At 66.2% G+C, this 55051-nt stretch carries 57 protein-coding genes and 1 pseudogene (1 of these 58 only partly in view); 23 read left to right on the forward strand and 35 right to left on the reverse strand.

Annotated features, from left to right (window positions below; genetic code table 11):
* The first annotated feature begins 17 nt into the window (after positions 1–17).
* The 3 genes from ACLV74_RS01090 (at position 18) to ACLV74_RS01100 (ending at position 2952) form a co-directional block, all read left to right on the forward strand.
* Positions 18–758 carry a response regulator gene (locus tag ACLV74_RS01090; protein WP_411877511.1) on the forward strand — a complete coding sequence of 247 codons (741 nt, stop codon included), beginning with the start codon at positions 18–20 and terminating at the stop codon, positions 756–758.
* Positions 755–2080: an ATP-binding protein gene (locus tag ACLV74_RS01095; RefSeq protein ID WP_411877512.1), complete on the forward strand. Its 1326-nt coding sequence runs from the start codon at positions 755–757 to the stop codon at positions 2078–2080. The genes ACLV74_RS01090 and ACLV74_RS01095 overlap by 4 nt, the downstream gene beginning before the upstream one ends.
* Positions 2081–2238: 158 nt before the next feature.
* The gene (locus tag ACLV74_RS01100; RefSeq protein WP_411877513.1) at positions 2239–2952 is read left to right on the forward strand and encodes an SDR family oxidoreductase; all 714 of its coding nucleotides are present in this window, start codon (positions 2239–2241) and stop codon (positions 2950–2952) included.
* Between the two features lie 167 nt (positions 2953–3119).
* Here ACLV74_RS01100 and ACLV74_RS01105 read toward each other — a convergent pair whose 3' ends face one another.
* From ACLV74_RS01105 to fliE, 18 genes are all read right to left on the reverse strand, one after another.
* Positions 3120–3536, reverse strand: coding sequence for an organic hydroperoxide resistance protein (locus ACLV74_RS01105; RefSeq protein ID WP_411877576.1), 417 nt, complete (start codon positions 3534–3536; stop codon positions 3120–3122).
* 179 nt (positions 3537–3715) lie between these two features.
* A complete protein-coding gene (locus tag ACLV74_RS01110; protein ID WP_411877514.1) occupies positions 3716–4762 on the reverse strand; it encodes an alpha/beta fold hydrolase in 1047 nt (348 codons plus the stop codon).
* 51 nt (positions 4763–4813) lie between these two features.
* On the reverse strand, positions 4814–4945 hold the full coding sequence (locus ACLV74_RS01115; protein ID WP_411877515.1) for a hypothetical protein: 132 nt from the start codon (positions 4943–4945) through the stop codon (positions 4814–4816).
* A gap of 40 nt (positions 4946–4985) precedes the next feature.
* The gene (locus tag ACLV74_RS01120; RefSeq protein WP_411877516.1) at positions 4986–6779 is read right to left on the reverse strand and encodes a cytochrome c biogenesis protein DipZ; all 1794 of its coding nucleotides are present in this window, start codon (positions 6777–6779) and stop codon (positions 4986–4988) included.
* Positions 6780–7086: 307 nt separating this feature from the next.
* Positions 7087–9192 (reverse strand): chemotaxis protein CheA, encoded by a 2106-nt coding sequence (gene cheA, locus ACLV74_RS01125; RefSeq protein WP_411877517.1) that lies wholly within the window; start codon positions 9190–9192, stop codon positions 7087–7089.
* 47 nt (positions 9193–9239) lie between these two features.
* Positions 9240–9620 (reverse strand): response regulator, encoded by a 381-nt coding sequence (locus ACLV74_RS01130; RefSeq protein WP_411877518.1) that lies wholly within the window; start codon positions 9618–9620, stop codon positions 9240–9242.
* A gap of 12 nt (positions 9621–9632) precedes the next feature.
* Positions 9633–10601, reverse strand: a complete 969-nt coding sequence (motB, locus tag ACLV74_RS01135; protein ID WP_411877519.1) for a flagellar motor protein MotB — start codon at positions 10599–10601, stop codon at positions 9633–9635.
* A gap of 21 nt (positions 10602–10622) precedes the next feature.
* Positions 10623–11486, reverse strand: a complete 864-nt coding sequence (motA, locus tag ACLV74_RS01140) for a flagellar motor stator protein MotA (RefSeq protein ID WP_411877520.1) — start codon at positions 11484–11486, stop codon at positions 10623–10625.
* A 42-nt stretch (positions 11487–11528) separates the two neighbouring features.
* Positions 11529–12188: a flagellar transcriptional regulator FlhC gene (flhC, locus tag ACLV74_RS01145; protein ID WP_411877521.1), complete on the reverse strand. Its 660-nt coding sequence runs from the start codon at positions 12186–12188 to the stop codon at positions 11529–11531.
* A gap of 45 nt (positions 12189–12233) precedes the next feature.
* Positions 12234–12551: a flagellar transcriptional regulator FlhD gene (gene flhD, locus ACLV74_RS01150; RefSeq protein ID WP_411877522.1), complete on the reverse strand. Its 318-nt coding sequence runs from the start codon at positions 12549–12551 to the stop codon at positions 12234–12236.
* A 273-nt stretch (positions 12552–12824) separates the two neighbouring features.
* Complete coding sequence (locus ACLV74_RS01155; RefSeq protein ID WP_411877523.1) at positions 12825–13133, reverse strand: EscU/YscU/HrcU family type III secretion system export apparatus switch protein; 309 nt, start codon at positions 13131–13133, stop codon at positions 12825–12827.
* Complete coding sequence (locus ACLV74_RS01160) at positions 13123–14490, reverse strand: flagellar hook-length control protein FliK (protein WP_411877524.1); 1368 nt, start codon at positions 14488–14490, stop codon at positions 13123–13125. The genes ACLV74_RS01155 and ACLV74_RS01160 overlap by 11 nt, the downstream gene beginning before the upstream one ends.
* Complete coding sequence (locus tag ACLV74_RS01165) at positions 14487–14834, reverse strand: flagellar protein FliT (protein ID WP_411877525.1); 348 nt, start codon at positions 14832–14834, stop codon at positions 14487–14489. The genes ACLV74_RS01160 and ACLV74_RS01165 overlap by 4 nt, the downstream gene beginning before the upstream one ends.
* Before the next feature lie 3 nt (positions 14835–14837).
* Positions 14838–15311, reverse strand: a complete 474-nt coding sequence (gene fliS, locus ACLV74_RS01170) for a flagellar export chaperone FliS (RefSeq protein ID WP_411877526.1) — start codon at positions 15309–15311, stop codon at positions 14838–14840.
* A 33-nt stretch (positions 15312–15344) separates the two neighbouring features.
* Positions 15345–16787 (reverse strand): flagellar filament capping protein FliD, encoded by a 1443-nt coding sequence (gene fliD / locus ACLV74_RS01175; RefSeq protein WP_411877527.1) that lies wholly within the window; start codon positions 16785–16787, stop codon positions 15345–15347.
* Between the two features lie 25 nt (positions 16788–16812).
* On the reverse strand, positions 16813–17160 hold the full coding sequence (locus tag ACLV74_RS01180) for a flagellar protein FlaG (RefSeq protein ID WP_411877528.1): 348 nt from the start codon (positions 17158–17160) through the stop codon (positions 16813–16815).
* A 133-nt stretch (positions 17161–17293) separates the two neighbouring features.
* On the reverse strand, positions 17294–18625 hold the full coding sequence (locus ACLV74_RS01185) for a FliC/FljB family flagellin (RefSeq protein WP_411877529.1): 1332 nt from the start codon (positions 18623–18625) through the stop codon (positions 17294–17296).
* Positions 18626–18794: 169 nt separating this feature from the next.
* The gene (gene fliE / locus ACLV74_RS01190) at positions 18795–19112 is read right to left on the reverse strand and encodes a flagellar hook-basal body complex protein FliE (protein WP_411877530.1); all 318 of its coding nucleotides are present in this window, start codon (positions 19110–19112) and stop codon (positions 18795–18797) included.
* Between the two features lie 332 nt (positions 19113–19444).
* On the opposite strand from fliE, the gene fliF reads away from it, so the two are divergent.
* The 17 genes from fliF to ACLV74_RS01275 all read left to right on the forward strand — a co-directional run bounded on the left by fliF (position 19445) and on the right by ACLV74_RS01275 (position 33085).
* Entirely contained in the window at positions 19445–21160 is a 1716-nt protein-coding gene (fliF, locus tag ACLV74_RS01195; RefSeq protein WP_411877531.1) for a flagellar basal-body MS-ring/collar protein FliF, read from the forward strand.
* Positions 21150–22145 carry a flagellar motor switch protein FliG gene (fliG, locus tag ACLV74_RS01200; protein ID WP_411877532.1) on the forward strand — a complete coding sequence of 332 codons (996 nt, stop codon included), beginning with the start codon at positions 21150–21152 and terminating at the stop codon, positions 22143–22145. Before fliF ends, fliG begins: the two co-directional genes overlap by 11 nt.
* The gene (locus ACLV74_RS01205) at positions 22138–22917 is read left to right on the forward strand and encodes a flagellar assembly protein FliH (protein WP_411877533.1); all 780 of its coding nucleotides are present in this window, start codon (positions 22138–22140) and stop codon (positions 22915–22917) included. The genes fliG and ACLV74_RS01205 overlap by 8 nt, the downstream gene beginning before the upstream one ends.
* Positions 22910–24355: a flagellar protein export ATPase FliI gene (gene fliI, locus ACLV74_RS01210; protein ID WP_411877534.1), complete on the forward strand. Its 1446-nt coding sequence runs from the start codon at positions 22910–22912 to the stop codon at positions 24353–24355. Before ACLV74_RS01205 ends, fliI begins: the two co-directional genes overlap by 8 nt.
* A gap of 50 nt (positions 24356–24405) precedes the next feature.
* Positions 24406–24864, forward strand: a complete 459-nt coding sequence (gene fliJ, locus ACLV74_RS01215; RefSeq protein ID WP_411877535.1) for a flagellar export protein FliJ — start codon at positions 24406–24408, stop codon at positions 24862–24864.
* Between the two features lie 61 nt (positions 24865–24925).
* Positions 24926–26356, forward strand: a complete 1431-nt coding sequence (locus tag ACLV74_RS01220; RefSeq protein ID WP_411877536.1) for a flagellar hook-length control protein FliK — start codon at positions 24926–24928, stop codon at positions 26354–26356.
* Positions 26357–26480: 124 nt separating this feature from the next.
* Positions 26481–26957: a flagellar basal body-associated protein FliL gene (fliL, locus tag ACLV74_RS01225; RefSeq protein WP_411877537.1), complete on the forward strand. Its 477-nt coding sequence runs from the start codon at positions 26481–26483 to the stop codon at positions 26955–26957.
* A 30-nt stretch (positions 26958–26987) separates the two neighbouring features.
* Positions 26988–27992: a flagellar motor switch protein FliM gene (fliM, locus tag ACLV74_RS01230; protein ID WP_411877538.1), complete on the forward strand. Its 1005-nt coding sequence runs from the start codon at positions 26988–26990 to the stop codon at positions 27990–27992.
* Complete coding sequence (gene fliN / locus ACLV74_RS01235) at positions 27985–28461, forward strand: flagellar motor switch protein FliN (protein WP_411877539.1); 477 nt, start codon at positions 27985–27987, stop codon at positions 28459–28461. Before fliM ends, fliN begins: the two co-directional genes overlap by 8 nt.
* A complete protein-coding gene (gene fliO, locus ACLV74_RS01240) occupies positions 28458–28955 on the forward strand; it encodes a flagellar biosynthetic protein FliO (protein ID WP_411877540.1) in 498 nt (165 codons plus the stop codon). The genes fliN and fliO overlap by 4 nt, the downstream gene beginning before the upstream one ends.
* A 74-nt stretch (positions 28956–29029) precedes the next feature.
* On the forward strand, positions 29030–29734 hold the full coding sequence (gene fliP, locus ACLV74_RS01245; RefSeq protein ID WP_411877577.1) for a flagellar type III secretion system pore protein FliP: 705 nt from the start codon (positions 29030–29032) through the stop codon (positions 29732–29734).
* Positions 29735–29752: 18 nt separating this feature from the next.
* Positions 29753–30022, forward strand: coding sequence for a flagellar biosynthesis protein FliQ (fliQ, locus tag ACLV74_RS01250; protein WP_411877541.1), 270 nt, complete (start codon positions 29753–29755; stop codon positions 30020–30022).
* A gap of 22 nt (positions 30023–30044) precedes the next feature.
* Entirely contained in the window at positions 30045–30839 is a 795-nt protein-coding gene (gene fliR, locus ACLV74_RS01255; RefSeq protein WP_411877542.1) for a flagellar biosynthetic protein FliR, read from the forward strand.
* A 255-nt stretch (positions 30840–31094) separates the two neighbouring features.
* Entirely contained in the window at positions 31095–31718 is a 624-nt protein-coding gene (locus tag ACLV74_RS01260; RefSeq protein ID WP_411877543.1) for a hypothetical protein, read from the forward strand.
* Positions 31718–32248, forward strand: coding sequence for a hypothetical protein (locus ACLV74_RS01265; protein ID WP_411877544.1), 531 nt, complete (start codon positions 31718–31720; stop codon positions 32246–32248). The genes ACLV74_RS01260 and ACLV74_RS01265 overlap by 1 nt, the downstream gene beginning before the upstream one ends.
* Before the next feature lie 29 nt (positions 32249–32277).
* Positions 32278–32793 (forward strand): hypothetical protein, encoded by a 516-nt coding sequence (locus tag ACLV74_RS01270; RefSeq protein WP_411877545.1) that lies wholly within the window; start codon positions 32278–32280, stop codon positions 32791–32793.
* Positions 32794–32809: 16 nt separating this feature from the next.
* Positions 32810–33085, forward strand: coding sequence for a hypothetical protein (locus tag ACLV74_RS01275; protein ID WP_411877546.1), 276 nt, complete (start codon positions 32810–32812; stop codon positions 33083–33085).
* 23 nt (positions 33086–33108) lie between these two features.
* Here the strand turns inward: ACLV74_RS01275 and flgL are convergent, their stop codons facing one another.
* From flgL to flgB, 14 genes and pseudogenes are all read right to left on the reverse strand, one after another.
* Positions 33109–34326: a flagellar hook-associated protein FlgL gene (gene flgL / locus ACLV74_RS01280; protein WP_411877547.1), complete on the reverse strand. Its 1218-nt coding sequence runs from the start codon at positions 34324–34326 to the stop codon at positions 33109–33111.
* Positions 34327–34389: 63 nt separating this feature from the next.
* Positions 34390–36372: a flagellar hook-associated protein FlgK gene (flgK, locus tag ACLV74_RS01285; protein ID WP_411877548.1), complete on the reverse strand. Its 1983-nt coding sequence runs from the start codon at positions 36370–36372 to the stop codon at positions 34390–34392.
* 320 nt (positions 36373–36692) lie between these two features.
* Positions 36693–37037, reverse strand: a pseudogene (locus tag ACLV74_RS01290) (methyl-accepting chemotaxis protein); the annotation flags it as partial.
* Between the two features lie 133 nt (positions 37038–37170).
* Positions 37171–38886: a methyl-accepting chemotaxis protein gene (locus ACLV74_RS01295; protein ID WP_411877549.1), complete on the reverse strand. Its 1716-nt coding sequence runs from the start codon at positions 38884–38886 to the stop codon at positions 37171–37173.
* Positions 38887–39047: 161 nt separating this feature from the next.
* Positions 39048–40757, reverse strand: a complete 1710-nt coding sequence (locus tag ACLV74_RS01300; RefSeq protein WP_411877550.1) for a methyl-accepting chemotaxis protein — start codon at positions 40755–40757, stop codon at positions 39048–39050.
* Positions 40758–40815: 58 nt separating this feature from the next.
* Complete coding sequence (flgJ, locus tag ACLV74_RS01305; RefSeq protein ID WP_411877551.1) at positions 40816–41817, reverse strand: flagellar assembly peptidoglycan hydrolase FlgJ; 1002 nt, start codon at positions 41815–41817, stop codon at positions 40816–40818.
* Between the two features lie 18 nt (positions 41818–41835).
* Positions 41836–43005 (reverse strand): flagellar basal body P-ring protein FlgI, encoded by a 1170-nt coding sequence (locus tag ACLV74_RS01310; RefSeq protein WP_411877552.1) that lies wholly within the window; start codon positions 43003–43005, stop codon positions 41836–41838.
* 8 nt (positions 43006–43013) lie between these two features.
* Positions 43014–43721: a flagellar basal body L-ring protein FlgH gene (locus ACLV74_RS01315; protein WP_411877553.1), complete on the reverse strand. Its 708-nt coding sequence runs from the start codon at positions 43719–43721 to the stop codon at positions 43014–43016.
* Positions 43721–44503 (reverse strand): flagellar basal-body rod protein FlgG, encoded by a 783-nt coding sequence (gene flgG / locus ACLV74_RS01320; RefSeq protein ID WP_411877554.1) that lies wholly within the window; start codon positions 44501–44503, stop codon positions 43721–43723. Before flgG ends, ACLV74_RS01315 begins: the two co-directional genes overlap by 1 nt.
* A 92-nt stretch (positions 44504–44595) precedes the next feature.
* Complete coding sequence (locus ACLV74_RS01325; RefSeq protein ID WP_411877555.1) at positions 44596–45339, reverse strand: flagellar basal body rod protein FlgF; 744 nt, start codon at positions 45337–45339, stop codon at positions 44596–44598.
* Between the two features lie 50 nt (positions 45340–45389).
* Entirely contained in the window at positions 45390–46676 is a 1287-nt protein-coding gene (gene flgE, locus ACLV74_RS01330) for a flagellar hook protein FlgE (protein ID WP_411877556.1), read from the reverse strand.
* Positions 46677–46770: 94 nt separating this feature from the next.
* Entirely contained in the window at positions 46771–47436 is a 666-nt protein-coding gene (locus ACLV74_RS01335; RefSeq protein ID WP_411877557.1) for a flagellar hook assembly protein FlgD, read from the reverse strand.
* 64 nt (positions 47437–47500) lie between these two features.
* Positions 47501–47917, reverse strand: a complete 417-nt coding sequence (gene flgC, locus ACLV74_RS01340; protein WP_411877558.1) for a flagellar basal body rod protein FlgC — start codon at positions 47915–47917, stop codon at positions 47501–47503.
* Positions 47918–47942: 25 nt separating this feature from the next.
* Complete coding sequence (gene flgB / locus ACLV74_RS01345; protein WP_411877559.1) at positions 47943–48347, reverse strand: flagellar basal body rod protein FlgB; 405 nt, start codon at positions 48345–48347, stop codon at positions 47943–47945.
* A 426-nt stretch (positions 48348–48773) separates the two neighbouring features.
* Here flgB and flgA point away from each other — a divergent pair, with 426 nt between their 5' ends.
* The 3 genes from flgA (at position 48774) to ACLV74_RS01360 (ending at position 50328) form a co-directional block, all read left to right on the forward strand.
* Positions 48774–49508, forward strand: coding sequence for a flagellar basal body P-ring formation chaperone FlgA (flgA, locus tag ACLV74_RS01350; RefSeq protein WP_411877560.1), 735 nt, complete (start codon positions 48774–48776; stop codon positions 49506–49508).
* A gap of 83 nt (positions 49509–49591) precedes the next feature.
* A complete protein-coding gene (gene flgM, locus ACLV74_RS01355; RefSeq protein ID WP_411877561.1) occupies positions 49592–49876 on the forward strand; it encodes a flagellar biosynthesis anti-sigma factor FlgM in 285 nt (94 codons plus the stop codon).
* The gene (locus ACLV74_RS01360; RefSeq protein WP_411877562.1) at positions 49873–50328 is read left to right on the forward strand and encodes a flagella synthesis protein FlgN; all 456 of its coding nucleotides are present in this window, start codon (positions 49873–49875) and stop codon (positions 50326–50328) included. Before flgM ends, ACLV74_RS01360 begins: the two co-directional genes overlap by 4 nt.
* A gap of 535 nt (positions 50329–50863) precedes the next feature.
* Here the strand turns inward: ACLV74_RS01360 and ACLV74_RS01365 are convergent.
* From ACLV74_RS01365 to ACLV74_RS01375, 3 genes are all read right to left on the reverse strand, one after another.
* Complete coding sequence (locus ACLV74_RS01365; RefSeq protein WP_411877563.1) at positions 50864–52591, reverse strand: methyl-accepting chemotaxis protein; 1728 nt, start codon at positions 52589–52591, stop codon at positions 50864–50866.
* A gap of 538 nt (positions 52592–53129) precedes the next feature.
* Positions 53130–54857, reverse strand: coding sequence for a methyl-accepting chemotaxis protein (locus ACLV74_RS01370; RefSeq protein ID WP_411877564.1), 1728 nt, complete (start codon positions 54855–54857; stop codon positions 53130–53132).
* A protein-coding gene (locus tag ACLV74_RS01375) for a chemotaxis protein CheW (protein WP_411877578.1) crosses the window boundary here: on the reverse strand, positions 54854–55051 show its 3' end. 345 nt of this gene lie beyond the right edge of the window; 198 of the gene's 543 nt are visible here — the last part of the coding sequence; its start codon lies beyond the right edge, outside the window; it ends in the stop codon at positions 54854–54856. The genes ACLV74_RS01370 and ACLV74_RS01375 overlap by 4 nt, the downstream gene beginning before the upstream one ends.

Raw genomic sequence — 55051 nt, forward strand, 5'->3', positions numbered from 1 at the left:
ATTTTCAGGACCAAGCCATGCAGCAGCCAGACCACATCCTCATCGTTGACGACGACCGCGAGATCCGGGAACTGCTGGGCAGCTACCTGGAAAAAAACGGCCTGCGCGTCACCAAGGTGGAATCGGGCCGCCACATGCGCGCCGCGCTGGAAGACGTGGCGGTGGACCTGATCGTGCTGGACCTGATGCTGCCCGGCGAGGACGGCCTGACCCTGTGCCGCGACCTGCGCGCCGGCAAGTTCAGGAACATCCCCATCCTGATGCTGACCGCGCGCAACGAGGAGGCCGACCGCATCCTAGGCCTGGAGTTGGGCGCGGACGACTACCTGGCCAAGCCTTTCGCGGCGCGCGAGCTGCTGGCGCGCATACGCTCGGTGCTGCGCCGAACGCGCATGCTGCCACCGAATCTGCAGGTGGAGGAAGCCTCCAACATGCTGAGCTTCGGCGACTGGCAGCTCGACACCACGGGCCGCCACCTGCTGGACGCCAGCGGCACCCTGGTGCCGCTGAGCGGCGCCGAATACCGCCTGTTGCGCGTGTTCCTGGACCACCCGCAGCGCGTGCTCAACCGCGACCAGCTGCTGAACCTGACGCAGGGGCGTGATGCCGAGTTGTTTGAACGTTCCATAGACCTGCTGGTCAGCCGCCTGCGCCAGCGACTGGGGGATGGGGCACGCGAGCCGCGTTATATCAAGACGGTGCGCAGCGAAGGTTATGTGTTCAGCGCCTCGGTGCAGGGCCGGGCGGCCGCCGCATGACTGCAAACTGGCCGCGCTGGCCGCAAAGCCTGTTCGCCCGCCTGATGCTGATCCTGCTGCTGGGCATCCTGGCCGCGCAGGCCATGTCTTATGTTCTGGTGATGTACGAGCGCGGCCTGGTGGGGCGCGACCTGATGCTGGACAACCTGGAAAAAGACATCACCAGCTCCGTCGCCATCCTGGACCGCGTGCCGGCCGCCGAACGCGCCGCCTGGCTGCCGCTGATAGACCGCAAGAACTACCGCTACCAGCTCGACGGCGGCATCACCGAACAAGGCAGCGACAACGAGATTGCCGCGCGGGTCAGCGCATCGATCGATAACGCGGTGGACCAGCGCTACAAGGTCACCGTCAATGCGATTCCCGGCGACCCGAAACGCGTGCACATCCACCTGGTGCTCGGCGACGGCGCACCGCTGACCATCAACCTCTGGGCCGCGGCCATGCCGATCTCGCCGTGGCTGCCTGCCCTGCTGCTGCTGCAACTGTCGCTGCTGGCCGTCTGCGCCTTCTTCGCGGTGCGCATCGCGACGCGGCCGCTGCGCCGGCTCGCCAACGCCGCCGACGCGCTGGGCCCCGACCTCAAGGGCACGGCCCTGCCCGAGGGCGGTCCGACCGAAGTCGCGCGCGCCTCCATCGCCTTCAACGCGATGCAGCGTCGCATCGCCGGCTACCTGACGGAGCGCACACAGATCCTGGCCGCCATCTCGCACGATTTGCAGACGCCCATCACGCGCATGCGCCTGCGCACCGACCTGATGGACGACGAGGAGCAGCGCGGCAAGCTGCAGCACGACCTCGACGAGATGGTGGCGCTGGTGCGCGAGGCCCTGACCTATGCGCGCAGCCTGCACGGCGCCGACGAGCACCCGCGCCGCGTGGACCTGGACGCGCTGCTCGACACCCTGCGCTGCGACTACGAAGACGCCGGCAAACCCATCACCGTGAGCGGCCAGGTCGGCCGTCCCGTGATGAGCCGGCCGCTGGCGATGCGACGCATCCTGACCAACCTGGCCGACAACGCGCTCAAATTCGGCGAAGCGGTGGAGCTGACCGTGCAGCTCACTCCCAGCCAGGACATCGAGATCTGCGTGCTGGACCGCGGGCCCGGTATTCCGGAGGCAGAACTCGAGGCCGTGCTGCAACCCTTTTACCGCGTGGAGAATTCGCGCAACCGCGACACCGGCGGCACCGGCCTGGGCCTGGCCATCGCACAGCAGCTGGCCGTGTCCATAGGCGCGCGGCTCAGCCTGGCGAACCGGCCCGGCGGCGGGCTGTCGGCGCGGCTGGTGTTGCCGGCGGCTTCGGCAATCGAACAGTAAGCCGCAGCCGAAGTCCGTGAGCGGAAGGCGCCGCAAGATGGCCCAAAACGCGGCTTCTACGTCATTTCAAATCTCTTCAGGCGCCTCAAACTTTCAAGAGGCCGGCACGCTGCCGGCATGAACACCGGCCCCGGTGTTCGCCTCACAGAAAGCACACCATGAAGATTGAAAATTCCATCATATTTATTTCAGGCGCCAACCGCGGCCTGGGTCTGGCCTTCGCGCAGGAAGCCCTCCAGCGCGGCGCGAAGAAGGTCTATGCGGGCGTGCGAAACCCCACGGCCGACACATTGCCCGGCATCGTGCAGGTCCAGCTCGACGTCACCGACGCCGCGTCGGTCGCTGCGGCGGCCAGGCAGTGCGCCGACACCACCCTGCTGGTCAACAACGCCGGCATCGCGCGTTTGAACGGCAGCGGGCTCGACGCCTCCATGGTGGACCTCAGCCGCGAGATCTTCGAGACCAACTACTACGGCACGATTTTGCTGAGCCAGGCCTTCGCGCCCGTGCTCGCAAAGAACGGCGGCGGCGCGGTGGTCAACGTGCTGTCGGACGCTACCTGGTTCTCGCGCCCTTTGCTGGCCTCGTATTCCGCATCGAAATCCGCCGTGTGGAGCTTCACCAATGCCTTGCGCGTCGAGCTGCGCGGCCAGGGCACCCTGGTGCAGGGCCTGCACGTGAGCTTCATGGACACCGACATGACCCATGGCTTCAACATGAAAAAGACCAGCCCGCAGGAAACCGTGTCCGCCTCCTTCGCGGGCGTCGAAGCCAAACAGGAAGAAGTGCTGGTCGACAGTTTCACGCGTGAAGTCAAACAAAGCCTGTCGGGCGACAAGGCGCTTTACCTGAACCCGCCCGAGATTGCCTGAGCACCAAGCCGTTCAGGCTGAGCCTGTCGAAGCCCTTCGACAGGCCCAGGGCGAACGGTAGTGAAGACTTGCGGTGTCATGTGAATCCCGACAAAGCAAGGATGGAGGAAACAAAAAAGCCGGCCTGTCCCGATCAAGGGGCAGGCCGGCTTTGCCATGTGCGGGGCTCAGACGATGTTGATCGCCACATTGATGTTGCCGCGCGTCAATTTGGAATAGGGGCAGGTCTGGTGCGCCGTATCCACCAGGGCCTGGGCCACTTCGCGCTCCACGCCGGGCAGACTCACATTGAGGCGTGCCTGCAGGAAGTAGGCGCCGTCCGCGGTGCCCAGGTCGACTTCGGCATCCACGGCCAGGTCCTCGGGCAGCTTGACCTTCATCTTGCCGGCCGCCAGGCCCATGGCACCGATGAAGCAGGCCGACCAGCCGGCCGCGAACAGCTGCTCGGGGTTGGTGCCCTTGCCGGGGCCGCCGGGCGAGGAAAGCTTGATGTCCAGGCGGCCGTCGGAACTCTGGGCTTGCCCCTCGCGCCCGCCGGTGGTGTGGGTCTTGCCGGTGTAGAGGACTTTGTCGATGGTGGTGATGTTGCTCATGATGGATGCCTTGTGAAAAATTGAAGAACAAAAAATGCGTCGTCTGTATCCCGAAGCACAGATTGAATTACAACGGCCTGTCGTATCGCAGGTGTCTCAGCCGCGCAATGTTCTGTACGTATCAGGAGGCCAGACACATTGCGGTACAAATCTCTCTTTCGCCAGGCAGCTCAGCCGCGCAGCGACACCAGGTCGAACACGGCGTCGGCAAACGCTTTAGGCGCCTCCTGCGGCAAGTTGTGGCCCACGCCCGGCACCACGCGGTGCGAGCGCGGCCCGCTGAACTTCGCCGCCTGCGCCTTGCCGTCGGTCACCGGCGCCACGCCGTCCGAGTCGCCGTCCAGCGTGATGGCCGGCACGCTGATCACCGGCAGCGCCGCGAGGCGGCGTTCCAGCGCTTCGTATTTCGCGATGCCGGGCGCCAGGCCCAGGCGGAAGCGGTAGTTGTGGATCACGATCTCGACGTAGTCGGGGTTGTCAAAGGCCGCGGCGCTGCGTTCGAAAGTCGCGTCGTCGAACTTCCAGGTCGGCGAGTTGCGCACCCAGGTGACGCGCGCAAAGTCGCGCCGGTGGGCGGTGAGGCCGGCACGGCCGCGCTCCGTCGCGAAGTAGTACTGGTACCAGAGGCCCGATTCGATCTTCGCGGGAATCGGCACGCCCGCATGCGCGATGTCCTGTATCAGGTAGCCGTTGACCGAGACCAGGCCCGCGCAGCGCTCGGGCCACAGCGCGGCCACAATGCAGGCGGTGCGCGCGCCCCAGTCGTAACCCGCGAGTACCGCGCGGTCTATCTTCAGCGCATCCATCAGCGCGATGGCGTCCGCCGCTACCGCCGACTGCTGCGCCGTGCGCGGCGTCGCGCTATCCAGGAAGCGCGTCGTTCCGTAACCGCGAAGGTGCGGCACGATCACACGGCAGCCCTTGGCCGCCAGCAGCGGCGCCACGTCGGCATAGCTGTGGATGTCGTAGGGAAAGCCGTGCAACAGCAAGACAGGCGGGCCATCTATGGGCCCGGCTTCGTAATAACCGATGTCCAGTTCGCCCGCCTGGATCTGCTTGATGGGCGCCAGCGCTTTGACGTTGGCGGCGAACGCCGGCACGGACACTGCGGAGCCTTGCGCTTGGGCGCCGCCCATAAAAGCCATTTCAGCGGCTGCGATGCCGGCTGCGGCACTGCCCAGGAAAAACCGGCGTGGGTGATTGATTATTTCTGCCATGGAACGTCCTTGAGGTGGTTGAAAAAGAGGAATGAATGAAGTCGCCGGGTTTCAGCCTTCGTCGCGGCGCAGGCGCCAGACGACCGCCGGCCGGGTGTTGATGCACTGGCAGTTGAGCGGGTTGCGCAACTCATGTGCAAAGCCGCCTGCAAAGAAGGTCAAGGCAAACCAGATTTTTTTCATGGTGTTTTTTCCGGAGCAGTGTTGAGGGTGGTGAATCGGCTCAGCCGAAGGTGAAGGCATAGGCATGCGCGCCGGGGTCCAGGAACTCGATCTCGAACAGGTGGTCGCCCGCCGACGCCGGCAGCCTGACCAGCTGGTACAGCCTGTGCGCGTCGATCACGCCGCTGCCGTCCGCGGCGACGTCCGCGCCCCGGTTTTGGGCCGGCGGCCGGCCGTCGACCAGGACGCGAAAGCGCACGGGCGCGGCGCCGGCTTCGCGGCCCAGCACCAGGTGCAGGTCACGCGCGCGAAAGCGGTAGGCCAGGCGCGCACCGGCCTTCGCCGCGACGGCGCGCTCGGCCTCCACCGTCCATTCGCCGCCCAGCGTCCAGTGGTTCAGCTTGACGCTCGCCGCCGGTTCGTAGCCGTGCAGGCGGTCAGGCTGAAGGCCCTCCTCGGGCACAAAGTTGGCGGCGCGCTCATGGCCCACATAGGTTTCGCCGGACATCACCCGCTCACCCGGCGCGGCCTGCACGCCTTCGCCCTGCACGGCGACCAGCCCGCCGCCGCGCGTGACCTTGCCGTTCTCGGCCAGCAGCTTCTGGATAAAGCGCTCGGATGCCTCGTACTCGCCTTCGCCGAACACCCGGTGGCGCACGCGGCCCTGGGCATCGACAAAATACAGCGCCGGCCAGGCCTGGTTCTCAAACCCGCGCCAGATCGCATGCCGGCTGTCGACGGCGACCGGGTAAGCCAGCCCCAGGTCCTTGACCGCCCTGCGCACGTTGTTGTCGTTTTTCTCGAACGCGAACTCAGGCGAATGCACGCCGATGACGACCAGGCCGGCATCCCTGTATTTGTCGGCCCAGGCGCGCAGGTAGGGCAGCGTGCGCAGGCAGTTGATGCAGGAATAGGTCCAGAAGTCGACCAGCACCACCTTGCCGCGCAAATCGGCACCCGTCAGTGGCGGTGAGTTGATCCAGCCCGTCGCGTCGGCCAGAGGTGCGAAGGTCCTGTCATTCCAGGTGGTGGATGTGGCGAGGGCTGCGGATCCGGCCTTGGGCGCCGCGACTTCAGCGTCCGGCACGCTGCCGGCCATTGCCGGCGCCTGCGGCTCTTCGTGTGCTTGCGGCTTGAAGGCGTCAATCAGCTTTTGCTCGATCTTCGAGGTGCTGCTCAGGGACAACTGGCTGAGCAGCCCCGTGTCCAGGCCGGTCGCGATCAGGGCCACGCCCGCCAGCACCGCCGCTCCCATGCCGCGCCGCGCCCACTGGCTCACGCCCAGCGAGCGCCGCAGCAGCGCATACACCCGGCCGCCCACCAGCAGCGACAGTGCCAGCGAAGTCGCCGCGCCGCCCGCATAGGCCAGCAGCAGCAGCGAGGTGCCCGCGTTCGCACCCTGAATCGCCGCACCCGTGAGGATCAGCCCCAGCACAGGCCCCGCGCACGGCGCCCACAGCAAGCCGGTGGCTGCGCCCAGCACCAGCGAAGAGGCAAACGCGCGGTCCTTGAACGCGCCGCCCTCGCTGGAATCGGCGATACGTGCGCCCAGCGCCACCAGCGGCCTGGCCATGCGGTCGGCCAGCCCCGGAAACATCAGCGCCAGGGCAAACACGGCCAGCAGGCCCAGCGCCGCGAAGCGCCCGTACTCATTGGCCTGCACCGCCCAGCCGCCGCCCACGGCGGCCAGCGTGGCCACGGCGGTGAAAGCCAGGGCCATGCCCGTCAGCAGGGGCAGGCCGTTGCGCAGGAAGGGCTTGTCGGCCCGCGCCAGCACAAAAGGCAGAACGGGAAGAATGCAGGGGCTGACGATGGTCAGGACACCGGCGGCAAAAGCAAGAATGAGGAAGGTCATGGTCTGGCGGTTTCAGGAGTGAGCACCTCCGTGATTGAACCGCCATCGCGTATCCGCGCTGTGTCGCCAGGGCCGCCTTATGGCATGCGGCTGTATCCGCAGACATCGCGGATACATAGACATACAAAACCCCTGCCTGCGAAGGAGCGCAAATCCTTTCACCGCGCCAGCGCGCAGGATCTTGAATGTTTTATCTGCGCAAATCTGCGCAATCTGTGGATAAAGGAATTCATCCGCAGATTACGCAGATTCACGCAGATTGAAACCAAAGCATTTGTGGCCAAGGCGGCATCGCCAAGGCCGGACATCACGCCGCCATCGCCGCCTCAATGGCGCGCGCTGCGGCCGCGGCGGCCGCACTCACCGGTGACGCGCGGCCCGGGCTGCGCTGGGCGGCCTTGTCGCGGTTGGCGCGCTGCACGGCCGCCACGTCGATGATCAGCGCGACGTTGCCGTCGCCCAGAATCGTCGCGCCGGAAATGCCGGGCACCTTGCGGTAGTTGGTTTCCAGGTTCTTGACCACCACCTGGTGCTGGCCCACGAGCTGGTCGACCAGCAGCGCGAAGCGCGTGCCTTCGGACTGCACGATGACGGCGATGCCCTGCGTGGGCTGCTGCACCGCGTCGGCCACGTCGAAGAGCTTGTGCAGCTCGAGCAGCGCCAGGTATTCGCCGCGCACGTGCATGACGTGCTCGTCGGCGGTGATGGAGTGCACGTCCTTGTCCATGGGCTGCAGGGATTCGATGACGTAGTTCAGCGGCAGGATGTAGACCTCTTCGCCGACCTTGACGGACATGCCGTTGAGTATGGCCAGCGTCAGCGGCAGCACGATGCGTATGGTCGTGCCCCGGCCCTGCACGCAGGCGATTTCCACATGGCCGCCCATTTCGTGGATGTTGCGCTTGACCACGTCCATGCCGACACCGCGGCCCGACACGTCGGTGACGGCTTCGGCGGTGGAGAAACCGGGCGCGAAGATCAGCTGCCAGACTTCGTCGTCCGACATCGCCTCGCTCACTGGCATGCCCTGCTGCAGCGCCTTGGCCAGGATCTTCTCGCGGACCAGGCCGCCGCCGTCGTCCTTGACCTCGATGACGATGCTGCCGCCCTGGTGTTGGGCCGACAGCGTCAGGCGCCCGACCGGGTCCTTGCCGGCGGCGGCGCGGCGCTCCGGGCCTTCGATGCCGTGGTCCAGGCTGTTGCGCACCAGGTGGGTGATGGGGTCGATGATGCGTTCGATCAGGCTCTTGTCGAGTTCGGTTTCCTTGCCGACGGTGATCAGCTGCACCTGCTTGCCGAGTTTGGCCGAGAGGTCGCGGATCAGGCGCGGGAAGCGGCTGAACACATAGTCCATGGGCATCATGCGGATGGACATGACGGATTCCTGCAGGTCGCGCGCGTTGCGCTCCAGGTGGCCCATGCCGCTGAGCAGGCGCTCGTGCATCACCGGGTCCAGCAGCGACGCGGTCTGCGTCAGCATGGACTGCGTGATCACCAGCTCGCCGACGAGGTTGATGATCTGGTCGACTTTTTCCACGTCGACGCGTATGGAGCTCGATTCCTTGCTCTGCACGGCGGCCGGCGTGGCGGCGCTCGCGGGGCCGGCGGCTGGCGCGTCGGCGGCGGCCGCGGGCTGGGCTGCGGCTTGCGGTGCGGCCGGTTCAGGCACTTCCTGCATTTCCTGCACCGGGGCTTGCGCGGCAGCCGCGCCCTCCTCGCGGATGTCGATCTGGTCGGTCTCGATGATGAAGCAGCAGACCGCGATCACGTCGCTGCCGTCGCAGGCGGTCTTGAGCCAGATCGTCAGGTTGCCTTCTTCCTGGGTCTGCGCCGTCACCTGCCCCAGGTTGGCGAGTTCCTCGCTGAGCAGCTTGCAATCGTTTTCCGACACCTTGGTGAAACGCACCTTGAGGGTTCGCTCCGCGTCGCCCGCGGCTGCGGCTTCCGGCGCGGCCTGGGGCGCAGCCTGCACGGCCGCCACCGGCTTTGCCGGCGCGGCAACGACCGCCGGCGCGGGAGGCGCACCGCCGGCTTCCAGGGCCAGTTGCCGCAGCACGGCGCAGATCGCCGCCACCATCTCGGGTTCCGGCTCGGTGCCGGCCCGGTATGCACTCAATTGTTTTTGCAACACGTCTTTGGTCTCCAGAAAAGCGTCCATCATTTTGGTATTCAGTTTGAGCTCGCCGTGGCGCGCCCGGTCCAGCAGGTTCTCCAGCAGGTGGGTGGTGTCGGTCAGCGCGAGGAAGCCGAAAGTGGCCGCCCCGCCCTTGATCGAATGCGCGGCGCGAAACACCGCGTTGAGGTGCTCGCCGTCGGGCGCATCCAGGTCCAGGCCCAGGAGCAGCTGCTCCATCTCGGCCAGCAACTCGTCGGCTTCTTCAAAAAATGTCTGGTAGAACTGCGTGATATCCATGGCGAAAGGTCTCTCTTGTTGGGTACTGCGGGGCGGTTGCCGTGGCGTCAGGCGCGGGCCGGGTTCATCAGGCTGCCCACCACGGCAAGCAGCGTTTCGGGTTCAATCGGCTTGCACAGCCAGCCGGTGGCGCCGGCTTTCCTGGCGTCCGCCTTGCTGGCGTCGTTGCTGAGGGTGCTGAGCACCAGGATGGGCAGGTCCGCGGAATCGGGGCGCGCGCGAAGCTGGCGCGTCAGCTCGCAGCCGTCCATGGGAATCATGGTCCAGTCCGTCAGCACCAGGTCGACCGGCCCGGTCCCCAGCTGTTCCAGCGCGGCCTTGCCGTCGCCGGCGAGCAGCACCTGGTAACCGCCTTCTTCCAGGACGGCGGAATTGAGGTGGCGCATCACGGCCGAGTCGTCGACCACCAGGATGGTTTTTTTGTTCATCAGGTCCGGCTTTCAGGTTTTGTTGGGGGGCAGGTTCGGCGCCGGCGCGGCGCTGACCGGCTTGATCCCGGGGTTGGCGCTTTTGGCTGTCTTGCCGGCGGTCGCAGGCGCCGCCGGCGCCGGCACCACCGCCGCCGTGGAGGCATTGCCGCTTTCGATGTCGGCCTGGGCGCGCTTGTTCAGCACCAGGATGCTGATGCGCCGGTTGACCGCGGCGTAAGGGTCGGCCGGGTTCAGGTGCACGCTGGAAGAGACGCCGATGACGCGCAGGATTTTCCCGTCCAGCATGCCGCCGGCGACCAGTTCGCGCCGCGAGGCGTTGGCCCGGTCGGCCGACAGCTCCCAGTTGCTGTAGGACTTGTCGCCCTGCGAATAGACCGTGGCATCGGTGTGGCCGGACAGCGTGACCTTGTTGGCCTGCCCGTTGAGCACGGGCGCGATCTCGCGCAGGATGCTGCGCATATAGCTCACCACCACGGCGCTGGAGCGGTCGAACATCGGCCGGTTGTTGCTGTCCACGATCTGGATGCGCAGGCCTTCGGGCGTGATGTCGATCAGCAGCTGCGGGCGGAATTGCTTGAGCACCGGGCTGGACTCGATCATGTCGTCGAGCTTTTCCTTGAGCGCTTCCAGCCGCTTGCCGTCATCGGGATCGTTGGCGCTTTGGTCCTGGCTTTCGGATTTCCTGACCTCGCCGTCCGAATGGGTCGGGTCGGTGCCGCCGCCGGGAATCACACTGGTGCTGGTGCTGCTTTTCTTGCCGCCGCTCACGGCCACCGCCAGAGGCATCTTGAACTGCTCGGCGATGCCGGCCAGCTGCTTGGGCGACGAGGTGCTCAGGAGCCACATCACCAGGAAAAAGGCGAACATGGCCGTCATGAAGTCGGCGAACGCGATCTTCCAGGCGCCGCCGTGGTGGGCCGCAGCCATCACGGGTCGCTTGATGATGATGATCGGGCGTTTTCCGTCAGCGTCGCTCATGGCACTCTTTCCTTGCCTGCTTCAGCGGCTCTTGACGTCACGGACGTGCTGGTCAAGCTCCGTGAACGAGGGGCGCTCTGTCGAGAACAGTATCTTGCGGCCGAATTCCACCGCCAGTTGCGGCGCGTAGCCGTTGAGGCTGGCCATCAGCGTGACCTTGATGCACTGGTAGACCTTCAGGGATTCGGACACCCGGTGTTCCACCAGCGTGGCCAGCGGCGAGACGAATCCATAGGCCAGCAGGATGCCCAGGAAGGTGCCGACCATCGCATGCGCGATCAGCTGGCCCATTTCCGCGGGGGGAAGGTCGGCGGAAGCCAGCGCGTGCACCACGCCCAGCACCGCGGCCACGATGCCCAGCGCCGGCAATGCGTCGCCGACCCGCATCAGGCTGTGCGCCGGAACTTCCGCTTCATGTTTGTAGGTTTCGAGTTCATGCTCCATCAGCTCGCCGATCTCGTGCGCATCGGTGTTGCCGCTCACGATCAGGCGCAGGTAGTCGGTCATGAATTCCAGCACGCGGGCGTCATTCAGGATCACCTGGTAAGGCGTGAAGATCGGGCTGTTCTGCGGATCGTCGACGTCGCCCTCCAGCGCCATCATCCCGTCCTTGCGGCCCTTGGACAGCAGCACGTACATCAGCGCCAGCAATTCCATGTAAAGGGCCTTGTCGTGCTTTTTCTTGTTGGTCAGAAGCTGGGGCAGCTGCTTCACGGTGGCGCGTATGGTGCGGCTGTCGTTGCCGGCAACGAATGCCCCGATGGCGGAGCCTCCGATGATGAGAACTTCCAGCGGCTGGTACAGCACGCCGAAATGGCCGCCCATCATGGCGTAGCCGCCGAAGACGGAGCCCAATACGACCAGATAGCCAATGATTACAAGCACGAGGTTCTCCTGCGGATCAATAAAAAAAGACGGTGATGCCCGTCAGGCGGCGCGGGAACTGTTCATGACATTGGCCAGCCACTGCGAGGACGAGAGCACGGGCGTGTGGCCTGTGGCCCCGGCGGCGTGGACAGGCTCGCCGCAAGCATCGCCCGCGTCACTGCGCCTGGCGCCGGAGGGGGAGCCGGAGGTGCGGGTCTTGCCGGCGCGCGAAGGCGGGCGGCACAGCACACACACATAGTTGCTCTGCGAATCGTGGGCGTGGGCGACAAAAAGCCCGGTGCAGCGCGTGCAGGTGCTCAGCTGCAGCATGTCGCTGTCGAAAAAGCGCACCAGCGTCCAGGCCCGCGTGAAGTCCAGCACCGGCTCGCCGCCCTGCTGCTGGACCTGCTCGATGTACAGGCGGTAGCTCTTGATGATGGCGGAAATCCGCGTGCAGCCGCCGTGCGTCATCATGAACCGGTAGATGTTGTAGAACATCGACGAGTGGATGTTGCACAGCCAGGTCATGAACCAGTCCGTGGAAAACGGCAGCAAGCCCTTGGGCGGCGACGTTCCCTTGATTTCCTTGTAGAGCTTGATCAGGCGGTCCCGGCTCAGGCTGGTTTCCGCTTCCAGAAACTGCAGGCGCGCGCCCAGTTTGATCAGGTCCATGGCCAGGTGGATTTCCCGGGCTTCGACGATGACGCTTTTAGTGGCCATGATGGTTCCGTGAAAAGTGGCGGGCTGCAACGCGAACGCCGGTCATCACCGGGCCGCCTCGAGCTGCTGGCCGGACAGCAAGATGGCGGCATGCGCCTGTTGCAGGGCCGGGTTCTTGCCTTCCAGCGTCAGCGCCGACAGCATCGGGTGGTCGTCAAACCGGAAACGGCACAGCAGCAGGCTGGAGCCGGCCAATTTCACAATCTGGGAAAGCGACAGGCTTCCCAGCAAGTCGGCCAGCTCGCGGCTCATGCCAAGGCGGAACATGGCCAGGGCGATGTCTTCGCTCACCAGCCGCTTTGCCAGCAGCAGGTAGGCCAGATTCAAATCGCCAATATCGTTGGCAGTACCGGTTTCAATCATTTTGAGTTCCTGTTCTTTCAAATTTGCATGCAAGAGAGGTGAGCTGAAACATCCGCTTTACTCAATTTCGTCACCACAGATTTATTGAGATGTCTGTCTTTAACGTCGTCTCAATTGCAATTTTTAACACATTAAACTGACAATTACATGAATAAATCAAATTTATCAATTAAGTAACATTTAAGCGTCAAAATGAGAAAATTAAGTCATCAAACTACAAGTTGATAAGGTCATTTGTCATTTGTTTTAAATCAAATGTCATTTTTTTAAACCTTAAGCACTATTTTTATCAACTTCCAATTCCTGCAACCATGTAAGCATTTCCGCCACCGCCACGTACAAATTCGGTGGAATTCGCGAATCAAGGTCTACATGCATTAACAATTTCACCAATTCGGAAGAGGCGTGCACATACAGTCCGCTGTCTTTCGCGCGCTCGACGATGGCGTCGGCCACCGCGCCGTAACCCTTGGCCACAACGGTGGGCGCCTGGCCCGCGGCGCCCAGGGAAAGCGCCACGGCGCTGGGGCGCGGGTCTTCCCGGCCGGCGCCTTCGGTCCACTCCGGCGACTTATCCGGCATGGCCTTCTCCCGTCGACTGCGCCGTTCCCGCTTTGCGTTGTGCGCCGCCTATCTGCAAATCCGTCAGTTCCAGCCCGACGGCGCCGAAACGCTGCGGCAAGCCGGCACGGGCCTGGTCCAACACGGCCGCCGTGCCCGCCTGCGAGGCGTTCAGGCGAAGTTGCAGCGTCGTGCCCGACAGCCCCAGGCGCACGTCCACCGTGCCCAGCCTGGGTAATTTCAATGTCATGCGGGTCGTCCAGGCAGCAGGCGCCGCTTCCATGTCGTCGGCCGCGCCGCCCTGCCGGCCTTCGTGTTCCTGGTGTTCCTCGCGCTGCTGCCGTATTTCCCAGTCCATGGGAACGCCCGGCCAGCCTTCGCCGCTCCAGCGGAACACCGGCACCGCCAGCATCTCGAGTTGCTGGCGCACCAGGCCCACCGCGTCAGGGTGGATGGTCGCCGCCGGATGGCCGGCGCGCGCCGCGCCTGTCGTGGCGTCCGCGAGATCCAGCACGCCCGGATCCTGCAGGGAAAAATCGTGGGAACTGGGCGCCTGGTGGTCCGGCAGGCCGGTACGGCCGTAGGTGGTGGCGGGCGCGGCGGGCCCGGGCGGCTGGGCGACGGCGCCGGGCGCTGCCACAGGGCTGCCTGGCGCGGGCGTGGTGTCGCCGCCGGCCGGCGGTGCGGCGAGTTCCGGCATGGGGGCCGCCATGATTTCCGGCGTTTCCAGCATGTTCAGCGCCTGCCCGGCGTCTGGCGGCACGGCTCGCGGCGCGGCCGCCTGGCTTGGTGAAAGGTCGGCGGCGGCGGGAGCCGCACTATAAGAAGAAGCAGCTGCAGCAGCCGGCAGGGAAGGGCCGGCCCCGGGCACCCTGGCGGACGGCAAAACCAGGCCGGCTTGCGGTTCCCGCGCCAGTTGCGCCAGCGTGCGCTGGCCGGCGGCATATTGCTGCAGGTGGGACTCGTAAAACAGGCCCGATTCGGCCACCGTGCGGGCCAGGCCGGCCGCCAGCACCGGCACCGCGGGCACGCGCATGTCGGGCTGCAGCGGCGCCTGCCCTCGGACGGCGGGGGTGGTCCCGAGCGGCAGGTTCAGCAAGGCGCTCACCGCGCGGGCGGCCGCGCTCAGGGTGACGGCACCACCGGGCCTGGCCGGTGAAAATTTCGGCGCGGGGCCGTCGCGGCGGGCGATGCCCACGCCCAGCTCGCGCTGCAAAGCCTCGCGTGAGGGCAAGCGGACGTCGTTGACGACCTGCTCCACATGGGTCACGGCGCCCGGGCCCGCGATTTCAGACTGCGCCTTCAGGGGTACCAGGTCCACGCGCTGTCCCAGCCGCGTCGCCAGAAGGGTATCCACCAGAGGCGTGACTCCGCTCATGGTAAATAAGCGTCGTCCGGCTGGCCGTACGCCTTGTGAAGGCTGCGCTGCTGCTCCAGGCTTTTCATGACGCCGACCAATTTGGCGAGCTGGGGCATGACCATGTTGAAGATTTCGGTGGAGTTAGCGCTAATACGGCTCAAAAGCACGTACTTTCGCGCCGATTGCGCTTCATCCAGCGAGCTCAGCGGCTCGATGTCCTTGAGGCGTTCCACCATGCTGCTGTACTGGCCCTCCAGCTGAGGCAGTTCGCCCCATTGCTTGGCGCGCGCCAGGATGAGCATGCGCTCCGTCAGCGGCGCGATCTGCTCATAGCAGTGCATGACTTCACTTTGAGATCCCATGGCTCAAGCTCCTGCGGAAAAACGGGCCACGGCTGGGGCGGCGGGCACGTGCAGCGGCTGCGGCCGCTGGGGATCGATCTCCCGCCAGGCGGAGCTCACGCTGTCCAGCAGGCGGTCGGCCTCGTCCAGCAGCGCCGGGTCGTTGCGCAGGTTGGCATACAGCAGGCGCTGTGTGACGTAGGCGTAGAACGCCGACAGGTCCGCCACCAGCTGGGCGCCGGCAACACCCGCCGCATCGGCGTCCAGGCTGGCCTTCAGGCCGTTGTCGACGATGTTGATGGCCTTGGAAATGGCCAGGCCCTTGGCGCTTATGTCCTTGTTCGCCATGTGGTGGCGGGCCATCGCGATGGCGGTCTTGGCGCCGTCGAACAGCATGGTGATCAGCTGGTGCGGCGAGGCGCTCATGGCCGCGCTTTCCGTGCCGACCTTGGCATAGGCGTTGGCGCCCGAGTTGTAGGTATGGGGTGGGGTGTACATGGGGGTTGAGGATTGGGGCTGCGGCTTGCGCGTTTATTTGCTCGAACTCATGCTGGCGAACTGCTGGGTGAGGTAGCTGGCGGTCGACTGCATGCGCGACACCAGCAGGTCCAGCTGGGTGAACTGTGCCTTGTAGCGCGCCACGGTGGCCTCGACGCGGCTCTGGGTCGCGGTGTACTGGCTGTCCAGCGATTTCAGGGTGGTCTTGACGCCGGTCGTGGCCGCGTTGAGCATGCCGTCCTTGCTGATGAAGGTGTCCAGCAGCGCCGACACCTGCTTGCCGATGCCGGTGGTGCCCGTCGTGCCGGTGCCCGCGAACAGTTCCGTCACCGCGGCCTTGTTGTCCGTGAAAGCCGTCTTCAGCTTGGTCGCGTCAAAGGCCAGGGTGCCGTCTTTCTGGAAACTCACGCCGACCCGCGACAGCACCTTGAGTTCGCCGGCCTGCGGGGTGTTCAGCGCGGCGCGTATGCGCGTCTGGATGGTGCGCAGCGTCGAGTCGCCGACCAGCGCCGCGCCGGACTGCTTTTCCTTGTCGTACTGGGTCAACTGGTCGGCCGTGGCCTGCAGGGCGTTGTAGGCCGTGACAAAACCGGTGATGGCCGCCTCCACCGAGGAGGTGTCGCGGCTGACCGTCAGCGTGCTGGTGCCGGTTTTGGCCAGCGTCATCGTGATGCCCGGCGCGGCGTCGACCACCGTGTTGGTCTTGGAGGTGACGGCCACGCCGCCCACGGTGAGCATCGCATTGGCGGCGGCGGAGGTCTGCTGCAAAGCCTGCGCGCCGGAAGCGTCCTGGTTGAGCAGGCCTTGCAGGCTGGCGTCGCCGGCGACGGAAATCCGCATGCTCGAGGCCACGCCGCTGTCCTTGGAGGTGAGCACCAGGCGGTAGGGCGAGGTGCCGCCGTCGTTGACGATGGCCGCGGTGACGCCGAGGTCGTCCTTGGCATTGATCGCGTCGCGCAGACCTTCCAGCGAATTGTTGCTGTCGTCGATCACGATGGACTTCGCGGCACGGGCCGTATCGGCCGAGAAGGACGCGCCGCTGTAGGTGCCGGTGGCCGCGTTGAGCGTGCCGCCGGAGATGGTGCCGAAGTCGATGGTGACCGTGCCCTTGCCGACGGCGGCCTTGGCGTTGGCCACGCCCGCGGCGGCCAGCGACTGCGCAGCCGCCAGCTGGGTGACGTTGACCGCGTAAACGCCGGCGGCGCCCGTGGCCGAGGCCGCCGCCGTGAGCACGTCGGTGCTGCTGGAGGTCGCCTTGACGCCCTGGAACAGGTTGGCATCGGACAGCTTGGCGCTGGCCGCCTGCAGGGTGCTGAGGGCGTTTTGCAAGGTGCCGTAGGCCGACAGCTTGGCGGTGTAGCTGATCTGCTGCTTTTGCAGCATGACCAGCGGCTGGCTTTCCGCCGTCGTGAGACTGGTGAGCAGGCCGGCCAGGTCGAGATTCGACCCGATGCCCAAACTTGAAACCGATGCCATGGATGACTCCTGAAGTTGTTTTGAACTAGACGGCCTGGTGGACCAGCAGGCCCTGCAATTTGCCGAGCGCCCGCGAGATCCGCACCACCTCTTCCGAGGGCATCTGCCGGATCAGCTCGCCGCTCTCGACGTCGACCACCTTGACGATCATCTTGTCGGCTTCCTTGTCGAACTCGAACTGCACGCCGATGGAGGCCATGCGCAAGGTCTGGTTGACCTCGGCCAGCGCGGCGCGCTCCTGCGCGGGCGCGGGCGCCACCTCTTTTTCGGCGGGCACGTCGCGGGGCGCGCCGGCGCGGCCGGAAGGGGCCGGCGAAGGCGGCACGGCGTCGCGCCACGGAGCGGCTGTCACTGCACTGGAAGGAATCGTCATGCTGGCTCTCCTGGAAAATCGCTAGGCACTCCCGCCTGAACCCTCAAGCGGGAGTGCGTAGCGCAGGCGGACAAAGCCGCCTGACTTGCACAAAAACCAGGCACACCTTCCGGAGAAGGCGTGCCTTGCGCGCTTAACGCAGCAGGGACAGAACGCCCTGGGTCGTCTGGTTGGCCTGGGCCAACACGGAGGTACCGGCCTGTTGCAGGATGTTGGCGCGCGTCATGTTGGACACTTCGGTCGCGTAGTCCGCGTCTTCGATGCGCGAACGCGAGGAAGACAGGTTGGTCACCGTGGTGCCGAGGTTGGAGATCACCGAGTCAAAACGGTTCTGCACCGCACCCAGCGAGCCGCGCAGGTCGTCGACCATCTTCAGCGCCGCGTCGATCTTCGACAGGGGGTTGATCGTGGCTGCACCGACGAATTCAGCGGTCGTGCCGCCGGCCGGGTTGTTCAGTTCGATCGCGGCGGTGCCGGTGTCGTTTTGCGTACCCGTGGCGTCGCCGGCGTCAACGATCGCGCTGGCGGCCGCTGCGTAGTTTTTGCCCTGGATGCTGACGTAGCCGGTGGTGGCGCCTGCGGCGTCCGCACCCACCTTGACCAGCTGGTCGGTGATCGTCACGGCTGGCGTCACGCCGGCTGCCGTGTCGGTGTAGTCGATGTCGGCCGTATTGAGCGTGACGACGCCGCTGCCGCTGGTGCGGTCCACGGATGCCGAGTAGTACTCGTTGCCTGCCTTGACCACGAACACGCCGCTGCCGACGCCGGCCGCGGTCTGCACTTCATGCAGCGACAGGTCGGCGGCCGTCAGGGTCGTGCCGTTGGCGGTGTTCAGTGCGGTGACGCTGGCTGCGGCGAAGTTGACGGTGGCCGAGCCGGTGGCGGCGGTGTTGTCCACCACGGTGGTGATGGCTGCGCCGACCTTCAGTTCGTTCTTGGAAACCGTCAGCGAGTTCAGCTTCAGGCTGACCGAGTCGATCTGCTTGAGGCCGATGTCGATGGTTTCGCCGTCGTTGGCGCCGACCTGGATGCTCAGCTTGCTGTTGGAAGCCAGCACTTTGACGCCGTTGAAGTCGGTTTGTGCCGAGGTACGGTCGATTTCAGCGAGGCGCTGGGTAATTTCAGCCTGGATCGATGCCTTGTCGGCGGTCGAGTTCGAACCGTTGCTGGACTGGACGGCCAGTTCACGGATGCGCTGCAGGTTGGAGTTGATTTCGGTCAACGCGCCTTCAGTCGTTTGCGCCAGCGAGATGCCGTCGTTGGCATTGCGCTGTGCGACAGCCAGGCCCTTGATGTTGGACGTGAAGCGGTTGGCGATAGCCTGGCCCGCTGCGTCGTCCTTGGCGCTGTTGATGCGCAGTCCGGAGGACAGGCGCTGGATCGCGGTGTTCAGCGACGACTGCGACTTGTTGAGGTTGTTCTGCGTGAGCAGGGAAAGCGAGTTGGTATTGATGACTTGGGCCATGAGGGACTCCTGAATTACATAGGTTGTGGACTCCGGCTAACTTGCCGTCACGCTGGCCTTGCTGTCTTGACAGTCTGCAAGCCACCGTTGTTCAGGTTATCGGCTGGGCCCGTTCAAACCTTTAGCGCGGGGCGAAAAATAAATGCCGCCTGGCCGCGCCCGCCCCCCGTCAGGCCGGCATGTTCATGATTTCCTGGTAGGCCGCCACCACGCGGTTGCGCACCTGCAGGCCCATCTGGAAGCCGATGTTGGCCTTCTGCATGTCGATCATCACGTCGTTGAGCGCCACGCCGGGCTTGCCCAGTTCAAAGGCCTCGGCCTGGCTGTAGGCGTTTTGCTGGCTGTCGCTGATGCGGTCCAGCGACTTCCGGAGCTCGCCGGCGAAGCCGCCGGAAGCGGCCTCGGGGCCGGCCGGCGCGGACATGCCGGAAGACTGCGCGAGCACGCGCATTTGCTGGAGTACGGATTCGATACTGGTGATGGACATGGTGTTTTCCCGGCGCATGGGCGCCCGTTGCTTGACGAACGGGTTGAAGCGTACCAGCGGGCCGGCGGCCGCATCAGGCCAAAAGACGGCAAAACCCCCGGCTATTCGGCGGATCGGGAAACGGGGCGGGCTCTGACAATTATTCACGAGGGCAGGCTCCGTGCACCCTCCCCTGTCCACACGCCAGTCGCCCTTCTCGCCTTTGAATAAGACCTGTTGTATGCCAACTGTTGTTTCAGCCACCACGCCGGGCTTTGCCTGCCGGCTCCAAGACATCCGCCAAGCCACTGCCGCACATCCATGCGGCGCCATGGCGGTAGCCGGGTGAGCGCGTGAGCACCGCCGCACTGGGCGCCGAGGCCGCCCTGCCCAAGGCCACGCCGCAGTGGCTGGAGCAGCTGCGCGCCAACCCGCGCCTGCCGATGATGATAGGCGCGTCCGCCGCGGTCGCCGCCATCGCGGCGCTGTGGCTCTGGAGCCGCGCGCCCGACTACGGCGTTCTCTACAGCAACCTGTCCGACCGCGACGGCGGCGCCATCATCGCCTCGCTGCAGCAGATGAACATCCCCTACAAGTTCGCCGAAGGCGGCGGCGCGCTGCTGGTCGCGGCCAACAAGGTGCCCGAGGCGCGCCTGCGCCTGGCCTCCCAGGGCCTGCCCAAGGGCGGCACCGTCGGCTTTGAACTGATGGACGCCCAGAAATTCGGCACCAGCCAGTTCGCCGAGCAGGTCAACTACCAGCGCGCGCTCGAAGGCGAGCTCGCGCGCTCCATCAATTCCATTTCCGCCGTCGAATCGGCGCGCGTGCACCTGGCGCTGCCCAAGCCGTCGCTGTTCGTGCGCGACCAGAAAAAGCCCAGCGCCTCCGTCGTGCTGAGCCTGCACCGCGGCCGCAGCATCGACGAAGGCCAGGTCAGCGCCATCGTGCACCTGATCTCCAGCAGCGTGCCCGAACTCTCGGCCAAAAGCATCACCGTGGTCGACCAGGCCGGCAACCTGCTGTCGGCGGCGAACGCCGGCACGCGCGGCCTGGACGTCAGCCAGCTCAAATACACACAAGAAATAGAGCAGGGCTACATCCGCCGCATCGAAGCCATCCTGCAGCCCATACTCGGCGCGGGCAACGTGCACGCCCAGGTGGCCGCCGACATCGACTTTTCGGTCGTCGAAAACACCGACGAGAAGTACCGGCCCAACCAGGAACCCGGCAGCGCCGCGATCCGCAGCCAGCAGTCCAGCGAGTCCGGCCAGTCCGGCGGCGCCGCCAGCGGCGTGCCCGGCGCTCTGACCAACCAGCCCCCGCCCGACCCGGTGGCCCCCATCACCACGCCGGCCCCGGCCAAGGCCGGCACCCCCGGCGCGCCCGCCGCGGGCCAGCTCAAGATGAGCGCGGAACTCGGCTCGGCCGGCACCTCGCCGCGCGCCGGCGCCACCGGCAACTCGCGCAAGGACGTCACCACCAACTACGAAGTGGACCGCTCCATCCGCCACACGCAGCAAGGCGCGGGCGGCATCAAGCGCCTGTCGGTCGCCGTGGTGGTGAACTACCGCGGAACCGCCGGCGGCACCGGCAAGCAGGCGGCGCAGGCCCTGACGGCCGCCGAACTCGAGCAGATCAAGAACCTGGCCCGCCAGGCCATGGGCTTCAGCACCGAACGCGGCGACTCGCTCAACGTGGTCAACAGCCCGTTCGCGGCCGGCGCGGCCGACGCACCCGACCTTCCTGTCTGGCGCCAGCCCGAGAACATTGAAATCGCCAAGTCTTCCGGCAAGTACCTGCTGCTCGGCCTGCTCGCCCTCTACCTGTGGCTGGCCGTCTTCAGGCCGCTGCTGCGCAAGCACCTGCAGCCGCCCGCCGCCACGGCGGCGCAAGCCGGCGGCGAAACGGGCACCGGCGCGCAGGCCGACCAGCCGGCGCCGGCCAGGACCCAGGAAGAACGCGACCAGAAATACCAGGCCGACGTCCTGTATGCGCAGGAACTCGCGGCCAAAGAGCCCGCCATGGTGGCCATGCTGATCAAACACTGGACGGAAAAAAATGCTGGATGAAGGCACGCGCAAAAGCGCCATTTTGTTGATGTCGCTCGGTGAAGCGGGGGCCGGCAACGTGCTGCAGCAGCTTCCGCAGAACATCGTCCACGCGCTGGGCAGGGCCATGGCCGCGCTGACGCAGGTCAAGCGCGACGAAGTCGGCCAGGTGCTGCAGGAGTTCCGCCACGAAACCGAACAGTACTCGGCCAACCACGTGGATTCCGGCAGCTACCTGCGCGCCGTGCTCAACAAGGCGCTGGGCAACACCCGCGCGGCCGACCTGCTCGAAAGCATCTTCCAGCCGAACAGCGAGACCACCGGCATAGAGCGCCTGAACCAGCTCGAAGCGACCGAAGTCGTCGAGCTGATCCGCGACGAACACCCGCAGATCATCGCCACCTTGCTGGTGCACCTGGACCGCAACAAGGCGGCCGACGTGCTCGAGCAGCTTCCCGAGCGCGTGCGCCACGACGCGGTGCTGCGCGTGGCCACCTTCGGCGGCGTGCAGCCGGCCGCCCTCAAGGAACTCACCGACGTGCTGACCGACATGCTGTCCGGCGAAGGCGTCAAGCGCAGCCGCCTGGGCGGAATACGCGCGGCGGCCGAGATCGTCAACATGATGGGCAGCGCGCAGGAAGAAAGCGTCATCAAGCACGTGCGCGAACACGACGAGGCGCTGGCGCAGAAGATGATCGACGAAATGTTCCTGTTCGAGAACCTGCTCGAGCTCGAAGACCGCAGCGTGCAGCTGCTGCTCAAGGAAGTGGAATCGGAATCGCTCATCATCGCGCTCAAGGGCGCGCCGCTGGAGCTGCGCGAGAAGTTCCTCAAGAACATGTCGCAACGCGCCGCCGAGATGCTGCGCGAAGACATCGAGATGCGCGGACCGGTGCGCGTCTCCCAGGTCGAGACCGAGCAGAAGAGCATCCTGCAGATCGTGCGCCGCCTGGCGGATGCCGGCGAGATCGTGCTCGGCGGCCAGGGCAGCGACTCTTATGTATAACAAGCCCGTCATCGCGCCCCGCCCCGGCGCGGACAAGCTGTCCTCCGCCTCCGCGCCGCCCTTCGCGCGCCGCGCCAACGGAACGAAGGAAGCGCTCACCGCATGGGAGCGCTGGGAAATGACGGCCATCGCGGAGGACGCCGACCCGCTTGCGTCTGCGCCGGAGCCCAAGCCGGCTCCCGTGGTGGCGCCGCTCAAGCCCGAAGTGCTGATCAACGACGTCGAGCTGGCCCAGTTGCGCCTGCAGGCGCTGCAGGCCGGCGAAGCCGAAGGTTTCCGCCAGGGCTACAGCCTCGGGCATGCGCGGGGCCGCGACGACGCCACGGCCGAAGTCCACGCGGAGGCCGCGCAGCTGCGCGCGCTGGCGCTGGCGCTGCCCGAAGCACTGCGCGGCGCCGAGCAGGAAATTTCCGAAAACCTGATGGCCCTGGCGCTGGACATCGCGCGCCAGGTGCTGGGCCAGGCGCTGGCGCTCAATACTGAAGCCATCCTGCCCGTGGTGCGCGAACTGCTGCAGGCCGAGCCGGCCCTCAGCGGCGCGCCGCAACTGGTGCTGCACCCCGACGATGCGGCGCTGGTGCGCGAGCACCTGGCCGAAGACCTGCAGGCCGCCGGCTGGCGCATACGCACCGATGCGGCCTGCCAGCGCGGCGGCTGCCGCGTGCTGGCGGCCAGCGGCGAGCAGGACGCGACCCTGCCCAGCCGCTGGGAGCGCGTCACCGCCGCCCTGGCGAAAAAAGCCACCCCCACCGCGGCGCACAACCATGACTGAGATCCCCGCCGCCGCCGTCCTCCCTGCCGTTGCGGCAGCCGCGCCCGCCGCCGCGCCGCTGCGGGCCTGGCACGGCATGCTGGACGACGCGCGTTCCTCGGTGGCCCACAGTGTTCCGGTGCGCAGCTACGGCAGGCTGACCCGCGCCGTCGGCCTGGTGCTCGAAGCCGTCGGGCTGCGCCTGCCGGTCGGCAGCGACTGCCTGATCGAGCTGCCGCCCGGCTACCCGCAAAAAACCGCCGAGGCCGAAGTCGTCGGCTTTGCCGGCGACCGTATTTTCCTGATGCCGCAAAGCGAGGTCGACGGCCTGCTGCCCGGCGCCCGCGTCTACGCGCTGGACTCGCCCACGGGCCAGGCCGGCGGCCACGGTCCCCGCACCAAGCGCCTGCCGGTCGGTTCCGGCATGCTGGGCCGCGTGGTCGACGCGGCCGGCCGGCCGCTGGACGGCCGCGGCCCGCTCGACTTTTCACGTGAAGTGCCGCTGGCCGCCGCGCCCATCAACCCGCTGACCCGCGCGCCCATCGACAGCGTGCTGGACGTCGGCGTGCGCGCCATCAACGCGCTGCTGACCGTCGGGCGCGGCCAGCGCATGGGCCTGTTCGCCGGCTCCGGCGTCGGCAAGAGCGTGCTGCTGGGCATGATGGCGCGCTACACCAGCGCCGACGTCATCGTCGTCGGCCTGATCGGCGAGCGCGGCCGCGAGGTCAAGGACTTCATCGAAAACACCCTGGGCGAAGAAGGCATGGCGCGCGCCGTGCTGGTCGCAGCGCCCGCCGACACCTCGCCGCTGCTGCGCCTGCAGGGCGCGGCCTACGCCACGTGCCTGGCCGAATACTTCCGCGACGAAGGCAAGAACGTATTGCTCATCATGGACTCGCTCACGCGTTACGCGATGGCCCAGCGCGAGATCGCGCTGGCCGTGGGCGAGCCGCCCGCCACCAAAGGCTACCCGCCCTCGGTGTTCGCCAAGCTGCCGGCGCTGGTCGAGCGCGCGGGCAACGGCGCGCGCGACGCGCAAGGGCGCGGCGGCTCCATCACCGCCTTCTACACCGTGCTGACCGAAGGCGACGACCAGCAGGACCCGATCGCCGACTCGGCGCGCGCCATCCTGGACGGCCACGTGGTGCTCTCGCGTAGCCTGGCCGAGTCCGGCCACTACCCGGCCATCGACATCGAGGCCTCCATCAGCCGCGCCATGACGGCGCTGATCACGCCCCAGCAATTCCAGGCCGTGCGCGGCTTCAAGCAGGCGCTGTCGCGCTACCAGCGCAACCGCGACCTGATCAGCGTGGGCGCCTACGCGCCCGGCCACGACGCGCAGCTGGACCAGGCCATCGCCCTGTACCCGCGCATAGAAGCTTTTCTGCAGCAGACCATGGACGAGCGCGTCGGCTACGACGCCGCCACCGAACAGCTGAACGCCATCTTCCAGGCCTGAGCCCCGGCCCCCGTTTTTCAACCGCCATCCCAACCCCCAGGAACCCCGTCATGCACAACAAGCTTCCGCTCGCCACGCTGATCGAACTGGCGCAAAACAAGACCGACGAGGCCACGCGCCGGCTCGGCCAGCTGCAGACCGCGCACACCAGCGCGGCGGAAAAACTGGAAATGCTGCAGCAGTACCGCCAGGAATACCTGGACCAGCTGCAGGTGCAGATGGGCGCGGGCGTTCCCTCGGCGCAGCTGCGCAACTTCCGCAATTTCATCGCCACCCTGGACGCCGCCATCGAGCAGCAGCGCGCCGTGACGCTGCAGGCCGACACGCGGCTGGCCACCGGCCGCGGCGACTGGCAAAGCAGCCAGCGCCGCCTGAACTCCTTCGACACCCTGGCCGGCCGCGCGCGCCAGCAGGAAATGCTGGTGCTGCAAAAGCGCGAGCAACGCGACAACGACGAACGCAGTTCGCGCCAGTTTTACATGCGCGCCAGCACCTCGGGCAACTATTGAGGCCTGCATAACTCACGGCCCACCCTGGACGGTGTGCCGTCCTGAACCACAAGAAAACGCCATGTCACTTCTACCCCCGTCCCTCTCCGCCCCCGCCCCGGCGCAAACCGGCAACGCGTCCTCCGCCTCTTCCGCATCCTCCAGCCGCGGCGATGACGCCGGCCAGGGCGACGCGCCCAGTTTCGGCGACGTGCTGTCGCGCTCGCTGGCCGCTTCCGGCGAAGCCCCGGCAAAACCCGCCGGCAAGCCGGCCGCATCCGTTCCCGTCAAGCGCGCTGCGGACGAAAAGAAAACCGACGCGCCCGAAGCCGTCAACACCGCCGCACTGCTCTTCATCCCGCTGGAGACCCGCATCGCCAAAACCGCAGTCGCCGCGGGCACCGCAGCCGCAAGCGCGCCAGGCGGCGGCGCCGTTTCAGTGGCTTCAGCCGCCTCAGCCGCTTCGGCGGCCGCCGCGGCACCCTCGGCGGATCTGCCGGCGGACGCGGACGCGCCGGCCGCAGCAACCGCCGCAGCCGCGAACGATGCGGGCTTTGCCGCGGATGCCCAGGCGCAGGCGCCGCAAGCCCTGCTTGCAGCTGGCCTGCCCGTCACACCCGGCAAAGACCGTGCAATTGCAGCGGCAGCGGCCGCGCCCGCCTCCACCTCTACAGGCGAGGACCCAGCCATCGCCCTCGTGGCCGGCAAGGTGGCGGCACCGGCCGGCGCACCCGACGGCAGCCAGGCGAAACAATTCACAGGCCGCGACGGGCAGCCCGGCGGCGAAGCACGCGACCTGACGGGCACCGACACGCGCGTAGACCACAAGCCAGGCACGGCCAAAACCTCCGCCTTCGCTGCGGCGGCCAATGACGCGGCCGACAAGGCCGGCGACAGGGCCGCCGCCGGCGCCAGCAGCGCCGTGGACGCGGCCCCGGCCGCCGCCGGCCAGCGCTCCGGCGCCGAAGCGACAGCCGCAGGCCCTTCCCTTTCCATCGGCACAGTGGCCGCTCCCGCGCATGCCAATGCCGCGGCCTCCAGCCCCGCTGCACCGGCCGCGCCAGGTCAGGCAGCGCTCACACCCGAAGTCGGCAGCGGCGAATGGGGCAAGGCGCTGGGCCAGCACATGGTGCACATGGGCAAGGCCGGCGAACAGGTGGCAGAGCTGCAGCTCAACCCCCCGGGGCTGGGCCCGCTCAAAGTCACGCTGAGCATGAACGACAACCAGGTGCAAGCCCTCTTTGTGTCCGCGCATTCCTCCGTGCGCGCCGCCGTGGAAGCGGCCCTGCCGCAGCTGCGCAACACGCTGGCCGACAGCGGCATCAGCCTGGGCAACACCTCGGTCAACTCCGGCAGCCAGCAGCAGCCCGCCTTTGCGCAGAACCAGAACGGCCAGCCCGGCCAGCGCGGCCAGCAGGCTTACCTGCCTGCCGATGCCAGCCCCCTGGCCCCGACGGCTGCGGCGCCTGCGCCGCGCCGCGGCAGCAGCGCCGGGGTGGACACCTACGCCTGACGAACAGCCGGGGCCGGCGCTCAGCGGCAAATGCCGAAGTTGAAGCGCTTTCCCCCTGTTGATCAGGCGATGGCCGGCAGTTCTTTTCGCCAACAATTCATTTACAAATCCAACCCACAAAGCCATGGCTACCAGCACACTCCCAGCGACCCCACCCGCCTCGCGCAAGCCCAAGCTCATCATCCTGGTGATTGCCCTGGTGGTCCTCCTGGCCCTGGCCGGTGGGGCCGCCTACTACTTCCTGGCCCACCGCGCGCCGGCCGCGCCCGCCGCCGTGCTGCCCGCCGAGCCCTTCTTCGTGGCGCTGGAGCCCATGACCGTGAACCTGCAGCCCGGCGGGCGCAGCCGCTTCCTGCATGCCGCCGTCACGCTGAAGGTCCCCGATGCCAAGGCCCAGGCCCTGGTCACCCAATACCTGCCGGAAGTGCGCAGCCGGCTCCTCGCGGTGCTGTCCAACCGCGCATCCGACGCGCTGATCACGCCCGAAGAGAAAACCAAGCTGGCAGCCGAAATCATGGAGACGCTGAACCAGCCCTTCGTGGCCAACCTGCCCTCGCTCAAGATCTCCAGCGTGATGTTCACCACGTTCATGCTGCAGTAAACCCCTCAAGCCGCCCAATGAAATTCGCCCATGGCCTATGAACAGCAGCTCTCGCAGGACGAGGTAGACGCACTGCTGCAAGGCGTCACCGGTGACGCCGGCGCGGAAAGCGCGGCGGCGCCCGTCACCCAGGGACCGCCCACCTACAACCTCGGCACGGACGAGCGCATCGTGCGCGGCCGCATGCACACGCTCGAGGTCATCAACGAGCGTTTCGCGCGCCACCTGCGCGGCGCCCTGCTGACCTTCATGCGCCGCAGCGCCGACATCTCCGTCGGCGCGGTGCAGATCCAGAAATACGGCGACTTCATACGCCACCTGCCGGTGCCGGCCAACATCAACCTGATGCACATGAAGCCGCTGCGCGGCACGGCGCTGTTCGTGTTCGACCCCAAGCTGGTGTTCCTCGTCGTCGACAACCTGTTCGGCAGCGACGGCCGCTACCACGTGCGCATCGAGGGGCGCGACTTCACGCAGACCGAGCAGCGCATCATCAAGCGCCTGCTGAGCCTGACGCTGGACAGCTACGGCAGCGCCTGGCAGCCGGTCTACCCGGTTGAATTCGAATACGTGCGCTCCGAGATGCACGCCAAGCTGGCCAACATCGTCGCGCCCAACGAGGTGGTGATCAACACCACCTTCCAGATCGAGTTCGGCCCCATAGGCGGGGCGCTCAACGTCTGCATCCCCTATTCCATGATCGAGCCCATCCGCAGCCTGCTGTCGAATCCGCTGCAGGACGAGATCGAGGTCGACAAGCGCTGGGTCAAGCAGCTGTCGCAGCAGGTGCAAAGCGCCGAAGTCGAGCTGCGCGCCCACTTCCTGACCCTGCAGTCGAGCATAGGCCAGCTGCTGCGGCTGCAGGCCGGCGACGTGCTGCCCGTGGAGATCCCGGAAAGCATCATCGGCAAGGTCAACGGCGTGCCCGTCATGGAATGCGGCTACGGCACCTCCAACAACCACTACGCCCTGCGCGTGGAAAAAATGATCCACCACCAGGACGGCGACTCCATCAAGGGAAAAGACCATGAGTGAAGACAACAAAGACCAGCCGGCGGCCGAAGTCGACGTCGACGATTGGGGCAGTGCGCTCGCCGAGCAGGCGCAGTCCGCCGCGCCCGCCGCCGCGCCCGCGCCCGCGCCTCCTCCACCGGCGGCCGCCGCGCCTGCTGCGCCGTCCACCGCGGCCGGCGAGCGCGTGTTCCAGCCGCTGCAGGGCAGCGCCGGCTTCGAGATCGCCCGCGGCGACATCGACCGCGTGCTCGACGTTCCGGTACAGCTCACCACCGAGCTCGGCCGCACGCGCATCACCATCAAAAGCCTGCTGCAGCTGTCCCAGGGTTCGGTCGTCGAACTCGACGGCCTGGCCGGCCAGCCCATGGACGTCTTCATCAACGGCTACCTGATCGCGCAGGGCGAAGTGGTCGTCGTCAACGACAAGTTCGGCATACGCCTGACGGACATCATCACGCCGTCCGAGCGCATGCAGAAATTGAACCGATGAGCCCTTCTTTGCGTGCCCTGGTTCGCGGGTTCAGCGCCCTGCTGCTGGCCGGCGTCTGCCTGTCCGCTGGTGCGGTGCTGCCCACCGTTCACACGGCGGCGGCCGAACCCGTGCGCTCCTCCTTCGGCGCGGCGGGCCTGCTGCAGGCCGGCCTGGGCCTGGCTTTTGTCGTCGCGATGATCTTCGGCTGCGCCTGGGTGGCGCGGCGCTTCGGCCTGCAGCAGACCGGCAGCGGCCGCCTGCTCAAGGTGGTGTCCAGCGCCATGGTCGGCCAGCGCGAGCGCGTGGTGGTCGTCGAAATCGGCGGCCAGTGGCTGGTGCTGGGCGTGGCCGCCGGCCAGGTCCGCCCATTGCACACCATGGCGGCGCAACACATGCCCGGCAACCTTCCCGATGGCGACGCGGCGCCCGCGCCCCAGCGCTTCACCGGCCCCGGCAGCGCTTTCTCGAACAAGCTGCTCGAATCCCTGAACAAGCTCAAGAAGCGCGACTGATGAAAAACAAGCTCCCCGGCCTGCGCGCCAGCGTGGCACTGCTGGTGCTGCCCGCGTTCATCGCGGCCGTGCTGATGCTGCTGCCCGAGGCCGCCTCGGCCCAGGGCCTGCCCGGCATCACCAGCAGCAAAGGCCCGGGCGGCAGCCAGACCTGGTCGCTCAGCGTGCAGACGCTGGTGCTGCTGACCTCGCTGTCCTTTTTGCCGGCGCTGCTGCTGTCCATGACCAGCTTCACCCGCATCCTCATCGTGCTGGGCCTGCTGCGCACCGCCATAGGCACCCAGTCGTCACCGCCCAACCAGGTGCTGGTCGGCCTCTCGCTGTTTTTGACCTTCTTCGTCATGTCGCCGGTCTTCGACAAGGTGCACGCCACTGCCTACAAACCGTTCTCTGAAAACAAGATCAGCGCCGAACAGGCCCTGGAGCGCGGCGTCGAGCCCTTCAAGCAGTTCATGCTCAAGCAGACCCGCGAAGCCGACCTCGCGCTCTTCGCCAGGCTCGCCAACATCGAAAAACTCGACGGCCCCGAGCAGGTCACCCTGCGCATCCTGCTGCCCTCCTTTGTGATCAGCGAACTCAAGACCGCCTTCCAGATCGGCTTCACCATCTTCATCCCCTTCCTCATCGTCGACCTGGTGGTGGCCAGCGTACTGATGTCCATGGGCATGATGATGGTGCCCCCGGCCACCATCTCGCTGCCCTTCAAGCTCATGCTCTTTGTGCTCGTCGACGGCTGGCAGCTGCTGATAGGCGCGCTGGCGCAGAGCTTTTACCTCTAGCGGCGCGAAAAACACCATATGACCCCCGAATCCGTCATGGCCATGGGCTATGAGGCCATGAAGCTCTCCCTGCTGCTGGGCGCCCCGCTGCTGCTGGTGGCCCTGGTCACCGGCCTGCTCATCAGCCTGTTCCAGGCCGCCACGCAGATCAATGAAATGACGCTGTCCTTCATCCCCAAGCTGCTGGCCGTCTTCGCCACCCTGGTGATCGCCGGGCCGTGGATGCTCAACACCGTGCTGGACTACATGCGCAACCTGTTTTCCTCCATCCCGCAAATCGTCGGCTGACACAGCCTGACACAGGCAGCTCATGCCCCCGGTTTTTTCGGTCACCTCCGACCAGCTCAACCTCTGGATGGTGGCCTTTCTGTGGCCTTTTGTGCGCATGCTGGCCCTCATCAGCACCGCGCCCATCTTCAGCGAGCATGCCGTGCCGCGCCGCACCAAGGTGGGCCTGGCCATGCTGCTGACCCTGGTGATCGCGCCCACGCTGGGCGCGCCGCCCGCCGTCCCCCTGGTGTCCGCCGCCGGCTTCTGGATACTGGTCCAGCAAATCCTCATAGGCGCGGCCATGGGCTTTTCCATGCGCATGGTCTTCGCCGCCGTGCAGGCCGCCGGTGAATACGCCGGCCTGCAGATGGGTTTGTCCTTCGCCTCCTTCTTCGACCCCACCAGCGGCGGCAACACCATGGTCATTGCCCGCCTGCTCAACGTCATGGCCATGCTGATCTTCCTGGCCGTCGACGGCCACCTGATGCTGGTCATGGTCCTGGCCGAAAGCTTCCAGGCCTTGCCGATCGCCGACGCGCCGCTGGCCGCCGGCGGCTGGTTCCTGCTGGCCAACGCCGGCGGCGAGATCTTCGCCGGCGGCCTGATGCTGGCCCTGCCCCTGATCGCCACCCTGCTGACCCTCAACCTCGCCATGGGCATCCTGAACCGCGTGTCGCCCCAGTTCAGCATCTTTGCCGTCGGCTTCCCCATCACACTGCTGGCCGGCGTCGCCATGCTGCAGCTGCTGATGCAATACCTGGGGCCTTTTCTCGAGCCGCGCTTCGCCTCGGGCTTTGGGTCCACGCTGGGCTTCCTGCAGGGTTTGCGGCAGTAAGCAGCAGGCAGTGTCCACGGACACAGACCCGGCTTTCTCAAGCCGGTTTCGATAAATCCAACAAAAAAAGACCGTGTGCGGACAATCCGCCCGGCTCCGCGCCGCACGCTCGCATACCGTTCAGCGTCGCCGGAACAGCCCAGCCAGACGCGGCAGGCAGCCACTGGCATTACAACCCCATCCCCACCCAGCGCGATCGCCATGCGCTTTACCCGGCGGGCACGCAGGCGGGATTTTTTCGAGGAGCAGAACGCCATGAAAGAAAGCACAAGCGCGCAGCACAGCACAAGCACCCGGCGGGCCTGGCTGGCGCGCGCGAGCTGCCTGGTCACAGGCCTTGTTCATAGTCACGCCAGCTGGGCCGGTGAGCCCGACAAAAGGAAGCCCGTCACCAGGCCAACAAGCAAAACCCCCTATCTGGTCTCCGCCGTCCTGCGCGAAGGCGTGCAGGACTTCACCTTCAGGCTGGTCCACTCCGTGCAATCGGCCGCCGGCATCGACGAGGCCACCGGCCTGTTCACTCGCCTGGTGCTGGAGAAATACCCCGGCTACGCCGTCTCTCAAACCACAGCAACCGACATCGCCTTCCCGCCCGACACCTGCGCCCTGAGCCGCCAGGCCGTGCCCAGGAAACCCGCCAGAACGCTGTACGCCGTCTCCGTGGTGTTCAGCAAAAACCAGGCTGACCTCGACACCCTGCTCGTCAACGGCTGGCTGCCCAGCAACAACGCAGACGAAGCCCTGGGCCGCGTCCTGCGCGACGTGACCGCGAAGTACCCGGGCTTCACACCCGCCAGCACGCTGGTCACTGTGCTGGATCCGACGCTGGCCGGCTGTCCGCCGCTGGCGCCGATGCGCATCCACGGGGAGCGGGTGTGATGAAGCGGCGCAAGACCTTGGTACCTGCGGTAGCCGCCATGGCGCTGGTTTGTACGAAGCTGCCGGCGCTGGCGGACGAGCAGACCGTGCTACCAGACAACAAACCCGCCGCGGTATCCACAAGCGCCGCGCCTCCAGGCTACCGGCTCGAAAAGACCGTGCTCTGCGACGAAGAGCACAGCCCTCCGTTGCTGGGAAAGCCAGGCCCCATCAAGCGGCACGACCTGCACGTCGGCATCCTGGTGCCGCAGGACGACTGCCTGGCGCTGGATGCCGATGCTGGCTGCGTCTGGTGCCCGGCCAGTGCGACAAGATGCCGGCTCCAAGGCCCTGCACGGGAAAACCATGAGCATCCATCTCGTTACGGTGATCTGGCGTCGCGCGCTCCTCCTGTTGCCGGCGGCCGGCGGCATCGCATCACTGCAGGCCTGCGCTACCTAACTGCAGGCACAGTACAAGGTCTCCTGCTACGCCCAAGCCGGCCCCTGCCACTGGAAGGCAACTCAAATTGCGGGCTATCCGCGTCATGAGGCCATGGACATGGAAGAATCGAGCTGCCATGCAAACACCCCTATATAGCCGCCACCAGTCACCCAAGCGCTTTTGCATGATGGGCCTGGCCTTGCTGCTGACACCGGGCATCGTGACGGTCACATCTCTGTGCCTGCTCTTTCGGCTGGACCTTGCGGCAGCCTTGACACGCTTTTCTGATTTCGGCACGTCACAGGAAATGATGGTCGCGGCCTTTCTAACCATGACGACGGGCATGACGGTCTACCTGGGCATCGCCCTGGTCGCCCAAAGAAAGCCATTGCTGGCTGAGATGCTGGTTATTGGGCTGTCTCAGGTGGTTTCTTTGCTGGCCGCGACTGCGGCGCTGGTTCATAACCCGCAAGAAGAGTTCTGCAAGGCCAGCGCCGTCGGTTCCGCACTTGCGAAGGCCTACCAGCTTGACAGTTGCAGCCTGACCCATGCATTCTGGATCCAGCTTGGTGTCGGCGGCGTGGCGGTTGCAGTTTTCTGCGTCCTGTTACTGAGCTTGGGCCGCTCGGCCATTCATGCCATTTCGAAATAACATGAAGGGACTCGCCATGAACAAAACCGTCCTGAACACAGCCCGGCGACGTCTCCTGCACCTGCTCGCCGCCATCTCGACAGGGACGGCTTTAACAGCGCTTGCCGGCGTTGGCCTGGTGGCGGCTTTTCTTCATTTCTTCCCCGGCGAGGTTGACGATGCGGGTTTTGGCGGAGCTGCGGCAGCCGGCCTGCTCATGATCACCGCCTGGGTGGGCGTCCCGCTGTTTTCAGCCGTGGCTTACTGGCCCCTGAAAAGCCGGTTTTCCCAAAGAAGTCCTGACGAAGACTGACGACAGACGCTTCGCCACCCAGCTCACAGATAGTTAAACAACGCAATCTGCTGGATCTTCACAAAGGTCTGCTGGCTGGCCTGCAGCGCCGTCTGGCGCTGGTAGAACTCGGAGATGGCGCTGGCGTAGTCCAGGTCCTGCAGGTCCGAGAGGTAGCTCTTGTCGTACAGGGCGCGGCTGTCGCCGGTGCTGCCCAGTGCGTCGAGTTCCTGCAGCCGCGTGCCGACGGAGGCGCGCACGGTGAGCACGTTGTCGTGCGCGTTGGTGATCTTGCGGTTGGCGGTGCTCAGGGCGTTCAGCAGTTTGGCCTGGGCGTTGGCGCCGGCGCCGTTCACCGGGGCGCGCAGCGCGGTGATCGCGTCGGTGATGGTGGCGAAGACGTCGGTGCCGGCGTTTTTGGCGTCGGAGACGTTAAAGCTGTCGCCGGCCGCGGGGGCGCCGCTGATGCTCAGCTGCATGCCGCCGAACTGGATGGGGCTGCCGGCGGTGAAGGTGGTCGAAGGCACGATGGACACCGGGGGGATGGTGTTGGTGTCGACCTGGTAGGTCGTGGGCGTGGTGAAGGTGATGACAAAATCCTTGCCGTAGTTGGCATCGCTGATGTCGACCACCGAGGTCGCGCCGAACACGCCGCTGCCGGTGTTGCCGGCCTGCGCCACGCTGACGTAACCCGCGCCGCCCTGCACGCTCTGGAAGATGCTGCGGCCGTCGTCGCTGCCGGCCATCTGGCGCGACACGTCGACCTGCATCAGGCGCTGGCCCTGGTCGCCGGCGTAGAGGATGCTGCCGTTGGCCTGCGTGACGAAGGGCGGGCTGCCGCTCTTGAAGCCGGCGAACAGGAACTGGCCGTTGCCGTCGTCGGTGTTGGCCAGGCCCTGCAGCTGGTCGAAACTGCTTTGCAATGCGGTGGCGAGGGTGGCGCGGTCGGCGTCGGTCATGGTGCCGTTGCCGGCCTCGACCAGCAGGCCCTTGACGGTCTGCATCACGGTGGTCACGCTTTGCAGCGTGTTTTCTTCCATCGAGAGCATCTGGTTGGCCTGGCCGCGGCTGGTGGCGTACTGCGTATTGAGTGCGATCGACTGCGACACGGCCAGCGCGCGCGTGGCGCCCAGCGGGTCGTCCGAGGGCGCGAGGATTTTGCTCGAGGCGCCGATTTGCTGCTGCACGCGCAGCAGGCTGCTTTGCTGCGAGCCCATGGCGGCCTGGCTTTGTTCGTAAAAAGACTGGGTGCTGATACGCATCATGGACTCCTGGTGGCGCTGTGCCGGGTGCTTGTGTTTGTGCTTGCGTGTAAGGACAAGCGCTTAGTTGATACCCAGCACGGCGTCGAACATCGTGGACGCGGTCTGTATCACCTTGGCATTGGCCTGGTACATCTGCTGGAACATCAGCAGGTTGGCGGTTTCCTCGTCCTGGTTGACGCCCGACACCGACTGCTGGGCGCCGCGTATCTGCACGGCCAGGCTGGTCTGCGCGGTGCCGGCGATCTGGATCTGGCGGGCCTTGTTGCCGACGCTGCTGACCAGCTGGGCATAGGAATCGTTGAAGCTGGCGGTGCCGTTGCTCATGGTCTTCTTGTTCTGCAGCGCGCCCAGCAGCAGGGCATTGCTGCCGTCGGAGACGCCGCCGCTGTTCTTGTCGACGGTGAAGGTGTCGCCGTTGCGGGGCGTGCCGCTGATGCTGACGCTGATGCCGTTGAAGGTCATGGTCGCACCGGGCGAGTAGTTGACGGCGGAGCCGGGCGCATAGGGGCTGGCCGGGTCCGGCGTGCCGTTGGCCAGTGTCACCGTGACGGCCGCGCCGGCCGGGAAACCGGAAATCTGATTGGTGGTGCCGTCATAGCTCAGCGTCACCTTGGCGGCCAGTGGCGCGCCCAGGTAGGCGGCGTCGACCTTGCCGGCGCTGATCTTGCCGCTGCCCTGGTTGGCGGCCGTGTTGCCGGTGACGATGGGCGAAGCCGCCGCGATCTTGGCGGGGTCGCTGACCAGCACCGAGAGGTCGCGCGCGCCGGTGCGGGTGGGCTGGATCAGGAAGGAGTCGCCAGGGGCGCCGGCGCCGCTGGCCAGGGTCAGGGTGACGCCGTCGAAGGTGGTGGTGTCGGCGGGCGCGGCGCCCGGAAACCCCGCGGTCATGGGAATGACCTGGTTGTCCGACAGGCGCGTCAGGGTGTAGCTGGGGCCGGTGCCCACATCCAGGCGGTAGTCGCTGGTGGTCAGCTGGCTGGTGTCGGAAAACGAGGGCGTCATCACCAGGTTGCCGGTGTTGCGGCTGTTCGTCAGCAGGGCCGGGCTGGCCTGTGAAAAGAAGTCCGTGCCCAGCACGCCGTTCAGGTCTATGCCGAGGTTTTGCTGGGCGTTGAAGGCGTCCGACAGGGCAATCGCAATGCGGCCCAGGGAGTTTTGCGCGGGGATCAGCGACTCGTTGCGGAACTGCATCAGGCCGCCCAGGGTGCCGCCGGTGAGCATGCTGTCCGGCATCTGCACGGCCATGCCGGCGGCGTTCACCACCGCGACGGCCATGCGGCTCGGGTCGGCTGCGGAAGGCACGGCCGCGAGCTTGGTGGCGTGGTCGCCCAGCACCAGGGACTGGCCGTTGCCGATGGAAATGTTGTACTGGCCGCCGTCCTGCACCACGAGTTTGGTGCCCACCAGCAGGCCCAGCTGGTTGACCAGCTGGTCGCGCTGGTCCAGCAGGTCGTTGGGGGCCTGGCCGCCCGCATTGCTGAGCATGGCCACCTGTTTGTTCAGGCTGGCGATCTGCTCGGCATAGGTGTTGATCTGCTCGACGTTGCCGGAGATCTGGTCGTTGGTGGTGCCGTTCAGGCCGCTCAGGTACTGGTCCATGGAACGGAACTGGTTGGCGGTGGCCTGCGCGGAGCTGATCAGCTGCTGGCGCGCGGCAGGGTCGGCCGGCGTGTTGGCGACCGCCTGGATGTTGGTGAACAGCGACTGCAGCTGCGGCGCCAGGCCGGCTTTCTGGTTGGCCAGCAGGTTGTCGATCTGGCTGATCTGCGTGTAGTAAGTCGTCAGCGACTGGTTCAGCGACTGCGCCTGGTTGAGCTGCGAGGCCAGGTAGGTGTCGTAGCTGCGGCTGACGTCCACCACCTTGGCGCCGCTGCCGAAGAAACCGACGCTGGCGTGGTAGGTGCCGCCGGCGCTGGCGATCTGCGCGGACTGGCGGCTGTAGCCGGCGGTGTTGACGTTGGCGGTGTTGTGGCCGGTGGTCACCAGCGCGGCCTGGGCGGCGTTCAGGCCGCTCAGGCCTGTGTAAAACATGCTATTGGACATAAATCGGGTCTTTCACGGCGGCGAGGCGCGCCTGGGAGTGCTGGGGACGCTCACGGGATAGATACATAAATAACGGCCGGGGCCTGGAAGAACTTGAGGAAAAACCAGGCCCCTTGCATTTTTTTAACGCCGTTCACAAAACCCAGCGAAGCGGTCCTGGCTAGGCGCGACGCCGCAGACAGTGCTCCAGCACGGCAAGGCGGCCGCAACAACGCCAGGAGGGTTTTTTGAGCGGCGCGGCATCAGGCGGCCAAAGACTTCTGCCATCTCTTGGCCCGCTCTTCAAATTCACGCTGCCGGTCTTCGTCGGCCATGCCGGCCTTGTAGACGGAGTCGCCGATCATTCCCTTGATTTCCTTGACCGCCGCCGCGCTGCGATGGGCCAGGTTTTTCACCTCGGCGGCCACCAGGGCAAAGCCGCGGCCCTGCTCACCGGCACGGGCCGCTTCAGCGGCCGCGCTCTGCGCGACACAACTCGTCTGCAGCGCGATCTCGTCGATCACGCCGATGATGCCGACGATCTTGTGGGAAGGAACGGAATGGCCGGCGTGGGCATGGCCGCAAGGCTGGGCCGCGGACTTCGCGGCCTGGCCGGCATGGCCCAATGTGGAGGCAAGCGCCATCTCTGCGGCATTCGGTACGGGGTAGCGTGTTGTCGCGTGCATACGCACTCCTTGGAAATCAATGGTGATGGCCTGCAAGGGTTACCCGGGGCACGCCTTGCTTCTTGTTTATCGGTCTGTCGCGGCGGAAACTTGAGTCAAATCTCCATCTGTTACAGGCTTTTTTCGGTCTTCTTTAAAAGGTTTCCCAGTTGCCGCCGGCTGCGGCCAGCTCGCGCGGCGCCGCGATGGCCTGGCGCGCCTGGGGCGGTTGCTTGGGCGTGGCGGCCGGGCGCGCGGCGGGCTTGGGGCGCTGCGGCGCGGGCTGCTCGTGGCCGCCTTCCAGCTGGAACACACTGACGACCTGCGACAGTTCGCCGGCCTGCTCCTGCAGCGAAGACGCGGCGGCTGCTGCTTCTTCCACCAACGCGGCATTTTGCTGCGTGACCTGGTCCATCTGCGTGATCGCCTGGTTGACCTGCTCGATGCCGGCCGTCTGTTCCTGGCTGGCGGCGGTGATCTCGGCCATGATGTCGGTCACGCGCTTGACGCTGTCGACGATCTCGTCCATGGTGCGGCCGGCTTCGGCGACCTGCTTGCTGCCCTCTTCGACCTTGTCGACCGAGTCGCCTATCAGTGTCTTGATTTCTTTCGCGGCGGCGGCGCTGCGCTGGGCCAGGTTGCGAACTTCCGCCGCAACCACGGCAAAGCCACGGCCTTGCTCGCCCGCTCTTGCAGCTTCAACAGCGGCATTCAAAGCCAGGATATTGGTCTGGAAGGCAATGCCGTCAATCACACCAATGATGTCGACGATCTTGCGCGAGGAAGCATTGATGGCGCCCATGGTTCCCACCACTTCGGCCACCACACTGCCGCCCTTGACGGCCACGCCCGAGGCGGACACCGCCAGCTGGTTGGCTTGCCGTGCGTTGTCGGCATTCTGTTTGACCGTTGATGTCAGTTCTTCCATCGAGGCGGCGGTCTCTTCAAGCGAACTCGCCTGCTCTTCGGTGCGCGAGGACAGGTCGTGGTTGCCGGCCGCGATCTCGCTGCTGGCCGTGGCGATGGTGCCGCTGGCCTGGCGGATCTGGCTGATGACCCGGGACAGTTCCTGCTGCATCTTGTGGATGGCATACAGGAGGCTGCGGCTGTCGCCCTTGCGCAGGTCCACCTGGACCGTCAGGTCGCCGGCGGCCACGCGGTCGACGATGCCGGCGGCGTAGGCCGGCTCCCCGCCAATCTGCATGCCCAGCATGCGCGCCATCATGACACCCAGGCCTATGCTGGCGGCGATGCCGCCCAGCACCAGCAGCAGCATCATCAGGCGCGAGGCCTTGTAGGTTCCGCCCACGTTTTCCATGCTGGCCCTGGCCTGCTCGTCGCTGTAGGCCACCATTTTCTGCAGGATCTCCTCGACCACGCGCGAATCCTTCACCAGGGTGGCGCTGTCGTCGAAGACCTTGCCGTCGTACTGCGAGGAGTCCAGCGACTGCTTCATCAGCAACGCCACAAAATCGTTCATCCGCTGCTTGAGCTGCGGCATCCTGGCGGCGAACTGCTGGTACAGCGCCGCGCCGGCGGCTTCGTCTTCCAGCAGCGGCTTGACCTCGGCCATGCGCTGTTCAACGCCTTGCAAAGCCGCCGCGATGTCTTTTTTCCCGGTATTGCGCTCGCCGATGGAGGAAGCCGACAGCAGCGTCATCTGGGCCCGGCTGGCGTAGAGCAGGTGGATATTGGCTTCCTGCACGGCCTTGAGCGCGACCACCTCCTGGCTGTAGAGATTTTCCGTGGCGGCACTGATGCGGCCCATGTGGAAGATGCCCAGGCCGCCTATGACGGCACCTACGGCCGCGACGACAAGAAAACTTCCGACCAGCTTGGTCATGACGCGAAGTTGATGAAACCACTGCATATTTTTTTCCTTTTTGAAGGCCGCGAATGCGAACGTTGAACTCAACAGATGACAAACAAAAAAACTGAACGGTTTCCCGGCGCCCGCAGGCGCCGGCAATCTGGCTGGAGGGTGAAGGGGCTCAGGGCCGGAACATGCCGGCGCCTGGTGTATGCGCCCGGCTAGAAAGTCTCCCAGCCCTCGCCCGCCACGGCCAGATCGCCGGCCGCCGCCGGCTTGCGCCGGGGCGGCGCGATGGCCGGCCGGGCCTGGGGCGGCTGCCTGGGCGCTGCGGCGGGCCGGCTTGCGCGGACGGGCTGCACGTACTGGATGTCGCGGTCATGCCCGCCGTCCAGCTTGAACACGCTGACCACCTGCGAGAGATTGCCGGCCTGCTCCTGCATGGACGATGCGGCGGCGGCGGCTTCCTCCACCAGCGCGGCATTTTGCTGCGTGACCTGGTCCATCTGCGTGATCGCCTGGTTGACCTGCTCGATGCCCTGTGTCTGCTCCTGGCTGGCGGCCGTGATCTCGGCCATGATGTCGGTCACGCGCTTGACGCTGTCGACGATCTCGTCCATGGTGCGGCCCGCCTCGGCGACCTGCTTGCTGCCTTCCTCGACCTTCTCGACCGAGTCGCCTATCAGTGTCTTGATTTCTTTCGCGGCCGCGGCGCTGCGTTGCGCAAGGTTGCGCACTTCGGCGGCCACCACGGCAAAACCACGGCCTTGTTCACCGGCTCTTGCCGCTTCGACAGCGGCGTTGAGCGCCAGGATATTGGTCTGGAAGGCAATGCCGTCAATCACGCTGATGATGTCGACGATCTTTTTGGAAGACGCGTTGATGGCCCCCATGGTGCCGACCACGTCGGCCACCACACTGCCGCCCTTGACCGCAATGCTGGAGGCCGACACCGCCAGCTGGTTCGCCTGCTTCGCGTTGTCGGCATTCTGTTTGACGGTGGAGGTGATCTGCTCCATCGAGGCGGCCGTCTCCTGCAGCGCGCTCGCCTGCTCTTCCGTGCGCGACGACAGGTCGTGGTTGCCGGCGGCGATCTGGCTGGAGGCCGTCGCGATAGTGTCGGTGCCGCTGCGCACGTCGCCGACGATGCCCACCAGGTTGTCGTTCATGTCCTTCAAGGCCTGCATCAGCTGGCCGGTCTCGTCCTTGCTCGTGACGTCGATGCGGCTGGTCAGGTCGCCGGCGGCCACGGTCTCGGCCACGCGCAGGGCGCGGCTCAGCGGGCGGGTGATGCCCAGCGTGAGCCACCATGACAGCAGGGCGCCCAGCGCCAGCGCCGCCAGGGCCATCGCGCCCAGGCTCATGCGGCTGGAGCGGTAGAGCACGTCGATGGCGCTCACGGTTTCATCGATATGGTTTTTCTGGAAATTCAGCATCGCGCGGATGCTGGCGTCATAGGTCTCCAGCGCGGGCACAAGCTTGCTGTCCACCAGTTCCACCGCCTGCGCGGCCTCACCCTGGGTTTTGAGCTTGACCGCCGCCGTTCGGATGCCGATGTAGGCCGCGCGCTTGGCCATGCTGTCTTCGTACAGCTTCTTTTCTTCCGGCGTGTCCAGCATGGCCAGCAGCTTTCCCGAGATTTCGGTGATCGCCAGGCTGGTTTTGGCAATGGCCTTCTGGAAGTACTGCTGGTCCTGAGGGTCGGTGCTTTTGACCAGCGCGAAGGTGCGCACGCTGTTGGTGCTGGTCAACACCATCCACTCGGACGCCAGCCTCTCCTTGACCAGGGCCTGGCCGGCCATGTCGCTGGTGGCGTGCCCCACGCCCTGCAGCCGCCAGATGCCCAGCGCCGCAATCGCGGTCAGGAACACCAGCACCAGCGCGAAGCCCAGGCCCAGTCGGGTGCCTATTTTCAAGTTACGGATGTTCATGGCACTCTTTGTGAAAGGGGAAGGTAGTGGGTTGTCATCGCCGGCTTCATGCGCGGATTCAGGTCATCTGTTTCATGATGCGCACCAGTTTTCCGCCGTACTCGGGGTCGGTCGCATAACCGGCGCGCTGCAGGCCGTGCGCGGCCTCGGCCGGGTCGCGCGTGGCGACCACGCCGGAATAACGCGGGTTGGTCGACAGGAATTTCGCGTAGTCGGCGAAGGCCTCGTCGTACGAGCCGTAGGCGCGGAAAGAGGCGCGCGTCTTTTGCGGCGCGCCGTTGACAAATTCGGTGGTGGCGGATTCGGCCACCGGGCCCTTCCAGCTCTTGTCGGCCTTGATGCCGAACACGTTGAAGCTGGTGCTGCCGTCTTCCATGCGGATTTCGCGCTTGCCCCAGCCGGACTCCAGCGCCGCCTGCGCCATGATCAATTGCGCCGGCACGCCGCTGGCTTCGCTGGCGCGCTGCGCGGCCGGCAGCAGGCGCGAGACGAAAGCCTCGACATGCGCCTGCGGCAGCGCGCTGCGGCTCATCGTCGCCTGCGCGGTGGCCGTTTCGTATTGCGACAGGTCGGGCGCGCGGCTCACGGGCGCCGAGGGCAAATAAGACGGTGAATACGGCTGCGGGAAGGCTTGCGCCTTGGGCGCCACCGCGCCGGCCCCGCCGGGCAGAACCGCCATGGGCAAGGCGCCGGCCTGCGGCGCGGCGCTGTCGCCGCCCGTCATGCGGCTGAGCTGCGCGTACATGGCATCGGCCAGCCCCAGGCCGCGGCCCGAGAGGTTTTGCGACAGCTGCTGGTCCAGCATCGAGGTGTACATTTTTTCCGACTGGCTGCTGAGCATGCCGTCGGACGGCGTGGCCTCGCGCATGCTTTTGAGGACCATGCTCATGAACATCACCTCGAACTGTTTAGAGGCCTGCTTCATGCCCTCCTGCGGGGAGTTGCGCGCCGTGCGCCTGAGCTCGTCCACGCCCTGCACGTCCAGCGACAGGCGCTGGTCGAGAACGCCGGAGGCCGGCGTGTTCAGGCCGCTGGTGCCGGCGATGGTGGTGCTGCTCATGGCTTCGGGTTCCGGGCTTTAAATGATTTCGAGTTCGGCGCGCAGGGCGCCCGCGGCCTTCATGGCCTGCAGGATGGACACCAGGTCCTGCGGGTTGGCGCCCAGGGCGTTCAGGCCCTTGATCACGTCGGCCAGCGAAGCGCCGCTCTTCACGACCTGCAATGCGCCGCCGCCCTGGCTCAGCTCGATCTGCGAGCGCTGGGTGGCCACGGTGCTGCCGCCCGACAAGGCGCCGGGCTGGCTGATGACGGGTTCGGTGTTGATGACCACCGACAGATTGCCGTGCGCCACCGCGCAGTCGTTGATACGCACCGTCTGGTTCATCACCACCGAGCCGGTGCGCGCGTTGATCACCACCTTGGCCACGGCCTGCGACGGGTTCACGTCGAGTTCCTCGATGCGGGCCAGGAAGCCGACGCGCTCCTCGGGCCGCGCCGGCGCGGTCACCTGGATCATGCGCGCGTCCAGCGCCTGCGCCGTGCCGGGGCCGAAGCTGCGGTTGATCGCGTCCACGGCCTTTTGCGCGGTGCCGAAATCGGTTTTGTTGAGCTCTATCACCAGCGTGCCGTCGCCGCCCAGGGGCGAGTCCACCGCGCGCTCGACGATGGCGCCCGCCGGGATGCGGCCCGAGCTGAGCTGGTTGATCTTGACCTGGCTGCCGCTGGCCGAAGCGCCCGCGCCGCCGACCACCATGTTGCCCTGCGCCAGCGCGTAGACCTGGCCGTCCGCGCCCTTGAGCGGCGTCATCAGCAGCGTGCCGCCGCGCAGGCTCTTGGCATTGCCCAGCGAGGACACCGTGACGTCTATGGTCTGGCCCGGCCGCACAAAAGGCGGCAGCACCGCGGTCACCATCACGGCGGCCACGTTCTTGAGTTGCATGTTGGTGCCGGCCGGCACCGTCACGCCCAGCTGGCCCAGCATGTTGTTCAGGCTCTGGGTGGTGAAGGGCGTCTGCATGGTCTGGTCGCCGCTGCCGTCCAGGCCCACCATCAGGCCGTAGCCGATCAGCGGGTTGTCGCGCACGCCCTGGATGCTGGCGAGGTCCTTGATACGCTCGGCCTTCGCGTGCGGCACGGCCAGGACGGCCACCACCACCAGGGCCGGCGGCAGCAGGCACAGCTTGAGCAGGGACATGAACGACGCGCGCGGGCCGCGGCGGCGGGAAAGGGAAGGGTTGGGTTTGCGCATGAGGGTGCTCAGAACGGCAGTACGTTGAGGAAGACGCGCTGCAGCCAGCCCATGGTCTGCGCCTCGTCGATGTAGCCTTTGGCGCTGTACTCGATGCGCGCGTCGGCCACCTGGTTGGAAGGCACGGCGTTGTTGGCGCCCACGGTGCGCGGGTTGACCACGCCGGAGAAGCGGATGTATTCCGTGCCCTGGTTGATCAGCATCTGCTTTTCGCCGCTGACCAGCAGGTTGCCGTTGTCCAGCACTTCCACCACCGTGACCGTGATCACGCCGTTGAAGGTGTTTTTCGAATTGGCGCCGCCCTTGGCGCTCAAGATGTTCTTGCCGGCCCCGTCGGCATCCTGGTCGCCGGAGATCAGGCCGCTGAGCAGCTTGGGCACCAGGCCCAGCACCGAGCTCACGCTGCCGGTGCGGCTGGCATCGGCGGCCGAGTTCTTGCTGGCGTTGATGTTCTCGCTGATGACGATGGTGAGGATGTCGCCCACATAACGCGGCCGCCTGTCCTCGAACAGCGCCTGCGCGCCGAAGCCGGTGCGGTAGATCGCCCCGTTCACCGGCGCGGCGGGCCGCTGCTTCGCGTCGTTGCGCGCCGTCATCGGCTGGTGCACGATGGGCTCGCGCGGTATCTGCGCGCAGCCGCCCAGCAACAGCAGCAGCCCGACGGCGGCCAGCATCCAGCCGCGGGCGCGGCCGGTCTTCGCAATCGGGCGGTTCATCACAGCTGGGCCAGGCGCGCGAGCATCTGGTCGGACGTCTGCACCGCTTTGCTGTTGATCTCGTAGGAGCGCTGGGTCTGGATCATGTTGACCAGCTCTTCCACCACGTTCACGTTCGAGGACTCGACGTAACCCTGGTTGAGCACGCCCGCGCCGTTCTGGCCCGGCGCGGTCTGGTTGGCGCCGCCCGAGGCGTCGGTTTCCACATACAGGTTCTCGCCCTTGCTTTCCAGGCCGGACGGGTTCATGAAGGTCGCCAGCTGGATCTGGCCGACCTGCACGCTGGCGCTGCTGCCGCCCTGCGTGACGGAGACCGTGCCGTCGCGGCCTATGGTCAGGCCCGTGGTGTCCTGCGGCAGCGTGATGGCCGGCTGCAGCGGATAGCCGTTGGCCGTCACCAGCTGGCCGTTCTGGTCGGGCTGGAAGGAACCGTCGCGCGTGTAGGCCGCGGTGCCGTCGGGCATCAGCACCTGGAAGAAGCCGCCGCCGTTGATGGAGACGTCGCGCGGGTTGTCGGTCTTGGTCGGGTTGCCCTGGGTATGAATGCGTTCCGTGGCCACCACGCGCACGCCGGTGCCTATCTGCAGGCCCGAGGGCATGCGCGTCTGGTCCGAAGTCTGGCCGCCGCTCTGGCGCAGGTTCTGGTACAGCAGGTCTTCAAACACCGCGCGGCTGCGCTTGAAGCCCGTGGTGCCGACGTTGGCCAGGTTGTTGGCCACGACGTCGAGCTGGGTCTGCTGTGCATCCAGGCCGGTCTTGGCGATCCAGAGGGAACGAATCATGAGGGAACTCCTGCGAAAGGTAAAAAGCGGATTGCAAAAAGGGTGAAGGGGCCGCGGCCGGCTTCACGCTCCTGAAGGGTGGTTGAGTGCCATCAACCGTTGCCCAGCAGCTTGTTGGCCTGCTGGTCGTTGCTTTCGGCGGTCTGCACGGTCTTCATCTGCATTTCAAAGCGCCGCGCGTTGGAAATCATCTGCACCATCACCTCCACCGGGTTGACGTTGCTGCCCTCCAGCGCGCCGGATTGCACGCGCACTTCGGGGTCGGCCTGCGGCGCGGGGCGGCCCGGCTGCATGCGAAACAGGCCGTCGTCGCCGCGCACCAGGTCGGCGTTGGCCGGGTTCACCAGCTTCAGGCGCCCCACTTCGGCGGCGCCGGCCACCGGGTCGCCGGCGCCTATCGCCGTGATGACGCCGTCGCCGCCCACCACCAGGGAGGAGCCGGGCGGCACCACCAGCGGGCCGGCGTCACCCATCACCGGTCGCGAGCCCATGGTGGTGATCTGGCCTTCGGAGCCGACCTGCAGGTTGCCCACGCGGGTGTAGGCTTCGCTGCCGTCGGGCATCTGCACCGCCAGCCAGCCGTCGCCGCGCACCGCGACGTCCAGCGGGCGTCCGGTCTGCGTCAGCGGTCCGGCGCTCATGTCCGCGCCCGGCGTGGTGGCGACCACCATGGCGCGCGTGCCCATTTCCTCGCCGGTCACGGGCACCGCGCGAAAGCTGTTGATCTGCGCGCGAAAGCCGGGCGTGGACGCGTTGGCCATGTTGTTGGCCACCGAAGCCTGCTGCTCCAGCGCCTGCTTGGCGCCGCTCAGGCCGATATAAATCATCCGGTCCATGTGGTTCCCTGCTTCTTTCTGCTTTTATGCCGTGTGCGAGCCCGCGGGCATCAGCGCATGTTCACCAGGGTCTGCATGACCTGGTCCTGCGTCTTCACCGTCTGGGCGTTGGCCTGGTAGGTGCGCTGGGCGATGATCAGGTTGACGAGTTCGGAGGTCAGGTCGACGTTGGACGCCTCGACCGAGCCGGAGGCCAGCGCGCCCAGCTTGGTGCCGCTGCCGGGCGAACCGGTCAGGGGCTGGCCCGATTCGGCGGTCTCGGCCCAGACGTTGTCGCCCTTGGGCTGCAGGCCGTTGGGGTTGACGAAGGACGACAGCACGACCTGGCCCAGCGCCTGGCTCTGCTCGTTGGAGTATTTGCCGGTGATGGTGCCGTCTTCATTGATGGCGAAAGCCGTCAGCTGGCCGGAGGTGTAGCCGTCCTGCGTGAGCTTTTTCGGGTCGTTGACGTTGCCGAACTGCGTGCTTTTCGTCAGGTCCATGGTGAAGGTCAGCGGGGTGGAGCCGTTGGCGAAGTCCAGGCCGGTGAAGGACATCTTGCCGCCCACCAGCGTGGAGGGCGCGGCGGAAACCAGGTTGCCGTTGGTGTCGAAACTCAGGGTGCCGGTGGCCAGCGGCGCGCTGTTGGCGGCGACGGGCGGGCCGGCGGGCGTGGGCGCGGCCACCATGGCGCCCGCGGCGTTCAGCGGGTAGCCGTCGGCGGTGGCGTAGACGCTCCAGGCATTGGCGCCGGTCTTCACGAAGAAGGTGGCCACCTCATGCGAATTGCCCAACGAGTCGTAGACCTTGACCGGGTTGGAATAGCTGTAGGTGGCCGAGTTGTTGGCGTCGAAGGGCGTGGCGGCGGGAACCGTGCTGCGCGAATCGAGGTTGTACTGCGACACGATGCTTTGCGTGGCGTTGGGCGCCATCGCGGCGGTGGGCAGTTGCAGCGGGCCGGGGCTGCCGCCGGCGACGGTGCCGTTGGCCGAGACCTGGTAGCCGGTCAGGCGCAGGCCGCCCGCGTTGACGATGTAGCCGTTGGCGTCCTGGTCGAACTGGCCGTTGCGCGAATACATGACTTCACCGCTGGGGCTGGCCATGCGGAAGAAACCGTCGCCGTTGACGATGGCCACGTCCAGGCCGCGCGTGCTGCTCTGCACGGCGCCCGCGCTGAAGTTCTGCACCACCGCGGCAACCCGCGTTCCCAGGCCCACGCGGGAGCCCGCGTACACGTCCGAGAACAGGGCATTGCCCGACTTGAAGCCGACCGTGCCGGAGTTGGCGATGTTGTTGCCGATGACGTCGAGATTGCTGGCGGAGGCGTTCAGGCCACTCACCCCTTGTGCGAAACCCATGGTGTTTCCTTTTGTTGTTCAGTTGCTTGCGGTTGAAGGGAAATGGGCGAGCGCCCTTGACTCAGAAATTCGGATATCCGGAATGCCAAAAAAATCAGAGAACCTTGCGGACCTCGTTGAGCCCGACGCTGCGGCCGCCGCCCAGGTCCAGCGACGCGCCGCCGTAGACCTGCGCGATGCTCGCGACCGTGCCGTAGGTCAGCGCCAGCGAAGCCACGTCCTGGCTGCCGGCCTTGGCCGTCACGCTCAGGGTGTAGGCGCCGTCCGGCGCGGCGGTGCCGGTGTCGGTCTTGCCGTCCCAGTCCACCGTCTTCACGCCCGGCTGCAGCGCGCCCAGGTCGAAGGTGCGAACGGTGTCGCCCGCGGCGTTCTTCACGCTCACCTTGACCGAGTCGGCGGCGCCGGCCAGGTCCACGCCGAATTGCGTGGCCGCGCCGTCCTTGACGGCCAGTTCCTTGCCCGGCACCAGCACGGTGCGGCCAATCAGCGCGGCCGACTGCAGCACCTGGCCGGAGCCGCTCTGCGACAGCAGCGACTGCACCGCGCCGTTGAGTTTTTCGATGCCGCTGACGGTGCTCATCTGGGCGAGCTGAGAGGTCAGCTGCGCGTTGTCCAGCGGGTTGAGCGGGTCCTGGTTGTTCAGCTGCGTGACCAGCAGCTTGAGGAAGCGCTGCTCGCTGTCGGCGGCGGAACCCTGCTGGGAAGCCAGGGCGTTCAGCGCGCTCGCGGGATCGGATGCGGCAGGTGCGTTCACGGCCATAAGATGTTTCCTGGGAAGTTAAGTGAGGTGCGGAAAGGGAAAAGACAAAAGGCGGACGCGGCGCTTACTGGCCGACGGTCAGCGTTTTGAGCATCAGCGTCTTGGCGGTGTTCAGCACCTCGACGTTGGCCTGGTAGGAACGGGAGGCCGAGATCATGTTGACCATCTCCTCCACCGGGTTGACGTTGGGCATGGCCACATAACCGTCGGCATTGGCCAGCGGGTTCTTGGGGTCGTGCAGCATGCGCAGCGGCGACTGGTCTTCAATCACGCGGGACACCCGCACGCCGCCTATGGCGTCGCCCGGCACCGGCGTGGTCTCGAACACCACCTGGCGCGCGCGGTAGGGCTGGTTGTCCGGGCCCGACACGCTGTCGGCATTGGCCATGTTGCTGGCCGCCACGTTCATGCGCTGCGACTGCGCCGTCATGGCGGAGCCGGCGATCGCGAAGATACCGCTGGAGCTGTTGAAATCAGGCATGTGCTGTTACCTCGGTGTCTGTTGGTTACTGGGCCGCCGCCAGCAGCGACTTGATCTTCGCGCTGAGCACCGTCAGGTTGGCTTCGTAGCGCATGGAGTTGTCCGCGAAGTTCACGCGCTCCATGTCCATCTCCACCGTGTTGCCGTCAATGCTGGACTGCGCCGGCGTGCGGTACATCAGTTCGCCCTCGCCGGCCGCGTGCGCCTCGCCGGCCAGGTGGCGGGCCGAGGTGGTGGACATGGTCATGGACATGGACTGGCGCCCGCGCTCCACGGCCTCCGAAAGGCGGCTGCTGAAATCGAAGTCGCGCGCCTTGTAGTTGGGCGTGTCCGCGTTCGCGATATTGGCCGACAGCACTTCCTGCCGCCGCGCCCTGAGGCTGAGCGCCTCCTGGTGAAAGCGCAGCGCCGAATCAAGTTTGTCCATCATTTCTTCTCCATCGTTTGGACGCCTGCGCTTGCCGCGCCGCCGCCCCTGGTACTCAAAATAATTGTAGGAAGAGCCCGCTTTTGCAATCACCGGAACAGACGGTGTTTCAGCGCCCAATTCAGCTTTTCCGGCCGGCCGCCAGGCGCGCTTTCCCCGCCTGTCATGGTTTCGTCACGCGCCCCCGACAACACACGGTCCGGGCCCGGTGTGAGCGGCTGCAAGGCTTTATCCGGCTCTCACGCATTGCACTACCGCGCGGCGTTTTCCAATCGGATGAACAACAGCCCGATTGCCGCGCATTTCGGGCCTTGGGACGGGGGCGCGGACTTCTAGAATCCAGCCACGCCCCCGGCACGCCTTGCACCTCCATCCTGGTGAAGGCCATGCGCAAGGGGTGCCCTCCAGGCCTGCCCATTGAAAGATTTCATGAAGATGCCCGCGCCCACCCACCTGTTTTCACGGCTCGCGCCCAGCCTGGTGCTGGTGCTGGCCAGCCTTGCGCTGGGCCCGCCGCCGGCCCATGCCGCGACCTCGCAGCCCGCGCCCCTGGCCGGCGATGCGCGCCCCGTCATCGAAGGTTTCTTGCAGAACCAGGCCGCCGGCCTGCCCGGCCGCGTGGTCATCACCATAGACACGCCGATGTCCGGCGCGCTGCCCCCTTGCGACGCGCTCGAACCCTTTTTGCCCGGCGGCGCCCGCCTCTGGGGCCGCGTCTCGGTCGGCGTCAAATGCAACGCGGGCCAGCCCTGGACCCGCTACGTGCCGGCCTATGTCGCCGTGCACGGCAATTACTACGTCGCGGCCAGGCCCATCAGCGCCGGCCAGGTGCTGTCCCTGGCCGATGCCGCCGTCCGCGAAGGCGACCTCACCGCCCTGCCGCGCGGCGTCGTCGTCGACCCGGCCCAGTTCGACGGCGTCACGGCCCTGAACAGCATTGCCTCCGGCGCCCCCTTGCGGCGTGAATCCCTGCGCGCCGCGGTGGCCGTGCAGCAGGGCCAGAACGTCCGCCTGCGCGCGCGCGGGCCCGGTTTTACCGTCAGCAGCGAAGGCAAGGCCATGACCAGCGCCGCTGTCGGGGCCGTGCTCCAGGTCAAGATGCCAGGCGGCCAGCTGCTCAGCGGCACCGTCCTGGCGGACGGCAGCGTGGAACGGGTTCACTGAAATTTCAGGGTTTTTCCCCATGCACCCTAAAGTTTTCACCCGGACCGCCGTTATATCGGTGAAATCCCCCTGAGGAAACCATCATGAACATCCAGAAAACCGTTGCATTCCTCAAAAGTGTGACCGACAGCGTCGCCCCCTCCTCCACCCGGGAAAGCCGGCCCGCGTCCGAAACCCAGGCTTCGGCCCAGGCGCGGCCCGCCGCCCCCACGACGCTGCTGCCTTCCACCCATTCGGACTTCGATGCCGCGCGGGTGGCCAGGATCCGCGAAGAGATCAGCGCCGGCCGCTACCAGGTCAATACCGGCAAAATCGCCGACGGCCTGCTGGCCACCGTGCGCGACCTGCTGGGCGAAGGCAAAAAATGAGCAACGCCCTGGTCGACCTGCTGAGCCGGGAGTTCGCCGCGATCGGCGTGTTTCTCGAGTTGCTGGGCCAGGAAGCCCAGGCCATGGCTGAAGGCGAATTCTCCGAACTGCCCGGACTGGCCGAACGCAAGGCCCGCATGGCCGAGCAGATCGCCCTGATAGGCCGGCGCCGCGACGCGCACCAGCAGGCCATGGGCTACGGGCCCGGCCGCGTTGGCGCCGATGCCGCGGCCGCCGCCGGCGATGCCGTGCTCAAAAGCGCCTGGCGCGCGCTGCTGGCACGCGCCGAAGAGGCCCGCGAGCTCAACCACCGCAACGGCGTGATGGTCCACACCCACCTGGACTTCACCCGGCAGACCCTCAATTTCCTCAAGGCCGGCGGCGTGTCCCTGTATGGGCGCGACGGCACGCACCAGTCCGGCGGCAACGGCAACCGCCTGGCGGTGGGCTGAGCGCGGCCCGCGTTTTCCCGCAAAAAATTCTCGTTCCTCCGGGCCCGGCAGTCCCCTGCCTGGTCCTTCAAGCGCCCCTTAGCGGGTGCTTTTTTTTTGGCCGTGGGGGACTGCTCTCTTACACCCTCCCCCGCTCGGGGAGGGCGGGGGCTGAGCGCTGCGGCTCCAGATGCGCCTGCGCGCAGCTGGACAGCGCGAAGAAGCCCGGGCTCAGCCTGGGCCCGGCGCAACTTCAAGCGCCGCGAGCCCCCATCCCAACCTTCCCCCAGCGGGGGAAGGAGTAAACCCGCCAACGTCCTCGCTGCATACCCTTCTTGCTCCCTCCCCCGCTGGGGGAGGGCTGGGGTGGGGGCCAGCGGCCTCGAAACACCCCTCCTTCTCCGTGATGCATCAGCCCTTCGACACTTCAGGCGAACGGTGGCGAGCTTGTTCTGATAGCCGCCCATCAAAAAAGCCGGGCTGCTCAATCAGGCAACCCGGCTTTCAGGAAAGAGGCGCCCCGTGTCAACAGGGCATTACCAAAGCCTTAAAACGTCTACCAGCTTTCGCCATCGGCCATGGCGAGCTCGCCCGCCGGCGCGGGAGCCTTGCGCTGCGGCGCGGCAATGGCCTTGCGGGCCTGCGGCGGCTGTTTCGGCGCCACGGCCGGCCTGGCCGCGGCGGCGTGCGGCCGGGCGATCTGCTTCTGCCCGCCTTCCATCTTGAACACGCTGACCACCTGCGACAGGCCGCTGGCCTGTTCCTGCAGGGAAGAGGAGGCCGCCGCGGCTTCTTCCACCAGCGCGGCATTCTGCTGCGTGACCTGGTCCATCTGCGTGATCGCCTGGTTGATCTGTTCGATGCCGGATGTCTGCTCCTGGCTCGCCGCCGTGATCTCAGCCATGATGTCGGTCACGCGCTTGACGCTGTCGACGATCTCGCCCATGGTACGGCCGGCTTCGGCGACCTGGCTGCTGCCCTGCTCGACCTTGCCCACGGAATCGTCGATCAGGCCTTTGATTTCCTTGGCGGCAGTCGCGGAGCGTTGGGCCAGGTTGCGCACTTCGGCGGCGACGACCGCAAATCCGCGGCCCTGTTCGCCGGCACGCGCGGCTTCCACTGCGGCATTGAGCGCCAGGATGTTGGTCTGGAAGGCAATCCCGTCGATCACCCCGATGATGTCGACGATCTTGCGCGACGAGGTATTGATCGCACCCATGGTGCCCATGACCTCGGCGACCGAACTGCCGCCGCGGACGGCGATGCTCGACGCAGAGACGGCCAGCTGGTTGGCCTGCAGGGCATTGTCGGCGTTCTGCTTGACGGTGCTGGTGAGCTCCTCCATCGAGGCCGCCGTCTGTTCCAGCGAAGCGGCCTGCTGCTCGGTGCGCGACGACAGGTCCATATTGCCCGCGGCGATCTGCGTGGAACTCACATGGATGGAGTCGACGTTGGCGCGCACATCGCTGACGATGGCGACCAGGTTGACGTTCATTTGCTGCAAGGCCTTCAGCAGCTGGCCGGTGTCGCCGCCATGCTCATCGGAGAACCTGCTGCAAAGGTCGCCGCCCGCGATGGCCCGGGCCACCGTGGTCGCGTCCCTGAGCGGCACCACCGTCGAGGCAAACAGCGAATACCAGCAATACGCGGTCATGCCGGTGCAGGCCAGGCCGAAGCCCGCCATCGCGTAAAGGGGGTTCAGGCCGAAACGCGACGCGAACAGCCCCAGGCCGCCGCCCAGCAGCTGCAGCACCAGCATGGCGCACAGGGCCAGGCCGATATGCCAGCCCAGCGGCAAGTCCCTCAGCATGGCCAGCTTGCCCAGCAGGCCGGTTTTGACCACCTTGCCCTGCCGGATGGCAATGCCTTTGGCCGTGCCTTCCCTGAACTGGCGGTAAACGCCCTCCACCGCCCTGACCTCGGCCTGGCCGGGAACCGTTCGAACCGACATGTAGCCGACCGCCTTGCCGTTCTCGCGGATAGGCGTGACGTTGGCCAGGACCCAGTAATGGTCCCCGTTCTTGCACCGGTTCTTGACCAGGCCTGTCCACGGCACACCGCGCTTGAGCGTGGCCCACATGTCCGCAAACGCTTCCTTGGGCATGTCCGGATGCCGGATGATGTTCTGCGGCGCGCCCATCAACTCGGCCTCGCTGAATCCGCTGACTTCCACGAAATAGGGGTTGATGTATTGGATGTTTCCGCTCAGGTCGGTCTTGGAAACGATGGAGTCGGCCTTTCGCAAGGCGACTTCCAGTTGGGTGACGGGTAAATTGGTGCGCATGCTGGCTCCTTGGACAGGTGTGGGTGTAGGTGTAGGTGTAGGTGACGGAAATTCCTGAAGTGTCATTGCCATGCTTCAGGCCTCTTGCGCAATGGCGCGGCAAGCACCGGTTTGGGATCCGCTTTCTTACGGCTCTTTGACGCGAGTTGCTTGCTCAAGGTTATCCAGTCAAACGGCACAAGATAGGCCGATGAGTGCCGGCATATGCCCTCATCTCGGCGCCTGATCCGGGAGATCTCCCGGGAAATCCGGCGCTGCGACCGGGTGTCTGCAGCTGCAGCCTTATCTCCCTATGCGGCAAAACAACCCTGAATCAGGATGGTCTTTATCTGCGTAAATCTGCGTCATCTGTGGATAAGAGATTCATCCGCAGATGACGCAGATTTACGCAGATTGAAAACAGGCGGGGTTCTCTTGCTCCCTCCCCCGCTGGGGGAGGGCGGGGTGGGGGCCAGCGGCCGAAAAAAAAGCCGGACTGCTCAAGCAGCCCGGCTTCCATAAAAGAAACGCCCCGTATCAACAGGGCGGCGCCGACGCCTTAGAAGGTTTCCCAGCTTCCGCCACCGGCCATGGCGAGGTCACCCGCCGGCGCGAAAGTTTTGCGCTGCGGCGCGGCAAGGGCTTTGCGGGCCTGGGGTGGTTGTTTCGGCGCTGCGGCCTGGCGGGCCATGCTGCTGCGCTGTTGCTGCTGAACGCCCCGCTCCTGCCCGTCATCCAGCTTGAACACACTGACCACCTGCGACAAGCCGCTGGCCTGTTCCTGCAGCGAAGAGGCGGCCGCGGCGGCCTCCTCGACCAGCGCGGCATTCTGTTGCGTGACCTGGTCCATCTGTGTAATGGCCTGGTTGATCTGTTCGATCCCGGAAGTCTGTTCCTGGCTCGCTGCCGTGATCTCGGCCATGATGTCAGTCACGCGTTTGACGCTGTCGACAATCTCGTCCATGGTCCGGCCGGCTTCGGCGACCTGTTTGCTGCCTTCCTCGACCTTGTCGACGGAATCGCCGATCAGGGTCTTGATTTCCTTGGCAGCGGCGGCACTGCGCTGGGCCAGGTTGCGCACCTCGGCCGCCACGACGGCAAAGCCACGGCCTTGTTCACCGGCGCGCGCTGCTTCAACAGCGGCATTCAAAGCCAGGATGTTGGTCTGGAAGGCGATGCCATCGATCACACCGATGATGTCGACGATCTTCCTGGATGACGCATTGATGGCGCCCATGGTGCCCACGACTTCAGCCACGACGCTGCCGCCCTTGACGGCGACGCTCGAAGCGGACACGGCCAGCTGGTTGGCCTGGCGCGCGTTGTCGGCGTTCTGTTTGACGGTGCTGGTCAGCTCTTCCATGGAAGCCGCCGTCTCTTCGAGCGAACTGGCCTGCTCTTCGGTGCGCGACGACAGGTCGTGGTTACCGGCGGCGATCTGGCTGGACGCCGTCGCGATGGTGTCCGTGCCGCTGCGCACTTGCCCCACGATGTTCACCAGGCTTGTTTGCATCAACTGGAGCTGCGCCATCAGGCTGGTGGTATCGCCGGGCCTGAGTTGTATGTGCACGCTCAGGTCACCCGAACCCACGCTTTGCGCCACGCTGGCGGCTTCACCGGGTTCGGCGCCCAGTTGGCGGCCTATGGAGCGGACCATCACCCAGCCGAACAGGCCCGCAAGCAGGATGCCGCCCAGGATGGCGGCAATCGACACCATGCGGACGGTCTTGTACCGGGCCTCTGCGGCGGTGTATTCTTTTTTGGCCTCTTCAAGCTGCAGCGCCACCAGCGCGTCAATGCCGGGCTCGGCCTTGCGGAACAGGGCACGCATCTCGTGCGTTGCCAGACGCAGCGCCTCCTTCATGTCGTCGGCGCGCAAGGCCGCCAAGGCCGGCAGTATGCCCTTCTGGACGAGGTTCTTCCTGTCTTCCATGAAGGCCTTGGTGAGCTTTTCTTCTTCCGCGGTCAAGGTGGTTGCCATATAGGCGGTCCACAACTTGTCCGTCTCGGCAAGATTGGAATCGACCTGTGCCAGGCGGTCCTTGATGACCTCCGGTGTCGGGTCCAGCAAGGCGGCGGTGATGGCCACCCGGTTGCGCAGCATCAGCGCCTTGATGTCCCCGAGCTGGTCGGCAGGCACCGTGCGGTCTTCATAGACCGAACGCAGGGACTCATTGGTCGCGCTGATGCCGAACAGGCCTATGCCGCCAATCGCGGCGAGAAACAGCGACAGCGTGCCGACCAGGATGACCAGGCGGGTGGAGATTTTGAGATTGTTGATATTCATGTCATTTCCTCAATAGATTTCAATGCGCAAAAGCGCTCATTGCCTTGAGCCTCAAACTGCCGGCCTTCAACCAGATCCATGCTTTCCCCGGACATCAGTTTGTCGATGTCGACCAGGATCAGCATGCGTTCGTCCAGCGTTCCCAGCCCCGTGAGGCAATCGGTGTCCAGCACCACCCCCAACACCGGCGGGGG

This window comes from Polaromonas sp. YR568, assembly GCF_943369415.1.
In the GTDB taxonomy this organism is placed as follows: domain Bacteria; phylum Pseudomonadota; class Gammaproteobacteria; order Burkholderiales; family Burkholderiaceae_C; genus Polaromonas.

Coding starts and splice junctions, on each gene's coding strand:
- flgE (WP_411877556.1), bottom strand. CDS start 46,676: ATGGGTTTCGCACAAGGGGTGAGTGGCCTGAACGCCTCCGCCAGCAAT.
- ACLV74_RS01300 (WP_411877550.1), bottom strand. CDS start 40,757: ATGAACATCCGTAACTTGAAAATAGGCACCCGACTGGGCCTGGGCTTC.
- ACLV74_RS01100 (WP_411877513.1), top strand. CDS start 2,239: ATGAAGATTGAAAATTCCATCATATTTATTTCAGGCGCCAACCGCGGC.
- fliO (WP_411877540.1), top strand. CDS start 28,458: ATGAGCCCTTCTTTGCGTGCCCTGGTTCGCGGGTTCAGCGCCCTGCTG.
- ACLV74_RS01115 (WP_411877515.1), bottom strand. CDS start 4,945: ATGAAAAAAATCTGGTTTGCCTTGACCTTCTTTGCAGGCGGCTTTGCA.
- flgB (WP_411877559.1), bottom strand. CDS start 48,347: ATGATGGACAAACTTGATTCGGCGCTGCGCTTTCACCAGGAGGCGCTC.
- fliD (WP_411877527.1), bottom strand. CDS start 16,787: ATGGCATCGGTTTCAAGTTTGGGCATCGGGTCGAATCTCGACCTGGCC.
- ACLV74_RS01275 (WP_411877546.1), top strand. CDS start 32,810: ATGAACAAAACCGTCCTGAACACAGCCCGGCGACGTCTCCTGCACCTG.
- ACLV74_RS01360 (WP_411877562.1), top strand. CDS start 49,873: ATGAGCAACGCCCTGGTCGACCTGCTGAGCCGGGAGTTCGCCGCGATC.
- cheA (WP_411877517.1), bottom strand. CDS start 9,192: ATGGATATCACGCAGTTCTACCAGACATTTTTTGAAGAAGCCGACGAG.
- flgC (WP_411877558.1), bottom strand. CDS start 47,917: ATGCCTGATTTCAACAGCTCCAGCGGTATCTTCGCGATCGCCGGCTCC.
- ACLV74_RS01155 (WP_411877523.1), bottom strand. CDS start 13,133: ATGCCGGATAAGTCGCCGGAGTGGACCGAAGGCGCCGGCCGGGAAGAC.
- ACLV74_RS01260 (WP_411877543.1), top strand. CDS start 31,095: ATGAAAGAAAGCACAAGCGCGCAGCACAGCACAAGCACCCGGCGGGCC.
- flgM (WP_411877561.1), top strand. CDS start 49,592: ATGAACATCCAGAAAACCGTTGCATTCCTCAAAAGTGTGACCGACAGC.
- flhD (WP_411877522.1), bottom strand. CDS start 12,551: ATGATTGAAACCGGTACTGCCAACGATATTGGCGATTTGAATCTGGCC.
- ACLV74_RS01335 (WP_411877557.1), bottom strand. CDS start 47,436: ATGGCCGTGAACGCACCTGCCGCATCCGATCCCGCGAGCGCGCTGAAC.
- ACLV74_RS01095 (WP_411877512.1), top strand. CDS start 755: ATGACTGCAAACTGGCCGCGCTGGCCGCAAAGCCTGTTCGCCCGCCTG.
- ACLV74_RS01205 (WP_411877533.1), top strand. CDS start 22,138: ATGTATAACAAGCCCGTCATCGCGCCCCGCCCCGGCGCGGACAAGCTG.
- ACLV74_RS01165 (WP_411877525.1), bottom strand. CDS start 14,834: ATGGGATCTCAAAGTGAAGTCATGCACTGCTATGAGCAGATCGCGCCG.
- ACLV74_RS01365 (WP_411877563.1), bottom strand. CDS start 52,591: ATGCGCACCAATTTACCCGTCACCCAACTGGAAGTCGCCTTGCGAAAG.
- ACLV74_RS01110 (WP_411877514.1), bottom strand. CDS start 4,762: ATGGCAGAAATAATCAATCACCCACGCCGGTTTTTCCTGGGCAGTGCC.
- flhC (WP_411877521.1), bottom strand. CDS start 12,188: ATGGCCACTAAAAGCGTCATCGTCGAAGCCCGGGAAATCCACCTGGCC.
- fliI (WP_411877534.1), top strand. CDS start 22,910: ATGACTGAGATCCCCGCCGCCGCCGTCCTCCCTGCCGTTGCGGCAGCC.
- fliL (WP_411877537.1), top strand. CDS start 26,481: ATGGCTACCAGCACACTCCCAGCGACCCCACCCGCCTCGCGCAAGCCC.
- ACLV74_RS01090 (WP_411877511.1), top strand. CDS start 18: ATGCAGCAGCCAGACCACATCCTCATCGTTGACGACGACCGCGAGATC.
- fliP (WP_411877577.1), top strand. CDS start 29,030: ATGCTGCTGCCCGAGGCCGCCTCGGCCCAGGGCCTGCCCGGCATCACC.
- ACLV74_RS01220 (WP_411877536.1), top strand. CDS start 24,926: ATGTCACTTCTACCCCCGTCCCTCTCCGCCCCCGCCCCGGCGCAAACC.
- ACLV74_RS01310 (WP_411877552.1), bottom strand. CDS start 43,005: ATGCGCAAACCCAACCCTTCCCTTTCCCGCCGCCGCGGCCCGCGCGCG.
- flgA (WP_411877560.1), top strand. CDS start 48,774: ATGAAGATGCCCGCGCCCACCCACCTGTTTTCACGGCTCGCGCCCAGC.
- ACLV74_RS01180 (WP_411877528.1), bottom strand. CDS start 17,160: ATGACGATTCCTTCCAGTGCAGTGACAGCCGCTCCGTGGCGCGACGCC.
- ACLV74_RS01325 (WP_411877555.1), bottom strand. CDS start 45,339: ATGGACCGGATGATTTATATCGGCCTGAGCGGCGCCAAGCAGGCGCTG.
- motB (WP_411877519.1), bottom strand. CDS start 10,601: ATGAGCGACGCTGACGGAAAACGCCCGATCATCATCATCAAGCGACCC.
- fliJ (WP_411877535.1), top strand. CDS start 24,406: ATGCACAACAAGCTTCCGCTCGCCACGCTGATCGAACTGGCGCAAAAC.
- fliR (WP_411877542.1), top strand. CDS start 30,045: ATGCCCCCGGTTTTTTCGGTCACCTCCGACCAGCTCAACCTCTGGATG.
- flgG (WP_411877554.1), bottom strand. CDS start 44,503: ATGATTCGTTCCCTCTGGATCGCCAAGACCGGCCTGGATGCACAGCAG.
- fliG (WP_411877532.1), top strand. CDS start 21,150: ATGCTGGATGAAGGCACGCGCAAAAGCGCCATTTTGTTGATGTCGCTC.
- ACLV74_RS01130 (WP_411877518.1), bottom strand. CDS start 9,620: ATGAACAAAAAAACCATCCTGGTGGTCGACGACTCGGCCGTGATGCGC.
- ACLV74_RS01370 (WP_411877564.1), bottom strand. CDS start 54,857: ATGAATATCAACAATCTCAAAATCTCCACCCGCCTGGTCATCCTGGTC.
- fliS (WP_411877526.1), bottom strand. CDS start 15,311: ATGTACACCCCACCCCATACCTACAACTCGGGCGCCAACGCCTATGCC.
- flgK (WP_411877548.1), bottom strand. CDS start 36,372: ATGTCCAATAGCATGTTTTACACAGGCCTGAGCGGCCTGAACGCCGCC.
- flgJ (WP_411877551.1), bottom strand. CDS start 41,817: ATGAGCAGCACCACCATCGCCGGCACCAGCGGCCTGAACACGCCGGCC.
- fliQ (WP_411877541.1), top strand. CDS start 29,753: ATGACCCCCGAATCCGTCATGGCCATGGGCTATGAGGCCATGAAGCTC.
- ACLV74_RS01265 (WP_411877544.1), top strand. CDS start 31,718: ATGAAGCGGCGCAAGACCTTGGTACCTGCGGTAGCCGCCATGGCGCTG.
- ACLV74_RS01185 (WP_411877529.1), bottom strand. CDS start 18,625: ATGGCCCAAGTCATCAATACCAACTCGCTTTCCCTGCTCACGCAGAAC.
- fliM (WP_411877538.1), top strand. CDS start 26,988: ATGGCCTATGAACAGCAGCTCTCGCAGGACGAGGTAGACGCACTGCTG.
- ACLV74_RS01120 (WP_411877516.1), bottom strand. CDS start 6,779: ATGACCTTCCTCATTCTTGCTTTTGCCGCCGGTGTCCTGACCATCGTC.
- ACLV74_RS01295 (WP_411877549.1), bottom strand. CDS start 38,886: ATGCAGTGGTTTCATCAACTTCGCGTCATGACCAAGCTGGTCGGAAGT.
- fliN (WP_411877539.1), top strand. CDS start 27,985: ATGAGTGAAGACAACAAAGACCAGCCGGCGGCCGAAGTCGACGTCGAC.
- fliE (WP_411877530.1), bottom strand. CDS start 19,112: ATGTCCATCACCAGTATCGAATCCGTACTCCAGCAAATGCGCGTGCTC.
- flgL (WP_411877547.1), bottom strand. CDS start 34,326: ATGCGTATCAGCACCCAGTCTTTTTACGAACAAAGCCAGGCCGCCATG.
- ACLV74_RS01315 (WP_411877553.1), bottom strand. CDS start 43,721: ATGAACCGCCCGATTGCGAAGACCGGCCGCGCCCGCGGCTGGATGCTG.
- ACLV74_RS01160 (WP_411877524.1), bottom strand. CDS start 14,490: ATGAGCGGAGTCACGCCTCTGGTGGATACCCTTCTGGCGACGCGGCTG.
- ACLV74_RS01270 (WP_411877545.1), top strand. CDS start 32,278: ATGCAAACACCCCTATATAGCCGCCACCAGTCACCCAAGCGCTTTTGC.